General features: G+C 54.1%; 52 protein-coding genes (2 of these 52 running past the window's edge). 32 read left to right on the forward strand and 20 right to left on the reverse strand.

The genetic code is table 11. The annotated features are described in order from the left end of the window. The 3 genes from ABD920_RS06555 to ABD920_RS06565 all read left to right on the forward strand — a co-directional run. Nucleotides 1-982 carry the 3' portion of an NADH-quinone oxidoreductase subunit N gene (locus tag ABD920_RS06555; RefSeq protein WP_345157697.1) on the forward strand. The gene continues 524 nt to the left of window position 1, outside the view, so the window shows 982 of its 1,506 coding nt (coding positions 525-1,506); its start codon lies off the left edge, out of view; the stop codon is at nt 980-982. A 13-nt stretch (nt 983-995) separates the two neighbouring features. Further along, nucleotides 996-2,891 carry an amidophosphoribosyltransferase gene (locus ABD920_RS06560; RefSeq protein ID WP_345157698.1) on the forward strand — a complete coding sequence of 632 codons (1,896 nt, stop codon included), beginning with the start codon at nt 996-998 and terminating at the stop codon, nt 2,889-2,891. A 219-nt stretch (nt 2,892-3,110) separates the two neighbouring features. Beyond that, entirely contained in the window at nt 3,111-4,415 is a 1,305-nt protein-coding gene (locus tag ABD920_RS06565; RefSeq protein ID WP_345157699.1) for a T9SS type A sorting domain-containing protein, read from the forward strand. A gap of 77 nt (nt 4,416-4,492) precedes the next feature. Here ABD920_RS06565 and ABD920_RS06570 read toward each other — a convergent pair whose 3' ends face one another. From ABD920_RS06570 to ABD920_RS06585, 4 genes are all read right to left on the reverse strand, one after another. Next, nucleotides 4,493-4,819, reverse strand: coding sequence for a HesB/IscA family protein (locus ABD920_RS06570; RefSeq protein WP_345157701.1), 327 nt, complete (start codon nt 4,817-4,819; stop codon nt 4,493-4,495). Between the two features lie 13 nt (nt 4,820-4,832). Continuing rightward, entirely contained in the window at nt 4,833-5,243 is a 411-nt protein-coding gene (locus ABD920_RS06575) for a hypothetical protein (RefSeq protein ID WP_345157702.1), read from the reverse strand. A gap of 12 nt (nt 5,244-5,255) precedes the next feature. Then, nucleotides 5,256-5,669, reverse strand: a complete 414-nt coding sequence (gene iscU, locus ABD920_RS06580) for a Fe-S cluster assembly scaffold IscU (RefSeq protein ID WP_345157703.1) — start codon at nt 5,667-5,669, stop codon at nt 5,256-5,258. Nucleotides 5,670-5,790: 121 nt separating this feature from the next. Then, nucleotides 5,791-7,005, reverse strand: a complete 1,215-nt coding sequence (locus ABD920_RS06585) for an IscS subfamily cysteine desulfurase (RefSeq protein WP_345157704.1) — start codon at nt 7,003-7,005, stop codon at nt 5,791-5,793. Between the two features lie 116 nt (nt 7,006-7,121). Here ABD920_RS06585 and mce point away from each other — a divergent pair, with 116 nt between their 5' ends. The 3 genes from mce to ABD920_RS06600 all read left to right on the forward strand — a co-directional run bounded on the left by mce (nt 7,122) and on the right by ABD920_RS06600 (nt 9,986). Further along, the gene (gene mce, locus ABD920_RS06590; protein ID WP_345157705.1) at nt 7,122-7,523 is read left to right on the forward strand and encodes a methylmalonyl-CoA epimerase; all 402 of its coding nucleotides are present in this window, start codon (nt 7,122-7,124) and stop codon (nt 7,521-7,523) included. Between the two features lie 110 nt (nt 7,524-7,633). Continuing rightward, on the forward strand, nt 7,634-8,206 hold the full coding sequence (locus tag ABD920_RS06595; RefSeq protein ID WP_345157707.1) for an L-threonylcarbamoyladenylate synthase: 573 nt from the start codon (nt 7,634-7,636) through the stop codon (nt 8,204-8,206). Nucleotides 8,207-8,561: 355 nt separating this feature from the next. Beyond that, complete coding sequence (locus tag ABD920_RS06600; RefSeq protein WP_345157709.1) at nt 8,562-9,986, forward strand: CCA tRNA nucleotidyltransferase; 1,425 nt, start codon at nt 8,562-8,564, stop codon at nt 9,984-9,986. Nucleotides 9,987-10,140: 154 nt separating this feature from the next. On the opposite strand, the gene ABD920_RS06605 is transcribed toward ABD920_RS06600, so the two are convergent. Both ABD920_RS06605 and ABD920_RS06610 read right to left on the reverse strand, forming a co-directional pair. Next, nucleotides 10,141-12,642, reverse strand: a complete 2,502-nt coding sequence (locus ABD920_RS06605; protein WP_345157710.1) for a GIN domain-containing protein — start codon at nt 12,640-12,642, stop codon at nt 10,141-10,143. Further along, on the reverse strand, nt 12,639-12,983 hold the full coding sequence (locus ABD920_RS06610; protein ID WP_345157711.1) for a PadR family transcriptional regulator: 345 nt from the start codon (nt 12,981-12,983) through the stop codon (nt 12,639-12,641). Before ABD920_RS06610 ends, ABD920_RS06605 begins: the two co-directional genes overlap by 4 nt. Nucleotides 12,984-13,261: 278 nt before the next feature. Here ABD920_RS06610 and ABD920_RS06615 point away from each other — a divergent pair, with 278 nt between their 5' ends. Further along, complete coding sequence (locus ABD920_RS06615; RefSeq protein WP_345157713.1) at nt 13,262-14,362, forward strand: putative type IX sorting system protein PorV2; 1,101 nt, start codon at nt 13,262-13,264, stop codon at nt 14,360-14,362. A 39-nt stretch (nt 14,363-14,401) separates the two neighbouring features. Continuing rightward, the gene (porU2, locus tag ABD920_RS06620; protein WP_345157715.1) at nt 14,402-19,441 is read left to right on the forward strand and encodes a putative type IX secretion system sortase PorU2; all 5,040 of its coding nucleotides are present in this window, start codon (nt 14,402-14,404) and stop codon (nt 19,439-19,441) included. Nucleotides 19,442-19,616: 175 nt separating this feature from the next. Here porU2 and ABD920_RS06625 read toward each other — a convergent pair whose 3' ends face one another. From ABD920_RS06625 to ABD920_RS06635, 3 genes are all read right to left on the reverse strand, one after another. Continuing rightward, the gene (locus ABD920_RS06625; protein WP_345157717.1) at nt 19,617-20,102 is read right to left on the reverse strand and encodes a dihydrofolate reductase; all 486 of its coding nucleotides are present in this window, start codon (nt 20,100-20,102) and stop codon (nt 19,617-19,619) included. Nucleotides 20,103-20,233: 131 nt separating this feature from the next. Then, nucleotides 20,234-21,163 (reverse strand): methionyl-tRNA formyltransferase, encoded by a 930-nt coding sequence (gene fmt / locus ABD920_RS06630; RefSeq protein ID WP_345157718.1) that lies wholly within the window; start codon nt 21,161-21,163, stop codon nt 20,234-20,236. A 1-nt stretch (nt 21,164) separates the two neighbouring features. Then, nucleotides 21,165-22,394 carry an exo-beta-N-acetylmuramidase NamZ family protein gene (locus ABD920_RS06635; RefSeq protein ID WP_345157719.1) on the reverse strand — a complete coding sequence of 410 codons (1,230 nt, stop codon included), beginning with the start codon at nt 22,392-22,394 and terminating at the stop codon, nt 21,165-21,167. Nucleotides 22,395-22,466: 72 nt separating this feature from the next. Here ABD920_RS06635 and ABD920_RS06640 point away from each other — a divergent pair, with 72 nt between their 5' ends. Beyond that, nucleotides 22,467-23,675: an ABC transporter permease gene (locus ABD920_RS06640; protein WP_345157720.1), complete on the forward strand. Its 1,209-nt coding sequence runs from the start codon at nt 22,467-22,469 to the stop codon at nt 23,673-23,675. A 92-nt stretch (nt 23,676-23,767) separates the two neighbouring features. On the opposite strand, the gene ABD920_RS06645 is transcribed toward ABD920_RS06640, so the two are convergent. The 3 genes from ABD920_RS06645 to ABD920_RS06655 form a co-directional block, all read right to left on the reverse strand. Then, nucleotides 23,768-24,604, reverse strand: coding sequence for a mechanosensitive ion channel family protein (locus tag ABD920_RS06645; RefSeq protein ID WP_345157722.1), 837 nt, complete (start codon nt 24,602-24,604; stop codon nt 23,768-23,770). A 94-nt stretch (nt 24,605-24,698) separates the two neighbouring features. Continuing rightward, nucleotides 24,699-25,400, reverse strand: a complete 702-nt coding sequence (locus ABD920_RS06650) for a peptidoglycan DD-metalloendopeptidase family protein (RefSeq protein WP_345157724.1) — start codon at nt 25,398-25,400, stop codon at nt 24,699-24,701. Nucleotides 25,401-25,449: 49 nt separating this feature from the next. Next, a complete protein-coding gene (locus ABD920_RS06655) occupies nt 25,450-26,010 on the reverse strand; it encodes an HNH endonuclease (RefSeq protein ID WP_345157725.1) in 561 nt (186 codons plus the stop codon). Between the two features lie 266 nt (nt 26,011-26,276). Here ABD920_RS06655 and ABD920_RS06660 point away from each other — a divergent pair, with 266 nt between their 5' ends. Both ABD920_RS06660 and ABD920_RS06665 read left to right on the forward strand, forming a co-directional pair. Beyond that, the gene (locus ABD920_RS06660; RefSeq protein WP_345157726.1) at nt 26,277-27,371 is read left to right on the forward strand and encodes a 2Fe-2S iron-sulfur cluster-binding protein; all 1,095 of its coding nucleotides are present in this window, start codon (nt 26,277-26,279) and stop codon (nt 27,369-27,371) included. A gap of 117 nt (nt 27,372-27,488) precedes the next feature. Further along, entirely contained in the window at nt 27,489-29,219 is a 1,731-nt protein-coding gene (locus ABD920_RS06665; RefSeq protein ID WP_345157727.1) for a M3 family oligoendopeptidase, read from the forward strand. A gap of 73 nt (nt 29,220-29,292) precedes the next feature. Here the strand turns inward: ABD920_RS06665 and paaD are convergent, their stop codons facing one another. The 5 genes from paaD to ABD920_RS06690 form a co-directional block, all read right to left on the reverse strand. Beyond that, nucleotides 29,293-29,778 carry a 1,2-phenylacetyl-CoA epoxidase subunit PaaD gene (gene paaD, locus ABD920_RS06670; protein ID WP_345157729.1) on the reverse strand — a complete coding sequence of 162 codons (486 nt, stop codon included), beginning with the start codon at nt 29,776-29,778 and terminating at the stop codon, nt 29,293-29,295. 113 nt (nt 29,779-29,891) lie between these two features. Continuing rightward, nucleotides 29,892-30,647: a 1,2-phenylacetyl-CoA epoxidase subunit PaaC gene (gene paaC, locus ABD920_RS06675; protein ID WP_345157731.1), complete on the reverse strand. Its 756-nt coding sequence runs from the start codon at nt 30,645-30,647 to the stop codon at nt 29,892-29,894. Then, entirely contained in the window at nt 30,647-31,282 is a 636-nt protein-coding gene (locus ABD920_RS06680) for a phenylacetic acid degradation b (RefSeq protein ID WP_345157732.1), read from the reverse strand. The genes paaC and ABD920_RS06680 overlap by 1 nt, the downstream gene beginning before the upstream one ends. Before the next feature lie 85 nt (nt 31,283-31,367). Beyond that, the gene (paaA, locus tag ABD920_RS06685; RefSeq protein ID WP_345157733.1) at nt 31,368-32,354 is read right to left on the reverse strand and encodes a 1,2-phenylacetyl-CoA epoxidase subunit PaaA; all 987 of its coding nucleotides are present in this window, start codon (nt 32,352-32,354) and stop codon (nt 31,368-31,370) included. A 62-nt stretch (nt 32,355-32,416) separates the two neighbouring features. After that, the gene (locus ABD920_RS06690) at nt 32,417-33,025 is read right to left on the reverse strand and encodes a TetR/AcrR family transcriptional regulator (RefSeq protein WP_345157735.1); all 609 of its coding nucleotides are present in this window, start codon (nt 33,023-33,025) and stop codon (nt 32,417-32,419) included. Nucleotides 33,026-33,331: 306 nt separating this feature from the next. Here ABD920_RS06690 and ABD920_RS06695 point away from each other — a divergent pair, with 306 nt between their 5' ends. From ABD920_RS06695 to ABD920_RS06745, 11 genes are all read left to right on the forward strand, one after another. Continuing rightward, nucleotides 33,332-34,105, forward strand: a complete 774-nt coding sequence (locus tag ABD920_RS06695; RefSeq protein WP_425568579.1) for an enoyl-CoA hydratase/isomerase family protein — start codon at nt 33,332-33,334, stop codon at nt 34,103-34,105. Between the two features lie 71 nt (nt 34,106-34,176). Next, nucleotides 34,177-34,650: a sterol desaturase family protein gene (locus ABD920_RS06700; protein ID WP_345157738.1), complete on the forward strand. Its 474-nt coding sequence runs from the start codon at nt 34,177-34,179 to the stop codon at nt 34,648-34,650. Continuing rightward, on the forward strand, nt 34,622-35,500 hold the full coding sequence (locus ABD920_RS06705) for a MerR family transcriptional regulator (RefSeq protein WP_345157739.1): 879 nt from the start codon (nt 34,622-34,624) through the stop codon (nt 35,498-35,500). Before ABD920_RS06700 ends, ABD920_RS06705 begins: the two co-directional genes overlap by 29 nt. A gap of 232 nt (nt 35,501-35,732) precedes the next feature. Continuing rightward, nucleotides 35,733-36,248, forward strand: a complete 516-nt coding sequence (locus tag ABD920_RS06710; RefSeq protein WP_345157741.1) for an RNA polymerase sigma factor — start codon at nt 35,733-35,735, stop codon at nt 36,246-36,248. Nucleotides 36,249-36,272: 24 nt separating this feature from the next. Continuing rightward, nucleotides 36,273-37,769 carry a phytoene desaturase family protein gene (locus ABD920_RS06715; protein ID WP_345157742.1) on the forward strand — a complete coding sequence of 499 codons (1,497 nt, stop codon included), beginning with the start codon at nt 36,273-36,275 and terminating at the stop codon, nt 37,767-37,769. Nucleotides 37,770-37,798: 29 nt separating this feature from the next. Then, the gene (locus tag ABD920_RS06720; protein ID WP_345157743.1) at nt 37,799-38,632 is read left to right on the forward strand and encodes a phytoene/squalene synthase family protein; all 834 of its coding nucleotides are present in this window, start codon (nt 37,799-37,801) and stop codon (nt 38,630-38,632) included. A 3-nt stretch (nt 38,633-38,635) separates the two neighbouring features. Continuing rightward, nucleotides 38,636-39,169, forward strand: coding sequence for a hypothetical protein (locus tag ABD920_RS06725; RefSeq protein ID WP_345157744.1), 534 nt, complete (start codon nt 38,636-38,638; stop codon nt 39,167-39,169). Further along, nucleotides 39,170-39,868 (forward strand): lycopene cyclase domain-containing protein, encoded by a 699-nt coding sequence (locus tag ABD920_RS06730; RefSeq protein ID WP_345157745.1) that lies wholly within the window; start codon nt 39,170-39,172, stop codon nt 39,866-39,868. Nucleotides 39,869-39,876: 8 nt separating this feature from the next. Continuing rightward, nucleotides 39,877-40,728: a 4-hydroxy-3-methylbut-2-enyl diphosphate reductase gene (locus ABD920_RS06735; RefSeq protein ID WP_345157747.1), complete on the forward strand. Its 852-nt coding sequence runs from the start codon at nt 39,877-39,879 to the stop codon at nt 40,726-40,728. Nucleotides 40,729-40,805: 77 nt separating this feature from the next. Beyond that, nucleotides 40,806-41,495, forward strand: a complete 690-nt coding sequence (locus tag ABD920_RS06740) for a fatty acid desaturase (RefSeq protein WP_345157749.1) — start codon at nt 40,806-40,808, stop codon at nt 41,493-41,495. A gap of 134 nt (nt 41,496-41,629) precedes the next feature. Beyond that, complete coding sequence (locus ABD920_RS06745) at nt 41,630-42,217, forward strand: hypothetical protein (RefSeq protein ID WP_345157750.1); 588 nt, start codon at nt 41,630-41,632, stop codon at nt 42,215-42,217. A 71-nt stretch (nt 42,218-42,288) separates the two neighbouring features. Here the strand turns inward: ABD920_RS06745 and ABD920_RS06750 are convergent, their stop codons facing one another. The 3 genes from ABD920_RS06750 to ABD920_RS06760 all read right to left on the reverse strand — a co-directional run bounded on the left by ABD920_RS06750 (nt 42,289) and on the right by ABD920_RS06760 (nt 45,379). Beyond that, nucleotides 42,289-42,639 carry a heavy-metal-associated domain-containing protein gene (locus tag ABD920_RS06750; RefSeq protein WP_345157751.1) on the reverse strand — a complete coding sequence of 117 codons (351 nt, stop codon included), beginning with the start codon at nt 42,637-42,639 and terminating at the stop codon, nt 42,289-42,291. A gap of 39 nt (nt 42,640-42,678) precedes the next feature. Further along, nucleotides 42,679-44,895 carry a TonB-dependent receptor gene (locus tag ABD920_RS06755; protein ID WP_345157753.1) on the reverse strand — a complete coding sequence of 739 codons (2,217 nt, stop codon included), beginning with the start codon at nt 44,893-44,895 and terminating at the stop codon, nt 42,679-42,681. A gap of 85 nt (nt 44,896-44,980) precedes the next feature. Further along, a complete protein-coding gene (locus ABD920_RS06760; protein ID WP_345157754.1) occupies nt 44,981-45,379 on the reverse strand; it encodes a hypothetical protein in 399 nt (132 codons plus the stop codon). Between the two features lie 350 nt (nt 45,380-45,729). On the opposite strand from ABD920_RS06760, the gene mraZ reads away from it, so the two are divergent. The 10 genes in view from mraZ to murC are tightly spaced (at most 52 nt apart) and all read left to right on the forward strand, a layout consistent with a single transcriptional unit that may run on beyond the window. Next, nucleotides 45,730-46,197 carry a division/cell wall cluster transcriptional repressor MraZ gene (gene mraZ, locus ABD920_RS06765; RefSeq protein ID WP_345157756.1) on the forward strand — a complete coding sequence of 156 codons (468 nt, stop codon included), beginning with the start codon at nt 45,730-45,732 and terminating at the stop codon, nt 46,195-46,197. Between the two features lie 3 nt (nt 46,198-46,200). Then, entirely contained in the window at nt 46,201-47,121 is a 921-nt protein-coding gene (gene rsmH / locus ABD920_RS06770) for a 16S rRNA (cytosine(1402)-N(4))-methyltransferase RsmH (protein ID WP_345157758.1), read from the forward strand. A gap of 30 nt (nt 47,122-47,151) precedes the next feature. After that, entirely contained in the window at nt 47,152-47,586 is a 435-nt protein-coding gene (locus ABD920_RS06775; protein WP_345157760.1) for an FtsL-like putative cell division protein, read from the forward strand. Next, complete coding sequence (locus ABD920_RS06780; RefSeq protein ID WP_345157762.1) at nt 47,576-49,678, forward strand: penicillin-binding protein; 2,103 nt, start codon at nt 47,576-47,578, stop codon at nt 49,676-49,678. Before ABD920_RS06775 ends, ABD920_RS06780 begins: the two co-directional genes overlap by 11 nt. Further along, nucleotides 49,678-51,141 (forward strand): UDP-N-acetylmuramoyl-L-alanyl-D-glutamate--2,6-diaminopimelate ligase, encoded by a 1,464-nt coding sequence (locus ABD920_RS06785; protein ID WP_345157764.1) that lies wholly within the window; start codon nt 49,678-49,680, stop codon nt 51,139-51,141. The genes ABD920_RS06780 and ABD920_RS06785 overlap by 1 nt, the downstream gene beginning before the upstream one ends. Before the next feature lie 52 nt (nt 51,142-51,193). Beyond that, entirely contained in the window at nt 51,194-52,414 is a 1,221-nt protein-coding gene (gene mraY / locus ABD920_RS06790) for a phospho-N-acetylmuramoyl-pentapeptide-transferase (RefSeq protein WP_345157766.1), read from the forward strand. Between the two features lie 18 nt (nt 52,415-52,432). Further along, complete coding sequence (murD, locus tag ABD920_RS06795) at nt 52,433-53,776, forward strand: UDP-N-acetylmuramoyl-L-alanine--D-glutamate ligase (RefSeq protein ID WP_345157768.1); 1,344 nt, start codon at nt 52,433-52,435, stop codon at nt 53,774-53,776. A gap of 29 nt (nt 53,777-53,805) precedes the next feature. Beyond that, the gene (locus ABD920_RS06800) at nt 53,806-54,972 is read left to right on the forward strand and encodes an FtsW/RodA/SpoVE family cell cycle protein (RefSeq protein ID WP_345157771.1); all 1,167 of its coding nucleotides are present in this window, start codon (nt 53,806-53,808) and stop codon (nt 54,970-54,972) included. Then, the gene (gene murG / locus ABD920_RS06805) at nt 54,965-56,077 is read left to right on the forward strand and encodes an undecaprenyldiphospho-muramoylpentapeptide beta-N-acetylglucosaminyltransferase (protein ID WP_345157772.1); all 1,113 of its coding nucleotides are present in this window, start codon (nt 54,965-54,967) and stop codon (nt 56,075-56,077) included. Before ABD920_RS06800 ends, murG begins: the two co-directional genes overlap by 8 nt. After that, a protein-coding gene (gene murC, locus ABD920_RS06810; protein ID WP_345157774.1) for a UDP-N-acetylmuramate--L-alanine ligase crosses the window boundary here: on the forward strand, nt 56,074-57,405 show its 5' portion. Its footprint extends 78 nt past the window's final position; only the first 1,332 of its 1,410 coding nucleotides appear in the window; its start codon is at nt 56,074-56,076; its stop codon lies beyond the right edge, outside the window. The genes murG and murC overlap by 4 nt, the downstream gene beginning before the upstream one ends.

A 57,405-nucleotide genomic window follows, 5' to 3' on the forward strand; every position in this document is an offset into this window, starting at 1 on the left:
CATTCTCTACGGGGCGTTTTCGGCGGGTGTGATGGTATATGGCATGTCGTTTTTCTACGGCCTCACCGGCACGCTCCATTATACCTCCGACACCTTCGGGCTGTCGCTGTTGCAGGCCAACACGCAGTTGGTGACGGTGGCGGCGGTGCTGGTTTTTGCCGGGTTCTTCTTTAAAATATCGGCGGTCCCGTTCCATTTCTGGGCGCCCGACGTGTACCAGGGCGCGCCCATGCCCATCGTGGCATTGTTCTCTACCGGTCCGAAGATGGCGGGCATCGTGGTTGTGCTTCGGTTTGTGACGGCTTTCACGGATCCGCTGGCCTATCATGATGTGCAGCTGTTCCTGGGGGTAGCGGCCATCGCGACGCTGGTAATCGGTAATTTTACGGCGCTCTGGCAGCGTACCCCCCGGAGGCTGCTGGCTTATTCCTCGGTGTCGCACGCCGGTTTCCTGCTCACGGGCCTGCTCGCCTTCGGCACCGACTACCAGGCAAGCGTGCTGTTCTACCTCACGGTGCTGCTGTTCATGAATTTCGGAATATTCCTGTTCCTGCAACTGGCAGAAGATGCGTTTGGCGTGCAGCGGCTGGAGGATTTCACCGGCTTGGGCCGCGCGTATCCGTATATAGGCGTGATGGCGCTGCTGTACCTGCTTTCGCTCACCGGGCTGCCGCCGCTGGCCGGTTTTATGGGCAAGCTGCTCATCTTCAGTAATGTGTGGGAGGCATATGCACTCACCCAGAACAACCTGCTGCTCATGCTGTTGATCGCCGGTATTCTGCTGACGGGCGTGGCGTTATTTTACTATATCAAGATACCATACTACCTTTTCTTTAAAGGGAATTTTAGAGAGGAAAATTTAGTTATTTCACTGTCGGATAAACTGCTGCTTGCGCTGTTTGCCCTGCCACTGCTGTTCCTGTTTTTTAAACCCGACCTGCTGCTGACATGGATGGAACAAGTGCTGGCACAGACACCATAATTTTATAGCACTCATGAGCGACGCTATCAAGCACGAATGCGGTATTGCCCTAATCAGGCTCAGAAAACCAATCAGCTATTACGTAGAGAAGTACGGCACTCCTATGTATGGCATCAACAAGCTTTACCTGCTGATGCAGAAGCAGCACAACCGGGGGCAGGACGGAGCCGGGGTGGCCAGCATCAAAATCAACGCTCTGCCCGGCATCGAGTACATCAGCCGCTTCCGCTCTGTGAAAACCCGCGCCATCGACAGCATCTTCGGCAAGATCGGCAAAGAATACAAGCACCTGAAAGAGGAGCACCCGGACAGGGCCAACGACACGGAATGGATATGGGAGAACACGCCTTTCCTGGGGGATGTGTACCTGGGCCACCTGCGCTACGGCACGCACGGCGTCAACAGCGTGGACAACTGCCACCCGATGGTGCGCGAGAACAACTGGCGCAGCCGCAGCCTGGCCGTGGCCGGTAACTTCAACATGACCAACGTGGATGAGCAGTTCCAGAAACTGCTGGAGTTGGGGCAGCATCCGAAGCAGAAATCCGACACGATCACGGTGCTGGAGAAAATCGGTCACTTCCTGGACGAGGAGAACCAGGCGAAGTTCAACCATTACAAAAAAGGCGACCACACCAACCAGGAGATCACGCAGTTGATTGAGGAGAACCTGGACCTGCAGAAAGTGCTGCGCCGTGCCTGCCGCGACTTCGACGGCGGGTACGCCATGGCAGGCCTCACAGGCTACGGCGCCTCCTTTGTGGTGCGCGATCCGAACGGCATCCGTCCGGCCTACTACTATATAGACGACGAAGTGGTGGTGGTCGCATCCGAAAAACCGGCGATCAAAACAGCTTTTGACATTGAGTACAGCGAAATCAGGGAAATAAGCCCGGGCCACGCGCTGATCGTGGACAAGGCGGGCACCGTGAAGCACGAAGAAGTGGTGCCACCGCGCGAGAAACTTTCCTGCAGTTTCGAACGCATCTACTTCTCGAGGGGCAACGACCCGGAGATCTATACTGAGCGCAAGAACATGGGCAAACTGCTATGCCCGCAGATTCTGGAAGCCATCAACTACGACCTTAAAAACACGGTGTTCTCCTATATCCCTAACACGGCTGAGTCGTCGTGGCTGGGCATGATGAAGGGCATAGAGAACCACCTGCGCGAATACCGCAAAAAGGCGATCCTGAATCAGGACCTGACGGAAGAGCAGCTGGATGAAATCCTGCAGTTTAAGCCGCGCGCGGAGAAGCTGGTGATAAAGGACGTGAAACTGCGCACTTTTATCACCGACAACGACAGCCGCGACGACCTGGTGACGCACGTATATGATACGACATATGAGGTGGTGAAGAAAGGCATCGACACGTTGGTGGTGCTGGATGACTCCATCGTACGCGGTACCACGCTGGAGAAAAGCATCATCAAGATGCTGGACAAACTGGAGCCGAAGAAAATCATCATCGTGTCCTGCGCCCCTCAGATCCGTTACCCTGACTGCTACGGCATCGATATGTCGCGCATGAAGGAGTTTGTGGCATTCAGAGCGCTGCTGGCCCTGCTCAAGGAGAGGGGTCTTTACTTTAAGGCGGAGGAAGTTTATGATAAATGTGCGGCCCTGGAGGGCACTTCGGCCTTCAAAGAATCAAACTACGTGCAGGAACTGTACGACCTGTTTACGACCGATGAAATATCTGTAAAAGTGTCTGAGATAGTGAAAGCGCCGGATGTGAACGCCGAGGTGCAGGTGATTTACCAGCGCATCGAAGACCTGCACATCGCCTGCCCGAACCACAAAGGCGACTGGTACTTCACCGGAAACTACCCGACCCCAGGCGGCACGGGCGTGGTGAACAGAGCCTTCATGAACTTCATGGAAAATAAAATGGCAAGAGCGTACTAAGCGCCTTTTTCTCTTAAGTTAAAACAGCAAGCGCCTGCCCTGACTTAGTCGGGGCAGGCGCTTGTTTTATATATAATAGTGCTATATAACATGAGATGAAAATTTAATTATTTATTTGAACTTTAAGAATCTACATCAGGTTTGGCTTCTATCTATTCTTACTCCTGTATAAGTATTTATAAGTTAAAATCAATTTAAATCCTAAACCTGTTTGCACTCATGAGTAAACTATTTACCCGTTTTAGCCATATCGGTATGGCTATTTTTATGATCTATGCAGTGCTATTTTCAGAGCCCGCTGCTGCACAGGTCAGCATGCAGCGTGACATCACCACCTACACCCAGGACTTTAATTCGCTGCCGGCCGCCAAAGACGGGATTTGGGAGAGCGGTACCAGTTATATGGAGGGTTGGTATGTGCAGCGGACGAAGGCAGGCAACGCGATCGTGGTAAGCCCCGGTAACCTTATTTCCGGAAACCTGTACAGCTTTGGCGCTGTCGGGTCTACAGAGCGCGCCTTAGGCGCACAGAGTTCGCTGCTTATGGGTGAGTTTGCCTGGGGACTGCTCCTGCAGAATAATACAGGTGCACCGATCAACTTTATTGATATCAGTTTTTACGGGGAGCAGTGGCGCATTTCCAACAAGACCGCCGGAGAGCATAAGACGACTTTCCATTATGCTGTCAGCAGCGATAAAACTACCTTCAAATTATCGCCCAAGTCAGAGGAAGGCTGGATACCTTTTCCTGATCTGGATTTCAGAGGGCCGCATTTCTATACAGAAGGGAAGGCCTTGAACGGGAACGCCGCCGCCAACAGGCGGCATTTGTCGGCTCTGATAGCGGTAACCATACCGGTCGGGCATTACCTGATGCTGCGTTGGAAAGACGCGGATGAGCTGGAGGCGGACCATGGCCTAGCTATTGACGATTTCAGCCTGACATGGACACTTGAAGAAGTGGATGGACCTGTCGTGGTTCTGCCGGTAGAGCTGGCCCGCTTCTCAGCCTTCAGCAAAGGAACTGCCGTGTCGTTGAAGTGGCTTACTGCCTCCGAAGACCAGAACGACTATTTCCTGATAGAGCGTAGCGCCGACGGCCTGGCCTTCGAGGAAATCGGCAAGGCTGACGGCAAAGGCACGACTGTGCTGGAGACAGAGTACGCTTATACGGATGAGCAGCCATTGGCAGGAACTTCCTATTACCGGCTGAAGCAGGTGGACGAAGATGGAAGCTTCACCTTTTCGAAGGTAGTGGCTGTAAGCCGGGGAGGTAATGCCGTCGTCTCAAAGGTATATCCCACCGTCACCACAGATTTCCTGCAGCTCGACCTCGCGCAGGACAACACCGTAAAGGCGGCGCTAGTAATGGATATGCTGGGAAGGGAGTTGGTCCAGGAATCGCTTACAACCAACACGAGGCAACACAGCGTGGATGTTCGTGGACTGAGCACAGGAACTTATCTACTCGTGTTGCTCGATGCACAGGGGCAGCGGCAGGCGACGCGTTTCATCAAAAAGTGAAATCAAAATAGCGTCATAAACAGGAAGGCCCGGCTATATATAGCCGGGCCTTCCTGTTTGATAAAAGTAAATGTTCTTTACACTGAGAAGCTGTCGCCGCAGCCGCAGGTGCGGGTGGCGTTTGGGTTGTTGAAGTAGAACCCCTTGCCGTTCAGGCCGTCGGAGAAGTCAAGTTCTGTGCCCGCCAGGTACAGGAAACTCTTCATGTCCACGACCACTTTCACGCCTTTGTCCTCAAACTCCTGGTCCATCGGCTTCACCTCATCGTCGAAGTCGAGGTTGTAAGAAAGGCCGGAACAGCCACCACCTGCCACAGAAGCGCGCAAGCGGAACGAATCGTCCAACTGGGCATCCTGCTTCAGTTTTACAACCTTCTCTTTTGCTTTGTCAGAAACTGTGATCATAACATATATAAGTTTAGGAGACAGGATTCAGCACCACGCTGAAAACGGTGATGGTGTTCATGTCTCGGCCATAGTATAATTTATCAAGCGCCTCGTACATATGGCGCGCCCTGAAATAAGAAGTGTTCAGCTCCTTGTTGTCGCGCGAAATCCACTGCACGGTATATGAACTCTCCTGGTCGCGGTGGTTTTGCACGTAAGCCAGCATCTTGCGCAGGGCATCCACCCGGTCATACCCTATTTCAGAGTGAAACAGGAACGACTGGTGGTGGCGCGGGTTCACCGTAATCAGGTCGAGCCGCTCTTTGTTGTCGATGTGCCTGAATTCAAAAAGCAGACTGTCGCCGCTTATGCCTAAGTGGTTTTCAATCTGCTTTTGAATGCGTGCAGTCTCTACATGCACATCCGTGTTTTTTGACTCCATTGAGTCCGTTTCTTAGTGGTGTGACTTGGCCAGCTCAAAAGCCGGTAAGCCGTTCTTTACACGATAGTCGTTGATAGCAGATTTGATGGCGTCCTCAGCCAGCACAGAGCAGTGGATCTTTACCGGCGGCAAAGCCAGCTCTTCCACAATAGCCATGTTGTCAATAGTCAAGGCCTCGTCTACTGATTTGCCTTTCAGCCACTCTGTCGCCAGCGAGGAAGAAGCGATAGCAGAACCACAGCCGAACGTCTTGAACTTCGCGTCTGTGATGATCTGGTTCTCATCCACCTCAATTTGAAGGCGCATCACGTCGCCGCACTCCGGGGCACCTACCAGGCCGGTGCCCACACTTGCCTTCGATTTATCAAGCGTACCTACGTTACGTGGGTTGCTGTAATGGTCAATAACTTTATCTGAATAAGCCATAGCTTCTATTAATTAGAAATTAAAAATTATAAATTAGAAATTAAAGATAGAAGTGAAGAATCAGAAAGGCTATATTTTAAAACCATTTCTAATTTTTAACTTCTAATTTTTAATTTAAGTCTTAGTGTTCTGCCCACTCAATAGAGTCAAGGTCGATACCCTCTTTGAACATCTCCCAAAGCGGGGATAGTTCACGAAGCTTGGAAACCGCCTCCTTCACATGGTCGATGGCATAGTCAATTTCCTCGTCCTTCGTAAAGCGGCTCAGGCCGAAGCGAAGGGAAGAATGCGCCAGGTCATCACTCAGACCTAATGCTTTTAGTACGTAAGACGGCTCCAGGGAGGCTGAAGTACAGGCCGATCCGGAAGATACGGCCAGGTCTTTCACTCCCATCATCAGGCCTTCCCCCTCCACATATTTGAAGGAGATGTTGGACACATGCGGCAAACGGTGCTCACGCGACCCGTTTACATAGGATTCCTCGATGGTGGTCAGTTCCCGCTCGAGGCGGTCGCGCATGGCAGAGATACGGGCGTTGTCTGATTCCATATCCTGCTTTGCTATTTCAGCAGCTTTGCCGAGGCCAACAATGCCCGGCACGTTCAAAGTGCCGGAGCGCATGCCGCGCTCGTGGCCGCCACCGTCCATCTGGGCCGTTACTTTCACACGCGGGTTCTTGCGGCGCACATATAAAGCACCAACGCCTTTCGGGCCGTACATCTTGTGAGCCGAGAAAGCCATTAGGTCAATGCCGTCTGCCTCCACGTCCACCGGAATCTTGCCTACCGCCTGCGTCGCATCGGTAAAGAACAGGATACCGTGCTTCTTCGCAATGGCAGAGATCTCGCGGATCGGCTGAATCACGCCGACTTCGTTGTTGGCGTACATGATAGAGATCAGGATCGTCTTGTCCGTAATTGCGTTCTCCAGTTCGTTCAGGTCGATCAGGCCTTCGGAGTCTACTTTGAGATAGGTTACCTTGCCGCCGATTTTCTCGATGTGCTTGCAGGTGTCCAGCACTGCCTTGTGCTCTGTGGTGGCGGTGATGATATGATTTCCCTTGGAGGCGTACATCTCATAAACGCCTTTGATGGCAAGGTTATCAGATTCGGTAGCACCCGAAGTAAAGATGATTTCTTTTGGAGAACAGTTGATCAGCGCGGCGATCTGGTCGCGGGCATAATCAACAGCCTCTTCCGCCTGCCAGCCAAAAGCGTGGTTACGGGAGGCGGCGTTACCGAACATGCTGGTCATGTAAGGCAACATGGCATCCAGTACACGCGGGTCTAACGGCGTAGTGGCATTGTTATCCAGGTATATAGGAAGTGTTAGCATAGCACTGTTTTTTTCTATTTATTGTCTGTTTTGTAAACAGTTGAAAGAAATTATTAGTTTTGATTTCCACGCAAAATTACTAAAAAAAGCTTACTTAGACTAATTACAAATTCAAAATGCGCAACGTAGAACATATAGGGATAGCTGTCAAAGATTTTAGCGAGGCAAATGCTTTGTACTTTAAACTATTAGGGGTAGAACCCTACAAGACAGAGTTTGTCCCGGCGGAGAATGTGAATACCTCCTTCTTCAAAGTGGGCGGCACCAAGATCGAGCTACTGGAAGGGACGACCGAAGACAGTGCCATCACCAAGTTTGTCCAGAAACGGGGGGAAGGCATCCACCACATCGCGTTTGAGGTAGAGGATATAGGGAAGGAAATGGAGCGGCTGAGGCAGGAAGGCTTCACGCTGCTGAGCGAAACGCCCAGGAAAGGCGCTGACAATAAGCTTGTGTGCTTCGTTCACCCCAAAAGCGCTGGCGGGGTGTTGATAGAACTGACGCAGGAAATTTCTTGATTGTTTGTTGTTGGTTTGTTGATTGCTATATGGTTGTGACAGCCAAGGCTTCTCTTCCTTAACAATCAACAACCAACAATTAGCAACAACCAACAAGCAACCATAAAAACATGAAACAGCTGATAAATGCCGTACAGGCAGCCGAAGAGGAGCTGCTGCTGGGCAACGTCATACTTTACCCCACCGACACCGTCTGGGGAATAGGCTGCGATGCCAGGAACGTGGCGGCCGTGCAGAAGATTGTGAAGCTCAAGGAGCGCGAACCGTCTAAAGCCATGATTTTGCTGGTGGCCGACCAGCAGATGCTACAGCATTATATAAAATCGCTGCCGGATGATTTTGAGCAAACCGTGGAGGAACAGGAGCGGCCGACGACCTATGTGTTCTCCGAACCCAGGAATTTACCCGAAGAGGTGCTGGCCGAGGACGGGTCTGTGGCGGTGAGAATCGTGAAGGATGAGTTTTGCCGACGCCTGATACGCCAGATTAGCGGGCCGATTGTTTCCACTTCGGCCAATATCAGCGGAGAGCCGGCCCCCAAATCGTTTGCGGAAGTATCCGAGGAGATAAAAGAGCGCGTAGACCATGTGGTGCAGTGGCGGCAGGAAGAGACGCTGCAGGTGAAGCCTTCGCGCATCGTGAGAATAAAACCCAATGGAAGGCAGGAAGTGCTGCGCGATTAGCTATATATACTTTATATACTTTATATACTTTGGGGCTGCTTCCTAAGGCGGTTTATATATGGCTTTACCAATAAAAGAGGTTATATACACAGGCCTGCGCTTTTGGCCTTGCGGAAGGCCCGGCAGCGAAGCCAGCGCAAGCCGTCAGGCTTTGTAGAGGCACACCGCATGAAACTATATATAGAGACGGTGAGGCGGGTGAGGCAGTTTTTTAGCAGCCGGGCAGGCAAGGCGTGTGGGTATATATAAACCGATAGGATTTGTAATTCGGAACTCGTAACCCGTAATTGATGCGGATTCCTTAATTTTGCACCTCAGGCAACGGTGGCGCGGCCTGAGGTTTTTGATTTTTGTGATGGATAAAGTAGAACTACCCGAACACCCCATATTTCATGTTGTAACCGAGGCGGCCGCTGCGCTGGGAACCGATGCCTACGTCATCGGCGGTTTTGTCCGCGACCTCGTATTGAAACGGCCCTCCAAGGATATAGACATCGTGTGTGTGGGGGACGGTATCGCGCTTGCAGCCATGGTGGCCCAGAACCTGCCGCACAAACCGAAGGTCTCTGTCTTCAAAAACTTCGGGACAGCCATGTTGCGCGCAGATGAATGGGAGGTGGAGTTTGTGGGAGCCCGCAAGGAGTCGTACCGGGAGCATTCGCGGAAGCCGGAGGTGGAGCTGGGTTCGCTGGACGATGACCTGAAGCGCCGCGATTTTACCATCAACGCCCTCGGCATCAGCCTGAATAAGCAAAACTACGGCGAGCTGATCGACGAGTTCGGGGGGGTGAAGGACATGAAGCGCAAACTGATCCGGACGCCGCTGGAGCCGGGAATCACCTTCTCCGACGATCCGCTGCGCATGATGCGCGCCATCCGGTTCGCCTCGCAGCTGAAGTTCGACATCGACCCGGACACTTTCGACGCCATCACTGAGAATAAGGAGCGCATCAGAATCGTGTCGCAGGAGCGCATCACCGATGAACTGAACAAGATTATTCTCTCGCCCACGCCCAGTTATGGTTTCAAGCTGCTGTTCGTGTCGGGCCTGCTGCAGCTCATCTTCCCCAAGATGACGGAGCTGCACGGCGTGGAGACGATCAATGGCAACTCGCACAAAGACAACTTTTACCATACCCTGCAGGTGCTCGACAATGTGGCGGAGGTTTCGGATGATCTGTGGCTGCGGTGGTCTGCCATCATGCACGACATCGCCAAGCCCGACACCAAGCGCTATTCACCAAAAGTAGGGTGGACCTTCCACGGGCATGAGGACCGCGGTGCCCGCATGGTGCCAAAGCTTTTCAAAGACCTGAAGCTGCCCCTGAATGAGCACATGAAGTTTGTGCAGAAACTTGTAAGGCTGCACCTGCGGCCCATCGCCCTGGTGAAAGACACCGTGACAGACTCCGCCTTGCGCCGCCTGCTGTTTGAGGCCGGCGATGATGTGGAAGCCCTGATGGCCCTGTGCCGCGCCGATATCACTTCTAAAAATGATACCAAGGTAAAGCGCTACCTGCAAAATTTCGACAAGGTGGAGAAACGTCTGGTAGAGGTGGAGGAGAGCGATAAGCTGCGCAATTTCCAGCCTGTGATCACCGGCGAGGTGATCATGGATACTTTCGGGTTGAAGCCTTCTAAAACAGTGGGAGAACTGAAGGAGATACTGACCGAGGCAATTCTGGAGGGGAAAGTCAGGAATGAGTTTGACGAAGCCTTCGCCTTCCTGTTAGAAAAAGGAAAGGAGATGGGGCTTCGTCAAGGGCACTCAAACAACTAAACAAACATCATTATAAAGCTAACGCGGGCATTGGGTAATTATTATCTTAGTTTTATTCTGTACTAGTGGCAGGTAGAGGGTAGCAGGCGGAGTCATATATAAGCCTATATATACTATAGCCCGCTGTCCCTTTAGTGAAATTAGGTTAGCATGCTTAGCGGCGTTTCACACTGCTCGGGCCGCTGCTGTCGATGGTAGTGTCGGAGGGATTTCCCCGGTAGGTGATGCGGCTTGCCCCGGATGCCTGGGCACGCAGCGTGGTGGTGGCATATACCTCGGCCGCGCTGGCCCCGGTCACGTCCGCGTCCACGGAGGTTGCCTTCAGGTCCTCGGCATCCACGACGCCCGCCCCCGTCACATCCAGCTCAAAGTTGTCGGCACGGCCGGTAAACTTGCTGATGCAGGCCCCGGCTATATCCACTTTCAGGTTGCGTACGTCAAGGTCAGCCACGGATTTGATGGCTCCGGCCAGGTTCAGCTGCAGGTCATCAGCATTCACTCGCCCGATATCCGCTTTGATGGCGCCGCTCAAGTCAATCTCGCGATAGTCAGGCGCCACGATCTGGATCAGCACGGGGTCGTCATCCTCAAAAAGTTCGATGTTTTTCTCCGTGAAGCCGATGCGCAGCTCCTGCCCGAGTTTTTCCACCTTCATGCGGCGCATGTCCCTTTCTTCGCCCCGAACACGCACGCTGAAGTTATCGCCCTGCGTAAGTTGCACATGGTAGGGGCCGCTAACGGTTACCTCATCAAAGTCCCTGAGATCAAACGTTTGGACATTGTCGCTGTACTCGCCCTCGTTCAGCAGCACGCTGCCCCTGATCTTCTCGGCCTCGTTACCCGCGTTAAACCCTACTGTCTCAGTTTCCTCTGTGTCGAGGGTGTCGGCGGCGCAGGTTAGGCACTCCAGTTGGTCGCCGCTTGCCTGCCAGGTGTTGCGCACGATTTTGTCCACGCTGTAATCCTGGGTGAAGGTAGCGCTTGGCAGCAGGTACGTAAACTCGCGGGTCAGGCGCAGCGGCTTGTTCTGTGGCAGCATCAGCGTGATGTTGAGCTCCTGGTCGCGGAACCTTGCGTTTTCCTTGAACTCGTAGCTGTTGTCGAACCGGATGGTAGAATCCTGCTGCACCACGCGGTACGTGATCATGCGGGCGTTTCGCTTCGCCTCTTCCTCCGTTCTTCCTTTTGCCTCGGCGCGCTGTATAATTTCGACGTCTTTGCTGTTATGGGCGCGTACATCGATGTAAATGTTATCATAGTCCAGGTTGGTGTTGTAGGCGTCGAGCGTAAGGGTGGGGTAGTTGGAAACAGGGATCGTCTTAGAAGTTACGACCTCGCCGGTGCGGCGGAAGTTGGTGCTGTGTATGCCGATGAAGGCTGCCATGGTGAACAAGCTCACCAGCCATACCCCGAACATCGACCACCCCATAAGCGGGCGCAGGAACATGCGTTTCACCAGCAGGCTCACGGCCAGGATAATCAGGAACAGAAGGGGAATAAGGCCTACAAAAAAACCTGCCACCAGTCCGAGCCTGGGAAAGCCCCCGAGAAGCACGGAGGCCGGAAAATCACCTAAAACAATGTATTGGGACTCATCAACTAAACCAAGGGCGACAAAAAGCGTGGAGAAGAGGGCGATGGTGAGGCCGATAGACACCACCAGCAAAATAACACCGGCCCCAACGCGTATCAGCGTGATCAGGAAGGCGAGCACAGGCCCGAGGGCCCTGCCCAGCCAGTGAAAGATCTGGGAGATCAGGCGGACAGGCAGCAGGATGACTTTGGCCAGCGTGCTTTCCTGGCCGTTGCTGTCTTTCATGTTCAGGTTGTCCTTCAGCGTTTTCTCTATGCCGGCCAGCGTTACCGGGTCTCCCTGCATCTGCATGCGCTCGGTGAGGGTAACGGCTTCGGGCATCGACACCCAAAGCACGATATACACGATCACGCCGAAGCCGCCAACCAGGATCGAGAGCAGGAACAGGATGCGGACAGCCGTTATGTCGATGCCGAAGTATTTGGCGATGCCGCTTGCCACGCCGGCCAGTTTCTTATCGTCCGGGTCGCGGAACAATTTCCTGGCTGTTGTTTCCGGCAACTGGGCATTTTCAGGCATTGCAATCCACAGCACCACATACAGCACAATACCCATTGCAGCTGAAATCCCTGCCGAAACAATGCCAAGCAGCACGAACAGCACGAAGAAAAGCCTGATCCACAGCGTGTCGATGTTCAGGTAATTGGCGATACCTGCTGACACACCCGAGATTACTTTGCGGTTTATGTCGCGGAACAGCCTCCTGGGGCCGGTGTGGGTGTAGGCTTCATAGGCACCGTCTGCCTCGTGGGCATCCGGTCTTGGCTGTGGGTTAGGCCGTTCCTCTTCTACAGGGTCCAGCACCTCAAAGTCCGTCACATTGCCCATGCGCGCCATCAAGTACTCCACATCCTCCAGCGAGATGACCTGCTTGCCCGGAGAAAGCCGCGCAGAAAAAATCTCGGCAATGCGCGCCTCGATGTCGGCAACAATCTCCTCGTGCCCCTCATAGTTGGAGAAATAGGTTCGGATGGAGGCAAGGTATCTGCTAAGCTGCTCATACCCATCTTCTTCGATATGGAAGATGATGCTTTGCAAGTTGATGCTTATGTTCTTTTTCATAATTGCTGAGCTTTCTTGTTAAGGATAATGTATTCGGTGGAGGCAACTAAGTCAGACCAGGTTGTGCGGAGCTGCTCTAAGAAGTCGCGTCCTGTTTCGGTAAGGGTGTAGTACTTGCGGGGCGGCCCTGAAGTGGACTCTACCCAGTTGTAGTCGAGAAGCGACGCGTTCTTGAGGCGGGTGAGCAGCGGGTATAGTGTACCCTCTACAACGATCATTCTGGCCGCTGTCAGCTCCTCCAGCATATCGGACGCATATACTTCACCACGAGAGATAATCTCCAGGATGCAGAATTCCAGAATTCCCTTCCTCATCTGCACTTGTGTGTTTTCTACTTTCATGATGATTCCGTTATAATGTTGAAGTAAAGATAATGAAAGGTACTATGTAACGCAAGGTACTGTATAAAAATAATTACGGAAGATTTTTTTATTAGTTATATAGCTCTCGGTTTATCTTTATTAATCAGTATTTTTGGTTTAAAATTTAGTGCCCCCGCTGTCAACTAAAAGGCGCTTATCTGTGTTGCAGAGGGAATTAAGACCCCAGGTGCCGTTTCGGACGGTGATAAAAGAGTGCATAATTATTTTTGCTTGTGATATAATCTTTACCGCTACACATGATCCGATTCACCCTTCCCTGTTTCATGGCTTTGCTGCTGTTTCTCTCCTGGTCGGCAGCCATGGCACAGGTGGCCACCCCGAAGTACAGCAACGAGTTCCTGAATATTGGCGTAGGCGGGCGGGCGCTTGGCATGGGCAACGTGCAGGCCGCGGTCGCCAACGACGCCACCGCCGGCTATTGGAACCCGGCGGGCTTGCTGCGCCTCCAAAACAGGTACAACATCAGCCTGATGCACTCCGAGCTTTTCGCGGGCATCGCCAAAAACGACTTCGCCAGCTTTGCCATGCCCCTCGACACCAACAGCGCTCTGGCAGTGTCCGTCATCCGGCTGGGCGTGGATGATATCGCCGACACGCGCCGGCTCCAGAACGAGTACGGCTATATCCAGTATGACAGCATCCGCTTCTTCTCCGTGGCCGATTACGCCATGCTCCTGTCCTATGCCCGCCGCAGCAACCTCGTGCAGGGGCTGATGCTGGGTGCAACCGCGAAAATCATATACCGGAACGTGGGGGAGTTTGCCAACGCCTATGGCTTTGGCGTGGATGTGGGGGCGCAGCTGCAGCGCGGCAACTGGCAGTTTGGCCTGATGGCAAAGGACATCACCACCACCTTCACCGCCTGGACCCATAACGTGGAGGAACTGGAGGAGGCGTACCTGCAAACCGGTAACGACCTTCCCGAAAGCACGGCAGAACTGACCTTGCCGCGGGTGGTGCTGGGCGCGGGCCGGTCCTTCCGGTTCAATGACAAGCTCTCCGCCCTTGTTGCCGCCGACCTTGACTTTACCTTCGACGGCAAGCGGAACGTGTGGCTCAAGTCCGATCTGGTGTCGGTGGACCCGCACGTGGGGCTTGAGGTGGCTTACGCCAGCACCGTGTTTGTGCGGGGCGGGATCAACAATTACCAGGAGACGCGGGATTTTGACGGCGGCTCCACCAAGCGGCTGCAGCCGAACTTCGGGGTGGGCGTGAGAACCTCGGGTTTGAGCCTGGACCTTGCCCTTTCGCGCGTCAACAACAATGAGAACAATTCGGTAGGGGGCGCCAACACTTCTTCAGTGATCGTTTCCCTCGCCTACGCATTCGACAAATAACCCATAGCTTCGCGAAACACCCTTTGACTTTATTTATATATGATGAAGCGACTTTTACTGGCATTTCTACTGCTCGTTTCCGGATTTATGGCAGGCACTGCACAGGCGCAGGAAATCTACGGGAATGAGTGGATAGACTACTCCAAGACCTACTACAAGATTAGTGTAGTGAACACAGGGCTTCACCGCCTCAGCTACGGGTTCCTGGACAGCCTTGGCCTGAAAGATGTGAACCCGCAGCACCTTCAGCTCTTCCGCAGGGGCAGGGAGATGGCTATCTACGTGGCCGGTGAGGCCGACGGCCGGCTGGATGCGCAGGATTACGTGGAGTTCTACGGCCAGCGCAACGACGGTGCCCTGGACCGGGAACTCTACAAGAACCCTGCCCACCAGGTACACCAGTTCTACAGTTTATATACGGATACCGCCGCTTACTTCCTGACGGTGAACGCCGGCGGCGGCAAGCGCATGCGCGAGTCAAACCCCTCCATTGAGGGCCGTACGCCCGAGCCGTACCATTTGCAGAAGGCGGTGCATGTTAGCACCGATCGTTTTAACTATGGCAAGCTGTACGGCGCCAACAGAATGCCTTGGATAGATGAAGGGGAAGGTTATTTTTCGAATTATTCAAAGAACCCACAAACCCAGGCGATTAGTAATATCACCAACATTGAGACTAATGGGCCAAAGCCTTTATTAGAATATGCAACTGTAGGCGCCGATCAGGAATATCATAAACTTAACGTCAATGTAGTGGCTCCTACGGGGACACGCACGCTTAACTATTTTGAATATGGCTTTTTCGCTTACGCAAGGGATCAAAAGCGAGTGGAGTTCAGTGATATCAATGCGCAGGCTAAACTTGTTCTCCAGATAGTGCCTTTGCCCTCGGCGGGAGGTAACAACCGTGTCAGTTTTGCTTATGGAGTGCTTACCTATCCTCAGAAGCCAATCTTCCCAGGTATCTCCATGTTCCTGTATTCGGATTCCACCAGAAGTGGAAACCCTTATTATGAACTCCTCAATGCACCGGCCACTACGGTCGCTTATGATGTGACTGATCCGTTGAACATTGTGCGGGTGCAAGGCCATCCCATAGGGACTTCGAAAGGATTTGTCTTGGATGGGGTCAGTAACACTACTCATAAAATTCTTGTTGCAGACGCAGTTAGACCTTTCAAGCCACTCAAAGCAAAGAACTATAAGGTAAACTTCAGAAAACTAAATCCAAGCGAATATAATTATATCATACTTACTAACAAGCGCCTCATGAAGCAAGTAAACGGGAGCAGGTATCCGGCCCCGTTAGAATATGCTGCTTACAGGGCTTCAGCAGCTGGTGGCGCATATGATACTTTGCTACTTGAAGTGGGCCAGGTATTCGATCAGTTTCATTATGGGGACTACTCTTCCAATGCCATACGTCGCATGACAAGGTATATGGGCACCTCCCCCAAGCTTACGCAACTGTTTATTATAGGCAAGGGTGTGGTTTATGCGGATCAGCAGTATTTCTATACCTATTACCCGGGTAAATTTAGCTATTACCAGGTAGGAGCGCGCCATCCAAAAGCTAATGAGCTTGATCTTGTGCCTACGGGCATTGTTCCGTCATCTGATATATTTTTTTCTGCTGACTTCCAAAATGGTTCTTACATCCCCACAGTGCCTACTGGCAGGCTATCTGTCACTACGCCCGAGGGAATTATGGCATACCTGAGCAAGGTGAAAGAATATGATGCGGTGAAGGAAGGGGAGCCTTGGCGAAAGAATATATTACAGCTTGGAGGAGGTAAAACTGCAAGTGAAATAAACCAGATATCGAACTATTTAAAACAGTACGCCGATATTGTAGAAGGGCCTCTGCTAGGCGCAAACGTTACAGAAAGGTACAGGCAGAATGTAAGCGAAGTCGTAGAGTCAGTCAATATATCAGATCAGCTGAATAAAGGGATCTCCCTTCTAACATTTTTCGGGCATAGCTCTCCGGGTACCACCGATTTAGACATAGGATATGCTTCGAGTGCGATCAACAATTATAACAACAAGGGTAAATATCCCCTTATCTTAATGAATGGCTGTAATGCCGGAAATTCTTTTATTCCTCAAAATATATCATTTGGTGAAGACTGGCTCCTTACGCCAGATAAAGGGGCAGTCTCACTTATAGCCCATTTGGATGCAGGGTATCCCCAATACCTGAATTTATATACTACTTACTTTTACAAAGCCGCTTTTCAGGACCCGAAGTTTTACGGCACATCCCTGGGGGTGGTACAGCAGGAAACGATTCGCCGTGTGACGCAGTCCTCAGCCAGCGATCTTGCTACGGCTATGGTCCTGGAGATGGCGCTTCAGGGAGATCCGGCGTTAAAGCCCTACAATCCAAGTAAGCCAGATTATGTCATTAGAGAGAATAATTTTGAGGTAACAGGAACGGATGGCAGTTTGGTGACGGCCTTGGCAGATTCTTTCATGGTCGCTGTTGAGGTGGATAATCTGGGAAAAGCCATAACGGAACCTATATATGTTTCCGTGAAAAGGACGCTCGCAGATAACAGTGTGCTGGAGCAGGACAGTATCCTAATCGAGCCGATCATCAAAGGGCGAACGGTGACGCTGAAACTGCCGAACACGGGCGTGGTGGCACTAGGCATGAACACCTTTACGATCACACTCGATGGCCCGAATGCTATAGAAGAGTTAAATGAAGAAAACAATACGGCAACGTTTCAGTACTTTTTCCCGATCAGTGGTATCACTACGGTTTATCCTGCTAACTACAGTATCATTGGTAACGATAAGATAAAACTGGCGGTGCAGGCGTCTGTTCTTAGCGAAAACCAAGGATTTTATTTTGAACTGGATACAACCACAACCTTCAACAGCCCGATTCATCAGTCTCAGACTGTCGCGAATGCAGAGGTGCCGGTGTGGGAAGCCCCCTTACCTGTCGAGGCTAATGATAGTGCCGTTTACTACTGGAGGGCACGTTTCACAAACTATGAGGCAGGGGAGGATACAGTCTGGGCCACGAGTTCATTCAGACACATTGCCGGAGCAAAGGGCGGCTGGTCACAAAGCCACTACGGGCAACTGCAGGATGTGCATGCGGTAGGGTTTGATTCTCTTACGAAAGACAACAGGACATGGCAGTTTAAGCCTGTCCGCAAGTTCATAAACATAAAAACAGCGGGAGGAGACATTCGCTATGTGTATTCACCCTACGGGTTATACATCGAAGGGGTGTCAGAGCTGAACGGCGCCTGTGGGAACCCTGCGGGTTCTGCGGTATCCAGGTTTTACTTCATCCTGTTGAACAACGTGAATTTAGAGCCGGTAACCTCCTTGCCCGGCCAGACATTTTGCTCTACAAGAATAGAGACGCCTTATTTGTTTGACACCGGCGATTTGTCGAAGGCGGCAAACGTAGCGAAGATGCAGGCATTTTTAGCGGCTGTACCGGCAGGCTACTACGTAGCGGGAATCAGCATTAACAAGGTGCCCTTCAGTAGTTTTTCAGCGGAAGCGAAGGCTGCCTTCAAGAGCATTGGCTCCGGCCTGATTGACAATCTGACTACAGGTGCCCCGTTTGCCATTGTTGGGCAAAAGGGAGCAGCGGTTGGCACAGCGCAGGAGATGACTGCATCCGCGGACGATCCTATACCAGTCACTTCCCAGGAGATATCCCTGGATGCCACGCTTCAATCTACGAGAGCGGCCGGAACCATCACTTCGGTCGCCATCGGGCCTGCGATGGAATGGGGCACGCTATACCACAACATAGAGAAGTATAGAGGCGGAGACGATAAATACAAGCTGAGCGTTATCGGGGTGGATACCACAGGGAAAGAAACGGTGCTGGTGGAGGAGGTAGAACGCAAGGCACTGGACCTGGCGACGATCGATGCCACGCTATACCCCAACCTGAAACTGTCTGCTTTCCTGTCTGATTCCACGGCGCGCACCGCTCCGCAGCTGAAGGAGTGGTTTGTGTACTACGAGGGTGTGCCGGAAGGGGTAGTAAGGCCGGATCTGGTAAAAGTGAGCAGCGAGCTGTTGACGGAACAGGCGGGCGGGGGCAGCATCAATGTGCCGATGGCTTTCCAGAACATTTCGCAGACTTCCTTCCGCGACTCGCTACTTGTAGAGGTGACGGTGTCGGGCGACGGGTTACAGCCTTCTACCTCGCGCTTTAAGATTAAGCCTGTGGAGGCGAATGAGACAGTGACCTTCAACTATCCTATGTCGACTCAGGCGCTGGACGGAAACTATAAGCTGAGCATGTTCGTGAATCCGCGCCTGCAACTGGAGCAGCATTATTTCAATAACATATATGAGGTGAGTTTTGGCGTGCGGTCGAAGTTGCACCCGATCATGGATGTGGCCTTTGACGGGGTGCATATCCTGGACGGGGACCTGGTGTCGCCATCTCCGGTGATCAGCGTGACGGTGAAGGACGAGAATCGCCATATATACCTGCAGGATCCTTCGGCCATGTCGCTCATCCTGATCACGCCGGAGGGGCAGGAGCAGGAGGTGTCGCTGCTGAACAATCCGCAGGAGATCACCTACACTGCCGCCACCGAGCAAAACGACTTTAAACTGGAGTACAAGCCGACAAAGCTGATGGACGGCCGGTATACGATGGAAGTGCGCGCTAAGGACGCCGCGGGTGTAGCCTCTGGCATTTCGCCTTACCGCATCGGTTTTGAAGTGGTGAGCGAGGCAAGCGTTACCAACTTTTACCCCTTCCCGAACCCATTCTCCACCAAAACGAATTTCATCTTCACCCTCACGGGCAGCACCATCCCCGAACACATGAAGATCCAGATCCTGACGGTGACCGGCAAGGTGGTGAGGGAAATCATGAAAGAAGAGCTGGGCCCGCTGCGCATCGGCAACAACAAAACGGAGTACGCCTGGGATGGCACCGATACCTACGGCGATAAACTGGCGAATGGCGTTTACCTTTACCGCGTGGTGATGAGCAGGATAGAGGAAGACATGAAGCACCGCAATACTTTCGGCGACTCTGCCTTCAAAAACGGGTATGGCAAACTCTATATACTGCGGTAAAAAGTCCGGCTATATATAAAAAGGGAGGGGCAGCTGCTTTAGCTGCCCCTCCCTTTTTATATATAGCCGGGTAAATTAACAGTGCTTGCGAATTGTTGTATATGCTGCTGTCGGATTTGCCTTCCTGGCACAGCACAATCAGGATATATACAGCACAATCAGTATATACAGGGGGTTACTTGCGCTGCAGTGTCAGGAAACTGTAAGGGTATTTGTTCTTTTCGTCCGGCTCGTGGTGTTCCTGCTCCACCGTTTCCCAATCCTTTTCATCCAGCTCAGGGAAATACACGTCCCCGTCAAAAGCAGCATGCACCCGCGTCAGGTATACCCGGTCCGTTAGCGGCAAGGTTTGCTCATATATATTGGCCCCTCCGATGATATATAAATCCTTGTCCAATTGCCTTGCCTGTTCTACTGCCTCCTCCACGGAGTGGACTACAAGGCATCCTTGGGCTTCATAGTCCTGTTGGGTGGTGATGATGACGGAGGTTCGGCCGGGCAATGGCTTGCCGATCGACTCGAACGTCTTTCTCCCCATCAGGATGGGATGCCCCATGGTGATCTGCTTGAAATGGCGCAGGTCGGCGGGGAGGTGCCAGATCAGGCCATTGTCTTTACCGATCACGTTGTTCTCGGCGGCGGCTACTACGATTGCTATCATCTTTATTGTTGGATGGCTAAATGGCTAAATTGTTGTTAAAAAGTACAGCAGTGACGGAGACTTAAAGCTGCTTTGCTAGATAGAAGCGGTAGCAGGCATAGTCCCGGATTTGATAGAGGCTTTTTTCGTATTCAACCATTAAAGTTATGGCCCCTCAGCAGGTCCTGTACGGGCATGCGCTTTTTGCCTTCCATCTGCAGGTCGAGGATAGAAATAGCGCCTTTTGCAGTTTGCACGTGCAGAAAGGTTTTATTGTCAGTCTTGATGTGGCCGGGGGGCAGGTCATATGCCGTGTTCTCCAGCGCCTCAGCTCTGTATATCTTAAAGGTTTTGCCGTTGAGGCGCGTCCAGGCGGCAGGATATGGGCTGAGGCCGCGGATAAAGTTGCGCACCTGCCGGGCAGGCTGGTCCCAGTTTATCTCGCAGGTCTCCTTGTATATCTTCGGCGCATGTTTTATTTCGGCAGACGCGACCTGGGGCTGCGGCTGCACCGCATTACGCTCAATGGCCTGCACGGTCCGCAACGCGAGTTTCGCGCCCTCGTGCTTCAGCTTCTCATATACCGCCCCAAAATCATCTTCCTCCATAATCGCCACATGCTCCTGGAAAATCAGGTCGCCGGTATCGATCTCGTGCTTCAGGAAAAAGGAGGTAACGCCGGTTTCTTTTTCGCCGTTGATGATGGCCCAGTTGATGGGCGCGGCCCCGCGGTACTGCGGCAGCAGCGAGCCGTGGATGTTGAAGGTCCCATGCTCCGGCATCGCCCACACCACCTCGGGCAGCATCCTAAAGGCTACGATGATCTGCAGGTTGGCCTTATAGCTGCGAAGTTCCTCGAGAAAAGCCTCAGACTTCAAATTCGTGGGCTGCAGCACCGGGATGTTTTGGGAAAGGGCATACTCTTTCACCGGCGACTGGTGTATTTTCTGTCCGCGCCCTGCGGGTTTATCCGGGGCCGTGATCACAGCCACGACCTTATAATGATGCTCAACAAGTGTTTGCAGGGTAGGCACGGCAAAGTCGGGCGTTCCCATAAACACAATGCGTAGGTCTCTGGTCATGTTATATATTTTCGGGGTACAGCAGGTACTGCTTGCGGAGGGTTTTGTAAGCTGTCAGGGCGGGCTCCCAACTCGCGCGTATCTCGGCCTCTGACTTACCGGCTTTAATCTGCTCGCGCAGCCTGGAGGTACCAGCCAGTTTCTCAAAAAAGTTGTTGAAGAACTTGTCTTTCTCTGATGAGTTCTGATACATCTCCAGCAGGTACGCCAGCGTGAACGGCTGCGCTTTGGAAGGGGCCGTGAGGTTCATGCCGTAGCAGGTTTGCCCTTTATAGGGCGGCTCCGTGGCGCCGGCCGTGCTGACGGGCGTAAATGAGAAGTCTTTTTTCAGATAGTAAGGGCTGCCGATTACCTGAAACGGCGTGGGAGTGCCGCGGCCTACGCTCACATTGGTTCCCTCGAAGAGGCAGAGCGACGGGTATAGCACAATAGCCTGCTGGTTGGGCAGGTTTGGAGATGGTTTCACTGGCAGTATATAAGCTGTGTTGTGCGTGTAATTGGCCACCGGCACCACCGTCAGGTCCGCCTGCCGCTGTCCCTTCAGCCATTTTTCGCCGTTTATCATCTCGGCCAATTCCCCGACTGTCAGACCGTGCACGATCGGGATGGGGTGCATGCCCACAAAGGACTGATGCTTCATGTCCAGCACCGGACCGTCCACGTAATGTCCGTTCGGGTTGGGGCGGTCCAGCACCAGCACCGGCTTGTTGTTCTCGGCGGCGGCCTCCATCACATAGTGCATGGTGCTGATATAGGTATAAAAGCGCGTGCCCACGTCCTGGATGTCGAAAACCAGTATATCCAGTCCTTTCACCTGCTCCGCCGAAGGCTTTTTGTTCTGGCCGTAAAGCGATATGATCGGCAGGCCGGTGCGGATGTCTTTGGCGTCTTTGACATGGGCCCCAGCGTCGGCCTCGCCCCGGAAACCGTGCTCTGGTGCGAAAATAGTAACAACGTCCACGCCTCGGCTTACCAAGGTGTCCACCAAGTGCGTCTGACCAATCATAGAGGTCTGGTTTACCACCAGCCCCACGCGCTTGCCCTTCAACTGGGGCAGGTACAGTTCTAGTTGCGCCGCGCCCGTCTGCAAGGGCTTGGCCTGCGGCACCGGCTCAGGCCCGGCTGTAGCGGCTTGTTCGGTAGCCTGCGGTGGTGCCGGTGCGGTGGCAGGGGCTTGCTTCGGGGCGCAGTTGCCCAGTGCCAGCAGAAAAGATGTATAAAGTATAAGCATGGGCGGTGTCATGGTCATAAGGCAGAAGTCAAAATTCGTACCTATCTTTAAGGCCGATAAGAAATAAGGCGAGTGAACATCTCCAGATATATATCCGATAAAATTTCAGAAGTACAGGCCGGCTCGTTTACCTCGTCGGTTACAAAAATAGCAATAATCAGCATAGCAGCAGGCATTGCCATCATGATCGTTTCATTTGCTATTCTGGAAGGCTTCCGTAACGAGATCAGGCAGAAGATATTTTCCTTCGGCGCGCACCTGCAGGTGAGCAAGTACGACACCAACAACTCTTACGAGGGTGCGCCTATCAGCATGAACATCGGCGTGACGGACTCTATAGCGGGCATCAAGCAGATCCAAGCCTTCGCCCGCAAAACGGCTATCATCAAAACAGAGGATGAGGTGCTGGGCGTGGTGCTGAAAGCGGTCGGGCCGGAGTACGACATGAGCGCGATGAAGCAAAACCTGGAGGCAGGCGGCATGATTAGCTACACCGACACCGCCTCCTCCAAAGACGTGCTCATTAGCAAGACTGTGGCGGACAAGCTTAGCCTGGAGGTGGGCGAAGAGGCGATCTTCTACTTTGTCCAGAACCCGCCACGGGCCCGCAAGCTACAGGTGAAGGGTATTTTTAACACAGGGCTGGAGGAGTTTGACGAGGTGTTCGTGATCGGGGATATAAAGTTGGTGCGGGAGCTGAACAACTGGCCGGACACGCTGGTGGGCGGCATCGAGATTGTGCTGAAGGACTTCGACCAGATTGACCAGGCGGCAGACCAGGTGTTTGAGCAGATGAATTACGACCTGCAGTTGGAGAAGATCACAGACCGCCACGCACAGCTGTTCGACTGGCTGAAGCTGCTGCGCAAGAACGTCGTCATCTTCCTGGTGCTCATTATTTTTGTGGCTTCCTTCAACATGGTGTCCACGGTGTTTATCATGATCATTGAGCGCATCAATATGATCGGTGTGCTGAAGGCCGTGGGCGCAACCGATGCGCAGATACGGCAGGTGTTTTATTACCGCGGCCTGAAACTCACCATCAAGGGCCTGCTCTGGGGAAACGTGATCGGGCTCGGTTTCTGCGCCATCCAGTACTACTTTAAGATCATCCCGCTCGACCCGGAGAACTACTATATGGACCGGGTGCCCATCAGCTGGAACGCCGGGATTATCATCGGGCTTAACGTGATTACGCTGCTGCTAACCATGCTGGCTATTCTCATTCCCACTGCCATGGTGGCCCGCATCAACCCTGTAAAGGCCATCAAATTCGACTAAGCCATGGAGAATAATTTGGCTAACATTCATATATAAGCTCAGGCCTCCTGTAAAAGCGACGCTTGTGCTTGTGGAAAGGTCTATAATATTCTTTAGGGTTTAGCGCCTGGCTGTACGGCAACCACTTCCCTTTTCTGGATTGGGGCCGGCGCTTTCACACCGTTCTTTTCGAATGCCATTTTCACACGTTCGTTCATTTCCCAGTTCAGCGGCCAGAACTCCTCTTTTTTGGCCCAAAGGCGCATGCTGATCGTCAGGGAGTATTCCGTAAAAGCCGTCACCGCGATCACCGGGGCAGGATCATCTAGGATGCGCGGGTCAGCGTCAACGAGTTGCTGGAGCAGTTCCTTTACGGCCTCTAGATCATTCTCAGGGCTGATGACCAGGTTGAGCTCCATGCGGCGGGTTGGCTCCACCGAATAGTTGATCACCACGCTCGAAGCCAGCGGGCCATTGGGCATATAGATCACCTGGTTATTTCCTGTTTTGATAACCGTATTGAAAATATTGATGATGTGCACGGTGCCCGCCTGTCCCTGCGCCTCGATAAAGTCGCCCACCCGAAAAGGCTTGATGGTCAGGATCAGCACGCCGCCGGCAAAGTTGGAAAGGCTGCCCTGCAGTGCCAGGCCGATCGCCAGCCCTGCCGAGCCTAACACGGCGATAAAAGACGTCATCTCGATCCCCAGCTGCGCCACCACCAGCACGATCAGCAGCACCCAGAGCGCCACATTGATGATGCTTCCCAAAAAGGGCCGCAGCGATTCGTCCACGCCCTTGTGCAGCATCATGTTCTGTAGCAGTCTGTTCAGGCGTTTTACTGCCCACGCGCCGATTACCAGTATAACAATGGCCACCAGCAGCCGGAGGCCATATACCATCGCAAAGTTTACGACCAGTTCGCGGATATTATCAATGTCCAGCACCATAGCGAAGATGAGTATTAAGATTGAATAAAGTGGGGTCGCCAGCCGGAGCAGCGCCAAAAAGCCGCATTTTAAATAAAAAAACAGGGTTTAGCAATTACAACGGCAAATGGCGGCACTGCAGAATCAGGTTGGGGTTAGGGCAAAGGGACTGGTACTTAGCTTTTTCGGCGGTAGTGGCCACCCCCGGGAAATCTCCTTTTTTGCCTTCCATGGCGGCCATCACCTGGAAGTGCAGGTGCGGCGGCCAGTTGCCGTTCTCCGGGTACGGGCCTACTTCCGCGATCTTGGCTCCTTTGGCAAATGCTTGCCCTTCCTGCAGCCCCTGCAACGAGGCGCTTGTCAGGTGGCCGTACAGGGTATAAAAGGGCACGCCCTCCAACTGGTGCTGCAGGATGATCGTGGGGCCGTAGTCGCCGAAGTTATTGTTGTCGGCGAAGGAATGCACCGTGCCCTCTAAGGGGGAGAAGACGGCTGTGCCAGCCTCTATCCACACATCAACACCCAGGTGCAGGTTGCGGCTTTGGGAGACCGCGTTGAAATGCTGGCTGCGCCTGTAAATAAACCGGTCCTCTAAATAGCCGCCGACGCCGACTGTGGCTTTCCGGGCCTGCAGCATCTGCTGCACTGCGGCATCGAAAGCAGTGGTGTTCTGCAGGTCGGTTTGTTGGAGCAGCTTGTTGGCTGCTGTAAAATCCAACAGGCAAACGTTGCCGGCATTCAGGTCGGTGTCCAGCACGGGGGCAAAGGCACGGCTGTGCCTGCTTAGGATAGCGCTAAGGTGGTGTGGTTGATGCATACACTTGTAGGAGGCATGGGAAAAAGCCTCCTACAAGTATAAGCAGAAATTAGTTGACGGCCTCTTCCTCTACCAGTTTTGGGTGGGTTTTGAGGCTTTTGGTCTTGCCAAAAAGCTCCTCCGACTTCTTACTGTAGGCCGAGGCGGCTTCGTGCAGCGTCTCGAACGTGCCCAGGTTAATGCGCTGCTTGTTGTAATGAATAATGGCGCGGTACTTCTGTGCCTCCTTGTGCACGCCGCGCACGCCGAGTTTGTTCTCGGTTTTTGCGGTGTTCCGTACAATCTTGCAAAGCGGCGCCCACTCAAGGTTTTCGAGGCGGCAATCAAGCTTGTTACCGTTTTTGAAGTGGACGTACAGCCGCAGGTCGCTCTCCGGCTTTTTCAGCAGCTGCTCGCCAATCATTTTATGCAGGTAAATCGTCTCGTTGCGGTACTTGCCGTTTTTGAGGGGCCAGTTTTTCTGGAAGAAAGCGTAGCCGTTGGAGTGGATGCGCAGGTGCTTCAGAAATTCGATCTGTTGCAGATACACGTTGTTGTGGATGTACTCGTAAGTTTTATCGTCTACGACTACCGTTTTTTCACAGTTTTTGAGCGTAAGTTTATACAGCATGTTGTTTTCATTACTTTTAAGTTTAAGTAAGCATAAAGGCAGCCAGCACAAGTCGACTCATCTGCATACGCAGCATGCTGTAAAGGTGCAGATTTTTTTATATTGAATACAACTAATATTCATTAAAATTATTATTTTTTTTATATATAATTTCCTGTATTAACAGTTTCTATACGCAAGTTTCTCAGAACAGGCGGGATTGTCGTAACTTTCAGCCCTGAAAATAGTTTTCAGGTAAAGACATTTCGAGCAAACACAACGCCTATATGAGTAACCCTTACCTCAACCTGAAGGTTGTAGCTATCACAAAAGAAACCCCCGATGCCATTTCCATCCACCTGGAGCATCCCGAGAAGAAAACGATCAACTACAAGCCCGGCCAGTTCCTGACGCTCATCCTGCCCATCGGTGGCCAAGAGGTGCGCCGGTCCTATTCCCTGAGCAGTTGTCCGCAGGAGGCGCCGCGCCTCGCTGTAACGGTAAAGCGCATTGAGGGGGGGCTGGTTTCCAATTACCTGCTCGAAAACCTGCAGGTGGGGCAGGAGGTGAAGGTGATGGAACCCCTGGGCAATTTCTGCCTGACCTGTACCCCGTCTGGCCAGCGCCAGGTGATTTTGTTTGGGGCAGGCAGTGGCATCACTCCGCTCATGTCGATCCTGAAAGCGGTGCTGGCAGAGGAGCCCGGCAGCACCGTGACCTTGCTCTATGGAAATCGTGATGAAGACGCGGTGATCTTTAAAGAGCAGTTACAGCAATTACAGGCAGCGCACCCCGACCGTTTGCAGGTGGTCTTTCTATACAGCCAGCCAAAGCATGACTGCGAGCACCGCGGCCGTATGAACCAGAGCCTGATCCTGAAAATACTGGAGCGCCTGCAACTTACGAAGCCACAGAATGCCGTTTACTATATGTGCGGCCCGGAGGGGATGATGGCAGAGGTGCGGCATGCGCTGGATGTCCTGCACGTGCCAGCTGACCGGATTTTCAGGGAGAGCTTTGTGAGTAACAAGCTGATAGCGGAGCAAGAGGACGCCGGACAGCCGCAACACGGCGTCGTGGCCTCTTCGGAGGACGACGGGGAGATTGTGACGCAGACCGTGACCATCATATATGAAGGCGCTGAATATTCGGTGAAAGTGGAGCCGGACCAAACCATACTGGAGGCGGCGCTTGACCAGGACGTGGACATGCCTTATTCCTGCCAGGCTGGCTTGTGCACAGCTTGCCGGGGCAAGTGCCTGAGCGGCAAAGTGCACCTCGATGAGCGCGAGGGGCTCTCGGATGCCGAAATGGAGGAAGGCTATGTGCTGAACTGCGTCGGGCACCCGCTGACGAATAATGTGGTGATCGAAATCGGGTAAGGGATTTGCCCCGTATATATGAGCGGCGCCAGATAATATTTCCTGGGGGGACGCTGCTTTTATTTGCACTTTCAAAAGAAGTGTATACATTGTGCTTTCAAAATACTTCTTGCCAGAATGACAATACAAACAACCAACCTGATCATCCCGGAACGAAAGCCGAGGCTATACCTGGCCGACGATTTCAAGGTAGAAAACTGGGAAACCCTGCAGCCGTATTTCGACGAGCTCAAATTACGGGACATACACACAGAAGACGACCTGGAGAAGTGGATGCAGGATCGCAGTGAACTGGAAAGCATTCTTTCTGAGGATCTCGGGTGGCGCTATATACGCATGACCTGCGATACGCAGAATGACCAAACTACGCAGGCTTTCCAGTATTTTGTGTCGGAAATAGAGCCGAAGATCGCGCCCTATGACCACGAGCTGAACCTGAAGCTGATGCACTCGCCGTACTTGGCCGGGCTCGACAAGGAAAAATATAAAATCTATTTGCGCGGGGTGGAGCGCGCATTGGAAATTTTCCGGGAAGAGAACATTCCCCTGCAAACGGAGATCAGCACGAAGCAGCAGCAGTATGCCGCGATTACCGGTGGCATGGCCGTGGTGCTGGACGGGGAGGAGATGACTTTGCAGCGTGCCTCAGACCGGCTTAAAAGGACGGATCGCGCCGTGCGCGAAATTGCCTGGCGCACCATTCAGGAGCGCCGCTACCAGGACCGCGAAAAGCTAGATATCTTGTTTGACGAGCTGCTGCAGCTGCGCAACAAAGTAGCACGCAACGCTGATTTCCCGAATTTCCGTGATTACATGTTCGCTGCCCTGGGACGTTTTGACTATACACCACAGGATTGCTTCGACTTTCACCAGTCCATCCAGGAGACCATTGTGCCGCTGCTCACGAAAATTGACGAGGAGCGAAAACAACAGCTGAAGCTCGATGTGCTGCGCCCGTGGGATCTGGACGTGGACCCAAGCGGGAAGAAGCCGTTGGAGCCCTTTAAAACAGGGGAGGAACTGCTGGAGAAAACGGTGCAGGTGTTCTACGCTTTGGATCCTTTCCTGGGTGACTGCCTGGCTACGATGCGCGAGATGGGCCACCTGGACCTCGAATCAAGAAAGGGAAAAGCGCCTGGCGGTTATAATTATCCCCTGGATGAGATTGGGGTGCCGTTTATCTTTATGAACGCCACCTCCAGCCTGCGCGACGTCATCACGATGCTGCACGAGGGCGGCCACGCGGTACATTCGTTCCTGACAAGGGAAATGAGCCTCAACGCCTTCAAGCATCCTCCGTCCGAAGTGGCGGAATTGGCGTCTATGTCGATGGAGCTGATCTCGATGGACCATTGGGATACGTTTTTCGAGAATGAAGACGAGTTGCGACGTGCCAAGCGCACGCACCTAGAGAGTGTGTTGGAGACTTTTCCGTGGGTGGCGACGGTGGACAAGTTTCAGCATTGGATCTATGAGCACCCGGAGCAGACAAAGGAGCAGCGTCACGGCGAATGGGTGAACATTTTCAACACCTTTAACCACAAGCTGGTGAGTTGGGAGGGCCTGGAGCAGTACAAACCCTATACGTGGCAAAAGCAGCTGCATATATACGAGGTGCCGTTCTACTACATAGAATATGCCATGGCGCAGCTCGGTGCGATTGCCATATGGAAAAACTACAAAGAGAATCCTGCCGCGGGGCTTGCCGCCTACAAGCGCGCCCTGAGCCTGGGCTATACCGTTTCCATCGGGGAGGTGTACCAGGCAGCCGGCATCAAGTTCGACTTCAGCACTGACTACATCAGGAGCCTGGTTGACTTCGTGCGGGCGGAGATGGAGAAGCTGTAGTTTTGCTCCATATATAAAGCGGGCGCCCGGTGAAAAAATCACCGGGCGCCCGCTTTATATATGGCTTTGGTTTTTAGAGTGGCTTGAACTGCTCGAACATCTGCCGGCAGTCGTTGCAATAGTGCATCGAGCGGCAGAGCGTGGGGCCGAAAGGCGTGCGCATCGTGGTATTTTCGCTGTTGCAGTAGGGGCAGGTGGCATATTCCAGAATGTCGAGGTCCAGCACCATATCGTAGGCAGGTGGCGGGGCAAGGCCAAATTCCTTCAGGGCCTTGCGTCCTTTCTCGGAAATCCTGTTACTGTCCCAGGGGCTGTCAAACGACATGCTGACGGTGTGGTGCGTGATGCCGTGCTTCTCCAGGGTGCGCTCCACATCCTTTTTCATATAGTCCATGGCGGGGCATCCGGCGAAAGTAGGCGTCATCTTAACCGTAACGTGGTTCCCATCGCTTATCTCAACGCCCGTAATCACACCTAAGTCCACCAACGACAGTACCGGTATCTCCGGGTCTTTCACCTCCTCCAGCAGCGTCAGTATGTGTTCCTTAGTTAGTTTCATATCCTGAATTAAGCCATTTGAAAGGATTATGCTGTGTTGTAACATCAGCTATATGCATATAGGGCGATAGTTTTGCAGAAGGGAGAAAAAGGCCGGCTATCTTACTTCTTCACCTACCACTCTGCCGTCGGATCGATGTTAAAAACCTCGGACATTTCGTCCAGCAGCGGCTGCAGGTGCGCGGTGTGCTCACCGTAGCGCCCGCCGAGTTTCGGGGTGATGCCGTTCAGTTCCGGTAGCTTCAGTTTAGTTTTCCCTAGCACCGCCTGCACGCGCTGCAGCCATTCGGCTTTCACAGCTTCTTCGCCGCCGTATATACCCGTGTCTATCAGCTCCTGCTCAAACGTTGAAACTTCAAACATGCCCAGTGCATATGGCAGGGCCTCGTTCAGTGACGACTGCAGGCGCAGGATTGCCTCTTCTGTGGAACTTCCTAAATTCCTGATCCAGGTGTTGGCGTGCAGCACATGGTACTTTACCTCTCCCTTTAGCTTGGTGGCCACCTTCGCGATGGGCTCGTAATTGGACTGGCTGAGCATCTCGAAGCGGATGATCTCCGCGTTGTCGTAAAGGAAGTGGCGGATCAGGCTGAAATCGTATTCGCCGTTCGGCAGTTCTACCAACTGGCTATTATGGAACTGGCGGGCGTTACGGGTAAAGGCCACCGTGTCCGGGTCAGACTCACCCAACTCCTGCAGCAGCGTGTAGAAAGCCAGGCTGTGGCCGATCTTGTCCTGCGCCATCGAGGAAAAAGCGATGTCCTCCTCCAGGATGGGGCCGAAGCCGGTCCACTCGGAGTTGCGGTGGCCGAGGATCAGCTCGTCGTCGGCCAGTTTATATAGCAGGTCTTTAATAGCTTGCTCGTTCATCAGGCAGGGGTGTTTCTCTGTTCTTCTTTAAACTTCGTGATCTTGTCCATTACCTTATAGGCGGTAGCTTCGCGGTATTTTTTATCCGGCACGGTCAGCCACATGTCCCTGTCCTCTTCCCCGGACTGCAGCACGTGCCCCGATTTCACGATCCAGACGTTCACCACGGGGCCTTTTTCGCCGAAAGCCTGCTTTGCCTCCTGCAGCGCCTCCTGGAAGGAGGTGGCGGTGACGCGGCCTGCGTGCACATGGGCTTTGCCGCGTTTTTTCAGCTGGAAGATCTCGTAAGGCTCCGCTTGCTCTGAGCGTGTTCCCGGCTCCTCTGCCCGTATCATCTCATATATATTTTCCCCGTCTCCGGCATAGGGCGTTACCTGTATATGGTCTGTCCGGATGATCCAAAGGCCCACACAGGGGAAGCGGCGGCTGTACTGTTCCTTCGCAAAAAGAAAGCCTACCTCCTCGTTCGGGGCGTGCACCGGCCCCACATACGTATAGGCGGCACCCTCCTTTTTCAGATGAAAAACCTCATAGGTCTCAAACTGATCCAGCGCGGGCTTTTGCTCCATCGGGGGTATCTCACCGTCCGGCAGGTGCAATCGGGTTACTCTCGGGTCTAAGGACGTCAAAGACATAGTTATGAGTTATGAGTTAAAAGTTATGAGTTATGAATTGAGAAGCGCTTTTAACACTTAACTCATAACTCTAAACTACCATTGGCTACGCCAGCGGTTTCACGTATTTCGCTTTCGGGCTGAGGAGGGCTTTGCGGACCCAGGCGCCGCGCTCTTCGGCGGTGCGCCGAACGGCCAGCCGCTCCGCATTGCAGGGGCCGTCGCCGTTGATCACGCGCTTAAATTCCTCCCAGTCCGGCTCCGTGTATTCCCATTCGCCTGTCTCTGCGTTTTTCTGCAGGTTCGGGTCCGGCACGGTCAGGCCCAGTTCCCATATCTTGGGCACGTACATGTCGAGGAACTGCTGGCGGCAATCGTCGTTGGAGGCCATTTTCACTTTCCAGCGCATGAGGGTTTCGGTGTGGGTGCTCATCTTGTCAGACGGGCCGAAGAAAGTCATGATCGGGGGCCACCAGCGGTTGAGGGCCGCCTGTATCATCTCGCGCTGCTTTGGCGAGCCTGTGGCCATATGCACCACGGCGTCGTGCCCGTACTTCAGGTGGAACGCCTCCTCGGCGCAGATACGCTCCAGCGCGCGGGAGTAGGGGCCGTAGCTGCCGCGGGCGTTCGCCATCTGGTTTACGATGGCGCCAGCGTCAATCAGCCAGGATATAATGTTCGAGTCGGCCCAGGTGTAGGCCGGGTAATTGAACACGTTGGAGTACTTGGACTTGCCGTTAATGAGATCCGTCAGCATCTGCTCCCTGGATTTCCCCAAAGTTTCGGCGGCGCTATACAGGAGTTGCGCGTGGCCTACCTCGTCCTGCACCTTAGCCATCTGGGCCATTTTCCTGCGGAAGCCGGGGGCGCGCGTAATCCAGGCGCCCTCGGGCAGGGCGCCGATGATCTCCGAGTGAGCGTGCTGCTCAATCATCCGGATCAGTTGCTTGCGGTAAAGCTGCGGCATCCAGTCGTTGGGCTCTATCTTTTCGCCGCGGGCGATGCGCGCCTCAAACTCGGCCAGCTTCACAGGGTCCTCTGCCTGCAGATCGTCGAATTTAGTGGCCTCGAAAACGTTTCCTCCTCCGTACATATAGCTCTGGTTTTAAGGTTTGGTAAAAGCGGCGGGCTATGCAGACCGTCACGTTAAGTTATTCAGGTAGCGTGCACACGGGTTAACGGTGTGACGGCGCGCGGTTCTGTTGCGCGCAAGCCGTTCAGGAGCATCGCCGATAGGTTCTCGGCTATTTCAGCCGGAGGCATCTTGCCCTCTGGCTTATACCAGGTATGGATCCAGTTAAGCGCCGAGAGGATGGTGAGTGCCGCGAATTTCTCGTCCGGCACTTCGAACTCCCCCTTTTCCACACCGTTTTTTATGATCTTCCGGAAGTGGCCCTCGTACTTATCGCGCAGCGCCAGGAACTCGCTATGGAACGGCTCGCTCAGGTGGCGCCACTCGTGCAGGAACACGGCAGAAGCCGCGGTGTTCTTCGTCAGTACCTGCACATGGGCGGCGATGGCGCGTCTCAGTTGCCCGGTTGCCGTGGTTTCGGTTGCCTCCGCGGTCTCCAGGGCCTCAAAAAACTCCGTTGCCATCCGGAAGCACACCCGCTGCAGGATCTCCTCCTTCGACTTGATGTGCGAGTATATGCTGGCCGCCTCTATACCCAGGGCATTGGCCAGGTCCCGCATAGATGTCGCCGAGAAGCCCTTCGTCTTGAAAAGTGCTGTGGCGGTATGTTCAATCTGCTTTTTTCTGCTCACAAAACCTCTGCATGGTTCTAACAAATATAGGCAACCTAACGTTCGCTAGCAAGCCTGTTCCAGATTTAACGTTCTCCTTTTGTAAAAGTTGACAGGCAGCGGTTTGTGGTGCGCAGCCACTGGGAGGAGGCGCTAAAGTTGGTGTGTTTTTTGCAACTGTTTCTTCAGAAGCATAGGCGCTGCTTGTAGCGCGCCTCTGGTGAGCCCACGGATTTCCGTAACCTTGCCTGCCTTTTTTAAGATATACCCTTATATATAAAGAACGATACTATGAATGACACAGCCAACGCAACGGAGATGCAGACGATGGAGTTTGTGCATTATGAGGTAAATGAGCGCGTGGGTTACATCACCCTTGCCCGTGCTGAGAAGCGCAACGCGCTGAATCATGAGGTGGTGTCGGAACTGAAGCGCGCCTTCGCCACCGCTGAGGACGATGAAACCTGCAAGGTGATTGTGCTGCGGGCGGAGGGGAGCGTGTTTTGCGCCGGGGCGGACCTGGAGTATCTCCAGCGCCTCCAGCAATACGATTACCACGAGAACCTGCTGGATTCCACGCACCTGATGGAGTTGTTCCGGCTTATATATACGCTGAAGAAAGTCGTGATCGCCCAGATTCACGGCCATGCCATCGCCGGCGGCTGTGGCCTGGCCGCCATCTGCGATTTCGGTTTCACGGTGCCGGAGGCCAGGTTTGGCTATACCGAGGTAAAGATCGGCTTTATCCCCGCCATCGTGAAAGTGTTCCTGCTGCGCAAGATTGGGGAGGGCAGGGCCAAGCAGCTGCTGCTGACCGGCGACCTGATCAAGGCGGAAGAGGCGGAGCGCTTCGGCCTGGTGAACTATGTGGTGCCGGCTGCTGAGCTGGAAGCACGGGTTTTTGCGTTTGCCCGTAAACTTTGCGCCGAAAACTCGCGCCAGGCGATGGAGGTGACGAAGGAGATGATCGCGCGCGTGCAGGGCATGGGGCTGGAGGAAGGCCTGCAGTATGCCGCCGAGATGAACGCGGTGGCCCGGGGTAGCGAAGACTGCCATCGCGGTATTGCCGCCTTTTTAAATAAAGAGCCCATGAAGTGGTAGCCCGCTGTTTAATTTTTAAAACTATTTCTTAAACTTGCTGTTGATTGGGTATGCTGACAGGCATCGGAATTATGTTGCTTACTTTTGTGGTGATGGAAGGTGTGGCGTGGGTCATGCACAAGTACGTGCTACACGGGTTTCTGTGGTTCCTGCACAAGTCGCACCATACGCGCCATAACCATGTTTTTGAGCTGAACGACCTGTTTTTTGCCTATTACGGAACCTTATCGATGCTGTTCTTTATCTTCGGCAGCGACCCGATAGACTACCGGTTCTGGATTGGCGCAGGCATCACGCTATATGGGGTGGCTTACTTCCTGATCCACGATGTGTTTATTCACCGGCGCATCAAATTATTCGGAAGTACGTCTAACGTTTATCTCAAGGCGTTAAACATGGCGCACAAAGTGCATCATAAAACCCAGGGCAAGCATGACTCCGAATCATTCGGGATGCTGTGGGTGGCCCCCCGGTACTTTAAGTTAGCATACGGAATAGTTAAAAAACAGCAAGAGCGTGGCGCAATATACAATCAAAGAACTTGAGCACCTTTCCGGGATAAAGGCCCATACCATTCGTATCTGGGAGCAGCGCTACCACATTCTGAACCCCAGGCGCACGGAGACAAACATTCGCTATTACGACGATGCAGACCTGAAGTCGCTGCTCAACATCTCCTTGTTGAACGAGCGCGGCTACAAGATCTCCAAGATCGCGCAGATGGACCCGGAACTGATCCAGCGCACCGTGACGCAGCTTTGCGACGCGCCCTGCGAGTGCTCACACCATGTGAGCGCCCTGGTGGCGGCGATGGTGGACATGGACGAGGAGAAGTTCGACAAGCAACTCTCCACCGCCACACTGCAACTGGGGTTGCACGAGGCGATGGAGGAAATCATCTACCCTTTCCTGAACAAAATCGGCATTCTCTGGCAAACGAATAACATCACGCCCGCCCACGAGCATTTCGTGAGCAACCTGATCCGTCAGAAGCTGATCGTGGCGATAGACGGCCAGACGCTGCGCCGAAAGGACAATGCCCCGACCTATATCCTGTACCTGCCCGAAGGAGAGCTGCATGAGCTGGCGCTGCTATACATGAATTATATCCTCAGGGCAAATGGCCAGCATGTGGTGTACCTGGGGCAGAACCTCCCGTTTCCGGACCTGGAGCTGACCTATGAGCAGTTTCATGCGGAGTATATCTGCACCGTGCTCACGGCGCTACCCGAGCGCGACCAGGTACAGGGTTACCTGAACCAGCTCTCGCAGCGTTTCCCCCAAACCACCATCTATGTATATGGCTACCAGGTGCAGCACGATTTCCTGGTGCTGCCCGCTAACATGAAGCGGATCAGCTGCATGCGGGAGCTTCAGGCGGAGCTCAAACGATAAAGTTTTTCACGGCTGCAATCCAGGCTCCTGCTCTCCTCCGTTTATCCGGTGAGGGCAGGAGCCTTTTGTTTAACGGAACGCCGTTCGCAGTGAAAATAGGTACGTACACGGGTTAAGGTAAGTCGTTTGTCGTATTTGTTTAACTTTAATTAAAAATAAGCTAAACATAATCAGTTTATTTTCTAATTAAATCGTATATTTGTTTATGGTTCAACCATAAAAGTATAAACAAATGACTTCAATTGAATTTAACCATCTCGTACAGAATATCGTGCATTCGCTCCGGCCGGTGGCCATGAACCTGACCCGCGACGCGGACGACGCCAAGGACCTGGTGCAGGAGACGATGCTAAAGGCGCTCACCAACCGCGACAAGTTCAAGTCCGGCACCAACCTGAAGGCGTGGCTATATACCATTATGCGCAACACCTTCATCAACAACTACAACAAGGTGACCAAGCGCAGCAGCAACATCGACAGTGCCGAGTACCTGCAGTACCTGAACACCGACGAAAGCTACATCACACAGAACAAAGGCACGGCTACTTTCGTCATGAATGATATAAACGCGGCTATTGCCAACCTCAGCGAGGAGCACCGCACGCCGTTTATGATGTACTACATCGGTTATAAGTACCTCGAGATCGCTGAGAAGCTCCAGATTCCGATCGGGACGGTGAAAAACCGCATCCATATTGCCCGGAAGGAGCTGAAGCAGGCCCTGAAGGTGTATAACAGAGATTTATAGTTTCCTTAAACCCGCGTTCCCCGCATGGCACCCACCCAAGTAATTGTGATCGGTTCCGGATTCTCCGGCTTATCGGCGGCAACCTGCCTCGCTGACCAGGGCTATGCGGTAACGGTGCTCGAGAAGAACAGCAGCCCGGGCGGGCGCGCCAGGAGCTTTTCTGAGGCGGGTTTTACCTACGATATGGGGCCCAGCTGGTACTGGATGCCCGATGTGTTTGAGCATTACTTCCAACGATTCGGTAAAAGCACCTCCGACTATTACGACCTGAAGCGGCTGGACCCGTCTTACACGGTTGTCTTCGGAGAGGGTGATTTTATGGATATACCCGCCTCGATGGACGGAATGCGCAAGCTCTTCGAAAGCCTGGAGGAGGGCAGCGCCCGCCAGTTGGACAGGTTCCTGGTGCAGGCGGCCTATAAGTACGAGGTCGGCATTAACCAGCTGGTCTATAAGCCGGGGCGCTCCGTCACCGAGTTCATGAACCCGCGCCTGCTGCTGGATGTGCTGCGCATGGACGTTTTCCAGTCGATACACAAGCACATCCGCCGCTTTTTCCGCCACGAGAAGATCATCAAGCTCATGGAGTTCCCGATTCTTTTCCTGGGTGCCCTCCCTGAAAATACCCCGGCCTTATATAGCCTCATGAACTACGCCGACATCAGCCTGGGCACCTGGTACCCGATGGGCGGCATGTTCAAGATTATAGAGGGCATGGTGCAACTTGCGGAGGAGAAGGGCGTGACGTTTATATATGACCAGGATGTGCAGCGCATCGAGGTGCAGAACGGCATCGCCACGCAGGTGCTCACCACAACAGACATTTACAACGCCGATGTGGTGGTGGCCAGCGCCGATTACCACCACGTGGAGAAAGAGCTATTGCCGAAAGCTTCCCGAAGCTATTCCGACAAGTACTGGGAGGAACGGGTGATGGCCCCTTCTTCGCTGCTTTTTTACCTGGGCGTAAACAAGCGGCTGAAGAACCTGCGCCACCACAATCTTTTTTTCGACGAGGATTTCGGGCCGCACGCCCACGAGATATACACTGACCCGAAGTGGCCGGGCAAGCCCCTTTTTTACGTGTCGGCCCCGTCTGTCACCGACCCTTCGGTGGCGCCTGCTGGCTGTGAGAACCTGTTTGTGCTGATACCGGTGGCGCCGGGCCTGCAGGATACGGCGGAGGTGCGCGAGAAATATTACCACCTGGTGATGGACCGGCTGGAGAAATTAACAAAACAGGACATTCGCGGTTCGGTTATATATAAGCGCAGCTACGCCCACAACGATTTTATCAGCGACTACAACGCCTTTAAAGGTAACGCCTACGGCCTGGCAAACACCCTGATGCAAACGGCCCTCTTAAAACCGAGCCTCAAAAGCAAAAAAGTAAAGAACCTGTTCTACACCGGCCAGTTGACTGTTCCGGGCCCGGGTGTGCCGCCCTCCCTGATCTCAGGGCAGGTGGTAGCCGGGGAAGTAGCGAAGGAGTATGCCGCTCCGGTTTCTGTAAAAGCATAAGTCACCTCATCAACCACCTCATTGCGTGTATGGAGCTATTTAAACAAACTTGTTTGCAGTGCAGCAAAGTCATCACACAAGCGTACAGCACTTCCTTTACGCTTGGCATCAAAACGCTCGATAAGAAATTCCACCTGCCCATCTACGGCATATATGGCTTTGTGCGCTGCGCCGACGAGATTGTTGACACCTTCCACGACTTTGACAAGCGCCGGCTGCTGGCCGATTTTGAGAGGCAGACCTACGAGGCCATTGACACCGGCATCAGCCTGAACCCGGTGCTGCACGCCTTCCAGTGCGTGGTGAACGAGTATAAGATCGACAAGTGCTATATAACTGCTTTCCTGAAGAGCATGGAAATGGATCTGGACGACCATGTATATGACCGTTCGCTCTACAAGGAGTATATATATGGCTCGGCGGAGGTGGTGGGCCTGATGTGCCTGAAAGTGTTTTGTGAGGGAGACGACCAAATGTTTGAGCGGCTGAAAAAGCCTGCCGCCAGCCTGGGTGCGGCTTTCCAGAAAGTGAACTTCCTCCGCGACATGAAGAGCGATTACAACGAGCGGGGCCGGGTCTATTTCCCGAAGGTGGAGTATATGAACTTTAGTAACGATTGTAAGGTTGAGATCGAGGAAGACATCCGAAAGGATTTTGAGGATGCCTACGCCGGCATAATGGCCTTGCCCCGCTCAGCGCGGATGGGGGTATACCTGGCCTACGTGTACTACCTCAAACTTTTCCGGAAGATACAGAATCTCCCGGCAACCCATATACTGAAAGAGCGCGTAAGAGTACCTGACAATACAAAGCTGGCACTACTGCTCGGCTCGTATCTCAAGTACCGATTTAACGCAATCTAATCCATGTCAAAAAGCATTCTATTCCTGTTCCTGCTCCTTTTCCTGTACAGCAGCGCATGGGCCGATAGCACCCGTTACAACGTGTCGCAGCTGCGCCTGCAGTACCTGCAGGCAAGCAAAGAGGAGGCAGTAGCTCACAAGTTCCATGAGAAGATGAGCGCCTACAACGAGAATGACCCGCTGTTGCTGGCCTACAAGGCGGCTTCGGAGGCGGTGATGGCCAAGTACGTGTGGAATCCTTACGGCAAGCTGAAGCAGATAAAAATAGCAAACGCCATTTTTGAGGACGCCGTGGCCCTCGACAGTGACAACGCGGAAATCCGGTTTCTGCGGTTTACCCTCGAGCACTACGTGCCGCGCTACCTCAACCTGAGCGCCCACGTGGAAGAGGACAAGAAAATGATCATCAGCAGCCTGCAGGCCTTCCCGGATTCGGAGCTGTCGGAGCCTTTGGCGCGCACCATGCGCGATTTTATGCTCACCAAAGACCACTGCACCGAGGCGGAGAAGAGAATACTGCGCAACCTCAGCATCTAAATGTACCTCTACCTCTATCTCAACATCTTCACCATTTTATTCCCGCTGCTGCTGTCTTTCGACAAAAAAGTGGCTTTTTACAAAAACTGGCCGGCGTTGTTCCCGGCCATCCTAGTGAATGCGGTGGTGTTTATGGTGTGGGACAGCTGGTTTACCAGCATCGGGGTGTGGGGTTTTAACGAGGAGTACCTGACAGGGGTCTATCTGTTTAATCTGCCCCTGGAGGAGGTGCTGTTCTTCATAACGGTGCCTTACGCCTGCGTGTTTATATATGATGTGCTGAATGCCTATATCGCCAAAGACCTGCTGCGGCCCTACGCGAAGGGGTTTGCGCTGGCGCTGCTGCTGGTGTTGCCGGTGCTGGCGGTTTTCAATATAGAAAGGCTATATACCTCCATCACATTCTTTGCGCTGGCATTGCTGCACCTCCTCCACCTGCGCCTTTTCGGGACGCGCTTCCTGGGCCGCTTTTACCTGATGTACGTGGTGCACCTGGTTCCTTTTCTGCTGGTAAACGGCGTGCTGACCTACCTTCCCATTGTCTGGTACAACAACAATTACAACCTCGGGCTGCGGCTTGTGTCCATCCCCGTGGAGGACACCATGTACTCGATGCTGATGCTGCTCTTAACTATCTCTGTATATGAAGGGTTGCGATATAAAAAAACAGCTAAACAATATAAGACTTTAGCTGTATAGTAAAGTATATGCAAAGCCTCAGTGTCACCATCGATTCTAATTCCGGATTCTGCTTCGGCGTAGTCTACGCCATCCAGATGGCGGAGGATATCCTGGAGGAGCAGGGATACCTGTATTGCCTGGGTGATATCGTGCACAATGACGAGGAGGTGGCGCGGCTGCAGAAACGCGGCCTGCGCATCATCGACCACGCCAGGATGGCCGAGCTGCACGATGAGGCGGTGCTGATACGCGCGCACGGCGAACCCCCCGAAACTTACCAGCTTGCCCTGAAAAACAACCTCACGCTCATCGACGCCTCCTGCCCGGTGGTGCTGAAGCTCCAGAACCGCATCAAAACCAGCTTCGACAAAAAAGACAAGATCTTCATATATGGCAAGCACGGTCATGCTGAGGTCATGGGCCTGCTCGGGCAGACGAGCAACGAGGCCGTTGTGTTTGAGAGCATGACGGAGCTGCTGCAGCACGAGCTGCCCCACAACATCACCCTCTACAGCCAGACCACCAAAAGCACCGACAGCTTCTACCGCATCAAAGGGGAACTGGAGGAGCGGGGCTACGAGGTAAACGCCAACGATACCATTTGCCGGCAGGTCTCCAACCGCGACAAGGATCTGCGCAAGTTTGCCGCCAAGTTCGACAAGATCATCTTCGTGTCCGGCACCAAGTCCTCGAATGGCAAGGTGCTGTACCAGGTCTGCAAGGACACGAACCCGGCCACTTACTTTATATCCCGAGTGGATGAATTACGGCCGGAGTGGTTCAAGGCAGGGGACAGCGTGGGCATCTGCGGGGCCACCTCCACGCCCATGTGGCTGATGGAAACCGTTCGGGACGCGCTGGAGCAGCTTGAGTGGTGAAGCTGGAAGCAGGAGAAGTCTTGAGTTGATTAGTTAACAGAGCAGGCATATACAAAGAGCAGGTATATAGAAATTAAATGGCGGGAAAGAGGCGAAAAGATTACCGGGGTGTGGTGATAGCGGCAGTGATTGTGGCGCTGTGGGCCGGGCTGCTGGCGTACCTGCTGCAATGGCCAGCCTCCTTTGCCTCCCCGATGACGTACCTGTTTGTGTTGCTGCAAACGCACCTCTACACCGGCCTTTTCATCACCGCCCACGATGCCATGCACGGTGTCGTTGCGCCCGGCCGTCCCAAGTTGAACAAAGCCATCGGCACGACTACCGCCTTCCTGTTTGCCTACAACTGGTACCCGCGCCTGCTGCCACGGCACCACCAGCACCACCGCCACGTCGCTACCGACGCCGACCCCGACTACCATTCCGGCGCTTTCTGGCCCTGGTATTTCAGTTTCCTGAAGCAGTATATCACCTGGTGGCAGTTGCTCCTGATGGCCATCACATTCAATGCGCTGAAACTGTTCTTCCCGCTGGAGAATGTTGTTCTGTTCTGGATGCTGCCGGCCATACTGGCCACATTCCAGCTTTTCTATTTCGGAACGTATTTGCCGCACCGCGGCGAGCACCCCGAGGACAACCCCCACAAATCCGGGACGCAGGCTAAAAACCACGTCTGGGCCTTTGTGAGCTGCTATTTCTTCGGCTATCACTACGAGCACCACGACAAGCCCTACCTGCCCTGGTGGCAGTTGCACAAAACAAAAAGCTAAGGGCTGCCACTGTATCTGATATAAGGGTGTATGTAAATAAAGAATGACGCAACAGCCGCCATGAAAGTGACGTAACCTAAGGGATTTATCTGCAGCATGCGGCTATTTCTTCCATCTAAAAAAACCCTTAGCTTATGAAAGTCTCATCTTCCGGTGCTGTGTTGTTCCTGGCCTTGCTGTTTTTTCAGTTATCATCCCATCCGGCCTCAGCGCAGGGTTCTTTTGGCAGCGACGAGCCAACCTCGTTGAGGGCCAGCGTTAATTTTGTCTGGCTCTCTGACTTCGACAGCCAGGGACTTTCGTTCAGCAACCGCCTGCACCACTACCTCGGTGAGCGCTTCGGGGCGGGCTTAACCCTGGGCTTGCTCTCCAGTTCGCGTTTCGACAAGGTAAAGGATATCTATACCATCAAAAGCACCTATTACATGTGGGGGGTGGAGGGGACCTTCGATGTGCTCAAAAATGAAACGGTTGCTTTCCGGCTGGGCGCCGGTCCTGCGGCCCGCCATCGCTCCGAGATTTCGACGGAAGATGAGGTCGGCGGCACCAAGGATGGCTCTGTTTCCCATATCCGGACCGCAGATGTGGGCGTAACCGCCTTCATCGAAAATGACTTTGGCATTTTCCGGAACGGCATGGCAGGCGGGCGGGTAGAGTATATGTACTATACCAAGGGAACACCCGTGCTTTCAGTTGGCCTGCATGTTGGCTATAGCTTCTGATAACATAGAATTGTACCTAAACAGAAGAGGGACCGGTTAGCGGTCCCTCTTCTGTTTAGGCGGCAGCCTGTTTAATGGGCTCCTTTTTTGCAGCAGTCGTCCAGGCGGTTGTAAGCACGTTCGTCGGCTGGCTTGCCATCCGCATCGTAGCCTGTCTCCGTCACGGCCTTACGCACATTGTCAACGCTTGTCTTGCGGCTGTCGAACACCACTGTCAGCACCTTTGAGTCCACGTCCAGCGACGACGACTTCACGCCTTTCTCATAAGCCATTGCCTTCTCGAGCGTTTTCTTACACATGTCGCACACGGCCGAAGTCTTGAATTGCACCGTTTCCTGTTTCTTGCCCTGTGTCTGAGCACTGGCACTCATACTCACCAAAGCGACAAGCATCGATACAAGCAGCATTTTTACTTTTGTCATAAAGCTAGTTTGTTGGGTTGATATACAAATTTATAAAGTTTAATCGATCTTAAAACGCAGTCCGGTATATAGCACACGGCCAGTGATTGGACCCCACACCATGCTGGCATCAAAACCCGGGCCAAAAGGATCGGCGGCACCTACAATGGGGTTAGGCTGCCGGTAATTGAACAGGTTCTCGCCGCCTATATATACTTCCCAGCGTTTGAAGGCTCTGGTAATCTGCGCATTCGTCGTCAGGAACTTGTCGGAAGTGTGCATGCCGCCACCCTGCGCCCCTTCCATGGGAGCCAGCGGCATCAGCCCGAAATACTGCGTGGTGAGGTCGGCGCGCCACTTGTCGAACGGCGTGGCGAAGCCCAGGTTCACAAAGAAGCGGTGCTCCGGTATCATGGGCTTTTGCACCAGCTGACCACTGTAGGTCGCTTTCACATCGAAGTATTTATAGGCGGCCTTCACGTCCAGTCCCTTCGCCACTTCGTACTGCAGTTCTGCCTGGAAACTCTTGGAGAACGAGCGCCCGCGCAGGTTATAGAATTGCACCTTTTGCGGGGCAGAGTACATATCGGCCACCACCTGGTTCTGGAAGGTGGTATAGTAATAATCCGTGACGAATGTGCCGGGCCTGCCGCCAAATTCAAAATAATGCGTGAGGGACCCGCCCAGGTTCCACGCTTTTTCCGGCTGCAGGTCCTCGTTGAACTGGATGGCCCGGGAACTGACCAGGACTGCTGTGTTCTCGGCGATAGGGTTGGCCACTCTGAATCCCTTGCCAGCCGCCAGCCGGAAGATCGTGTTCTTGGTGGCGTCGAACTTCACATTGAGCCTTGGCGTGAAAACGGTGCCATACAGGTTATGGAAGTCCAGGCGGGAGCCGGCCACCACCGTCAGGTTGCCGGAGTTGTTGTATATATATTCCACGAAGGCCCCCGGCACGCGCTCTGTCCGGCCAAAGGTGCTGTCGGTTAAGGTTTCGGAGTAGCTGTCGTAGTTGTAGCTGAGGCCGGCTTTGTACGTATGGCCGGTGTGCCCGATGATGGACTGGAAGATCAGGCGCGCGGAGGCGCTGTTCTGCTCCCCGTCATAATTACGCAAACCATACGCGGAATCGAAGAGATGGTGTTCCACCGAGGTGATGGCCCCGATGCTTTGGTAAGGCTTCCCCGGGAAAGTGTAAGAGGTCTTGTTGTACGCCGACACCCTGTCCGTCTCCGATCGGGTCCCGTAGGAGAGTTGCTGCTCCTGGGGCACGTCTTCGTCAAACCCGAGTTGCCCGCCAACCTTCGTCTCGCGCAGCGCACCCACCCCAAACTCCGACACAACCGCCTCGTTCTGGTACTTCCACTTGTTGAATACATTGTACTGCGTGCCCAGCGAGAGGTCCATGAAGCCGTCCTTGTTGCGGTCCACGCGGTTGCCCAGGTGGTCGGTGTGCAGCATCAGGATGGTGCTCCACTTTTTGCCCAGGTTGGTGGCCACATTCACATTGGCATCCAGGCGGGCCAGGCTGTTGCCATATAGGTTTACGTACAGGCGCTCCGCCTTGGCCGGGTCCTTCAGCAGCACATTCACCTGGCCTGAAACAGATTCATAGCCGTTCAGTACAGAGCCAGTGCCTTTGATGATGTCAATGGATTCGATGTAGGTGCCTGAGAGGTAGTTGAGGCGGTACGGCGTGGCAAGCCCGCGCAGCGTGGGCACGTTGTCGGTTGTCAGCAGCGTGTAAGAGCCGTCCAGCCCCAGCATCTGGATCTGCTTCGCCCCCGATACCGCATCCGTGGTAGACACCTCTACCGAGGCGTTTGTCTCAAAACTCTCCGCCAGGTTACAGCAGGCCGATTTCTCCAGGTCACGGGAGGTGATAATTTGGGAATTGGTGGGAGTGAGGGAGGAGTAGCGTGCCTGCTGGCCCTCTACCACCACTTCCTTTAGTGCGCCGGTGGCGGTCAGCGGAATGGTGACGGTCTCTTTTCCGGCCACCTGTATGGTGTCGGGCTCGTAGCCGATATAGGTGACGATTACCGCCTGCGTCAGCGCATCCTGCTTTTGCAGCACAAAGCCTCCGGAGGCATCTGTAGCCGTGCCGATGCCGGTGCCTTGCCACACCACGTTGGCGCCGATCAGCGGCATGGCGGAATTGGCACTGTCTACCACTTTGCCCTTCAGTTGCTGTGCGCTGGCAGACAGGGTAGCGGTTAATATGGCGAACAGAGCCGCGCTAAAGCGCAGCCAGTTGCCAGAACTTTTAAGTAACATGTTTCTTTTTTTGATTTTCAGACAAATAGAAAGGAGACTGCCCTTGTCATATAGCCGGGCAACCTGTTTGGTAAAGGTCTGAAAACTAAACAATCAGCACCTGCAGGCGGTGCAGGAGGCTGCGGCCATACAGCGGCGGGGAGGAGTTAGAATAGGCGGGAAGCCGCTGGTCCGCACCAGGGCGGTAAAGCCAGGGCGTGCCGTGCAGTGTGCCAGCGGCAGGCAACAAAACCGGCAGCGCTGGGAGCGCCGCCTTTTGCGCAGCCACTGTCGCTACCTTGGTGTAAGAGACCTCGACGGAGCAGCAATCCTCCCCGGCCGAAGCGCAGTTTTTCCCACAGCTTTCGCCCGCATGCGCGAGCACTTCCACGGTGCGGAGGCCCGTCATCAGGCACAGTTGCTCGGTCAGCGCAATGCCCACAGACCCGAGCAGGACGCACAGGGCGAGCAGGAGCGGAACGGTATGGTGCAACAGCCTTTTCACGTTACAAATATACACAATCCTCTCCACTTTCTCCCACCCGCACCACTTTCCCCCACTTTTGCTGTTGTTCAGAGGGATCTATTATTAGTTGTTTTATATATAAACCATATATATCTGATAAATAGTAGGTTAAATAATGTAGGGTCGTAGTATAAGCAAACCCTGGAGCAGGTGCAAATAAACTTATGCCCAAAATATAGACGGCAGAATGTGGATAATGTGGATAAGTGGGGTGGATAACCATAATTTATCCACAAAGTGGTAAAAAGTGGGAGATTGTGGTTGCTGTGTTTTCCTGAATCGCTACATTTGTACAGTCCGAAATCTATACGGTCTAAACCTCGAAGCCTATGAATTTTCTCTCTGGCGAGTATGAGTGCAAGATTGACCCGAAAGGAAGATTGGTTTTACCTGCAAAGATAAAAACCAACCTGCCGGAGGAGTCTGGCAATCATGTGGTGCTGATGAGAGGATTTGAGCCGTGCCTGGTGCTGTACCCGAAAGCGGAGTGGAAGGTGATATATGACAAGGTGGCCGGGCTGAATGAGTTCAACGAGGAGTACCGCCACTTTCAGCGGAACTTCTTCCGGGGGAACACCGAGATTGAACTGGATGGCACAGGCCGTTTCATCGTGCCGAGAACCATGGCGCGCTTTGCGGAACTGGACAAAGAGGCGATTGTGGTAGGCCTTGGGAACCGCGTGGAAATCTGGAACCCGGACCGCTACGAGGATTTCCTGATCAAGGACCAGCAGAATTTCTCACAGCTCGCCCAGAAGTTTTTGGGTGATAAACCGGCTGAAGAGCCATTGATATAGTTCATGGAGTACCATCGCCCGGTCATGTTAGAGGAGTCTGTAGAGGCGTTGGCTATTAAGCCGGACGGTGTCTATGTAGATGTGACTTTTGGCGGCGGCGGGCACTCGGCGCTCATCGCAAGCAAGCTTACAACCGGTAAGCTATATGGTTTCGACCAGGACCGTGACGCGGAGCAAGAGGCAAAGAAACTGGGCAACAGCACCTTTCAGTTTGTGCTCGCCAACTTCCGGGACCTGAAAAAGTACCTGCGCCTCTACCGCGTGACAGCGGTAGACGGCATTCTGGCCGACCTGGGGGTTTCTTCGCACCAGTTTGACGTGCCGGAGCGCGGCTTCTCTACCCGCTTCGACGGGCCGCTGGACATGCGCATGAACCCGGAGACGGGTATTACGGCTCAGCAAGTGCTCGAAACCTATTCGGAGGAGCAACTGCACCGCATCTTCGGCATATATGGCGAAGTGAAAAACGCGAAGACGCTGGCCCGCACCGTGGTGGAGAACCGGAACAGGCTGCCGCTACACACGATCAGCGAGTTTAAGCAGGCGATAAGCTCCTGCACACCCAGGGGCAAAGAGAATAAGTACCTGGCGCAGGTTTTCCAGGCGCTCCGCATCGAGGTGAACGACGAGATGAAGGCGCTGGAGGAACTGCTGGAGCAGGCGACCGAACTGCTGAAGCCGGGAGGCCGGCTGGTGGTTATTTCTTACCACTCGCTGGAAGACAGGCTGGTGAAGAACTATATAGGCAAAGGAAAGTTTTTTGGAGAGGTGGAGAAAGACCTTTTCGGCAACGAGATAAAGCCGCTGGAGGCGGTGCACCGCAAACCGATTACGCCAACCGAGCAGGAGCTGCTGCAGAACAGCCGCTCCCGAAGCGCCAAGCTTAGGGTGGCAGAAAAAAAGGAGGAGAGCGTGCGAAAGTAAAGCATACGATTAGCTAAAGGGGGGATTTTTATGGCTTCAAACGTACTAACAAGGAGAGCAGCCGCACCCAAGGGAAACCTGGCGCGTGTGAAGCCAGAGCCTGCTGAGGCGCCAAAGGTCAAAAAAGGCCGGGGCTTCAGCATTTTCGCGCTGCTTGACAAGTATGCCAACGTGGATGCCTTGTTCGAGCACGGCGTGCCGCTCAAGTTTATGCCGCACGTCCTGTTCCTGACAGGCATTACCCTTTTCTATATCGGCAACACCCACTTCGCCGAGAAGACCATCCGCAAGATCGACAAAACCAAAGTAGAGACAGAAGACCTACGCGCAGACTTCACGACGCTCAAGTCAGAGTACATGGAGGCCAGCAAGCAATCGGAGGTGGCCCGCAACGTGGCGCCCCTCGGCCTGATCGAAAGTTCATCCCCACCTTACCAAGTGATCGTGCCTGCCGATGAATATTAAGAAATCCATACTGGTTCGGGTAAGGGTGGCATTCCTGTTGGTATGCCTTTTTGCGTGTGCGATCGTTTACAAAATCGTGCAGATCCAGTTCATGGACGGGCAGAAGTGGAAGAGCATCTCCAAAGAGCGCCGCATCTACTACAAGCCGGTCGCGGCCACGCGCGGCAACATTTTCTCCGACAACGGCAGCATCCTGGCCACCTCATTGCCTTTCTACCGTGTGGCCATCGACCCCACGGTGGCGAAAGCCGAAGTGTTCAACAGCGGCGTCGACTCGCTCGGCCTGCTGCTCTCCAGGTTCTACGGGGATAAGTCTGCGGACCACTACCGGCGCAAGATCAAGAACGCCCGCCACTCCGACCGCCAGTACATCCGCCTGAACAGCCGCCAGATCAATTACCAGGAGAAGAAGATGATGGCGAAGTGGCCGATCTTCCGCGAGGGAAAAGGCAGGGGCGGCGTTATTTTCGAAAAAGTAGAAAAGCGCTTCAAGCCATTCGGGATCCTGGCCGACCGTACCATCGGCTTTATCAACGAGGACAAGAATGGCGCAGGGCTGGAGTTCAGCTTCAACAACAATTTGGCGGGAACCGACGGTGAGGCGCTTTTCGAGCGCATCGCCGGGGGCAGCAAACCGATCTATGACGGCACCGATGTAAAGCCGCAGCATGGCTACGACATCAAAACCACCATCGACATCAACCTGCAGGACGTGGCCGAGAATGCCCTGTATAAAGCGCTGGAGAGAACCAACGCGGAGTACGGCTGTGTGATTATGATGGAGGTGAAGACGGGCGAGATAAAGGCCATCGCCAACCTCGGGAAAACCAAGGGCGGCTATATAGAGGATTATAATTACGCGGTGGGCAACCAGGGCCGGACGGAGCCGGGTTCTACCTTTAAGCTGGCCTCCATGATGGCGCTCTTCGAGCACGCGCCGCACGTGAAGCTGACTGACACGATCGATACCGGCAATGGCCGCTACCGCATCAAGAACACCTATATGTCGGATGCCAAAATCAACGGCTACGGCAAGATAACGGTGCAGCAGGTGTTCGAGAAATCCTCCAACATTGGCGTGGCCAAACTGATGGAGGAAAACTTCAGCCAGTCCCAGCAGGCCTATGTCGATTACCTGCACAAGTTCGGACTGGGCAGTACGCTGGGCTTCCAGATGGACGGCGAGGCACGGCCCTATATGAAGAGCCCGCAGGATAAGAACTGGTACGGTACCACGCTCACGTCCATGGCCATTGGATATGAGACAAAGATCTCCCCGCTGCAGACACTGGCGCTCTATAACGCTGTAGCCAACAACGGGGTAAAGGTGCAGCCCATCATAGTAAAGGAAATCCGGAAGGCAGATAACGTTATCCAGTCGTTCAGCACCCGCGTGCTGATTGACAAGATATGCTCTGACGAAACGCTGAAGAAGCTGAAAATGATGCTGGAAGGCGTGGTGACGCATGGCACGGCGAAGAACATCCTTAGTAGCGATTACAAGATAGCGGGCAAGACCGGTACGGCACGTAAAGTGAAGGACGGCAAATATGTCCGGGAGTACTCCACCTCCTTCGCAGGCTACTTCCCGGCAGACAATCCCAAATACTCCTGCATCGTGATCATCGACAGCCCGAAAGGCGTGAACGTGTACGGCGGGGACGTGGCGGCGCCGGTGTTTAAGGAACTGGCCGATAAAGCCTATGCCCGCGACCTGGCCATGCACCAGCCGCTGCAGGCGCGCGTGGTGCCGGACAAAGAGAGCCTTCCGCTGGTGAAAGCCGGTAATTTCGATGACTTGTCTGTGATCCTGAATAAGATCGGGATCAGCAACCACGCCACAGCAGGGCAGGACGAAGAGTGGGTGAAAGTAGAGCAGCAGCGCCGCTCGCTCAACTTTACGGCCAACCCGGTGCTGGAGGGCAAAGTGCCGGACGTAACGGGCATGACGCTGCGCGACGCCCTCTTTATACTGGGCAATCAGCACCTGGAGGTGAACGTGGAGGGCTCGGGCAAACGGGTGCAGAAGCAGTCGGTGGAACCGGGCACGGATATCATCAAAGACAAGAACATAACGATTACGCTGAGCTGATGCAGTTGCTACAAACCATACTCCAAGATGTAAATGTGCTGGACGCCCGCGGCCCGCTGGAGGTGCCGGTGGCTGCTATCACGTTCGATTCGCGCCAGGTGCGGGAGGGTGTGGTGTTTGTGGCCGTGCGCGGGGCGCAGACTGACGGACACGATTATATAGCCAAAGCCGAAGAGGCAAACGCGGCTGCCATTGTGTGTGAGCAGTTGCCGGCGCAACTGCAGCAGGATATAACGTATGTGCTGGTCGAGAACTCGGCACAGGCGCTGGGGCAAATGGCGGCTGCCTTTTACGGGCATCCCTCCAGGAAACTGAAGTTGGTGGGCGTGACGGGCACCAACGGTAAAACAACGTCCGTCACGCTGCTGCACCGCTTGTTCCGGGAATTGGGCTACCATGTGGGGCTGCTGTCCACGGTGCAGAACCAGATTGACGAAGAAGTGATCCCGGCCACGCACACCACCCCGGATGCCGTGAAACTCAACGAGCTGCTGGCGCAGATGGTGAAAGCCGGCTGCACGCATTGTTTCATGGAGGTGAGTTCGCACGCCATGGTGCAGCAGCGCGTGGCGGGGCTGACGTTTGCTGGCGGAGTTTTCACGAACATCACCCACGACCACCTGGATTACCACGGCACGTTCGACGAGTATATAAAGGCGAAGAAGTCTTTCTTCGATATGCTGCCGAAAGGTGCTTTTGCGCTCATCAACGCAGACGACAAGCGCGGGCCGGTGATGGTGCAGAACACCAAAGCCGAGGTGCGTTATTTCGCGCTTCGCAAGGCCGTGGACTTTAAGGCCCGCATCATCGACAACACGCTGCAGGGGCTGCACCTGGAGGTGGACGGCCACGAGATATGGTGCAAGCTGATCGGGGCCTTCAATGCCTACAACCTGCTGGGCGCCTATGGCGTGGCGGTGCTGCTGGGCGAGGACCCGATGGAGGCGCTAACCGTGCTGTCAAGCTTGAATTCTGCGGTGGGCCGCTTCGATTACATCATTTCGGAAGGCCAGATCACGGGCATCGTGGACTATGCCCACACGCCGGATGCGCTGGAGAACGTGCTGAATACGATACAGCAGATCCGGAACCCGACCCAGAAGGTGATCACACTGGTAGGCTGCGGCGGCAACCGCGATGCGGCCAAGCGGCCCCTGATGGCGGATATTGCCTGCCGCCTCAGCGATAAGGTAATCCTGACGTCGGACAACCCGCGCTTTGAGGAGCCGCAGGCCATTTTAGAAGATATGCAGAAAGGCGTGAAGCCGCTCGATTATAAAAAGACCCTCTCTGTGCTGGACAGAAGGGAAGCCATTAAAACGGCCTGCATGCTGGCCGAGCCAAACGATATCATCCTGGTGGCTGGCAAAGGCCACGAGACATACCAGGAGGTGAAAGGCGTGAGATATGAGTTTGATGACAAGCAGGTCTTGCGCCAGATGTTCCAGCAACTAGGGAAATAGCCAGAATCACAGCGTACAGAATAAATAGCCAAAGGTAACCGAATACGTTTTAATGCTTTACTACCTCTTTACATACCTTGACCGGGAGTTCGACCTGTTCGGCGCCGGTGTATTCCAATACATCTCCTTTAGGGCGGGTATGGCTACACTGGTGTCGTTGCTGATCGCCATGATCTTCGGCGGCAGACTGATAAAGGTACTCCAGCGCAAGCAGGTGGGAGAGAGCATCCGCGACCTTGGCCTGGAGGGGCAGATGGAGAAGAAGGGGACACCAACCATGGGCGGCCTCATCATCCTGCTCGCCATCCTGGTGCCCACGCTGCTTTTTGCGCGCCTGGATAACATTTACGTGCAGCTGATGCTGGTGTCTACCATATGGCTGGGGCTCATCGGCTTTCTGGACGACTACATCAAGATTTTCAAAAAGAACAAGGAAGGGCTGGCCGGGCGCTTTAAAATCCTAGGCCAGGTGGGCCTGGGGCTGATCGTCGGCTTCACTCTGTACTTCAGCGATGACGTGACGGTGCGGCAGTATGTGTTCTCCGACGGCACTGTCTCGGCGGTGGATGCCACGAGCCGTTTCACGGATGTGAAGTCCATGATCACCACTATCCCGTTCCGCAAGAACAACGAGCTGGACTATTGCAACCTCTTCGCGTTTGCCGGCCCGCTTTTCCAGGACTGGTCGTGCTATTTATATATCCCTTTCGTGATCCTGATCATCACGGCCGTTTCCAACGGCGCCAACATCACGGACGGGATCGACGGGCTGGCCGCGGGTACCTCCGCCATCATCGGTATGACGCTGGCGATTTTCACCTACGTGTCCGGTAACACCATTTTCGCGGATTACCTCGACATCATGTTTATCCCGAACTCCGGCGAGCTGGCCATTTTCTGTCTTGCCTTCGTGGGGGCCTGCGTGGGTTTCCTTTGGTACAACACGTACCCGGCGCAGGTGTTCATGGGCGACACGGGCAGCCTGGCCATTGGCGGCATCATCGCGGTGCTGGCCCTGATCGTGCGGAAAGAACTGTTGATCCCGATACTGTGCGGCATTTTCCTGGTCGAGAACCTATCGGTGATGCTGCAGGTGAGCTACTTTAAATACACGCGCAAGAAATACGGCGAGGGCCGCCGCATCTTCAAGATGTCGCCGCTGCACCACCACTACCAGAAGTCGGGCTACCACGAGTCGAAAATTGTAGGGCGCTTCTGGATTGTGGGCATTATGCTGGCTATTCTGACGCTAGCGACTTTGAAACTGAGATAGAGACACGAACAACGAACTATGAAGATAGCGATATTGGGAGCGGGAGAGAGTGGCGTGGGGGCTGCTTTGCTGGCAAAGGCAAAGGGCCTCGAGGTGTTTGTGTCGGATATGGGTCAGATAAAGGAGCAGTATAAGGCCAAACTGGCGACGGCTGCCATTCCTTTTGAAGAGGGAAAACATACGGAGGAGCGCATCCTGGAGGCGACAGAGCTGATCAAGAGCCCGGGCATACCGGACAAGGCGCCCATCATCCAAAAGGTCATCCAGCAGGGGATACCGGTCATATCGGAGATTGAGTTTGCCGGGAGGTATACCGATGCGAAATTCATCTGCATCACGGGCACTAACGGCAAAACGACCTCTACGCTGCTGACTTACCACCTCCTGAAGAACGCCGGACTGAACGTAGGGCTGGCAGGGAACATCGGGGAGAGCCTGGCGGAGAAGGTGATCGAAGACAAGTACGAGTATTATGTGGTGGAACTGAGCAGTTTCCAGCTCGACAACATGTACGAGTTCAGGGCGCACATCGCGGTGCTCACCAACATCACCCCCGACCACCTGGACCGCTATGAGTACAGCATGGAAAAATACGCGGCCTCTAAGCTGCGTATCGCCCGGAACATGAGTAATTCTGACTATTTTATATATAACGCCGATGATCATACTATCAATCATGCGCTCGATGCTGCAACTATTAGTGGAACAAAGGTCCCCTTCACACTTCAGGGTAAAGCGGAAGCGGCAGTTACAATCGAGGAGCAGCATATAAAAATAAGCATCCCTTCTTATGAGGGAAGTGTGGATACTTCGAAATCCAGCCTGATCGGGAAGCACAACCAGTACAACACCATGGCTGCCGTGGCCGTGGCCAAGCTGCTGAAGGTGTCGGACAAAGACATTGCGCAGGCGCTGGAGACGTTCCGGAATGCGGAGCACCGGTTGCAGGAGGTAGGCGTCGCGCGGGAAGTGACCTATATCAACGACTCCAAGGCCACCAATGTGGAGGCCGTGTGGTATGCGCTGGAGGGCATCAAACAGCCGATTATATGGATCGCGGGCGGCGTGGACAAGGGCAACGACTACAGTAGTCTGGTGGATCTGGCACGTGAGAAAGTGAAAGTGCTGGTTTGCCTGGGCAAGGACAACGAAAAACTGAAGCAGGCATTCGGGAGAGTGGTGCCGATCATCGCTGAGACCACCTCCATAGAGTATGCCGTTCGCCTCAGCCGTTCCCTGGCAACGCCGGGCGATGTGGTGCTGCTGTCGCCGGCGTGCGCGAGCTTCGACCTGTTTAAAAATTACGAACACCGCGGGCAGCGTTTTAAAGAGGCTGTAGAGAAGATAGTACTGAAGAAATAGAAAACAAGCATAACCGGGGCCAAAGGTTTATGACAAAGCAGTGGGTACAGAAAAACCTGAATGGGGATGCCGTGATTTGGGGCATCGTGATCATCTTTTCGTTGATCAGTGTGGCGGTGGTGTATTCTGCGACCGGTACGCTGGCGTACAAAAAAATGGAGGGCAACACGGAATACTTCCTCTTCAAGCACTCTTTCCTGATCATCGTGGGTCTGGGCTTTATGTGGGCCGCGCACAAGATCAACTACCGTTATTACTCGAAGCTGTCGTTGCTGGCGCTGCTTTTCTCGGCCCCGCTCCTCATCATCACGTTCTTTTACGGCTCCAACATCAACGAGGCCTCCCGCTGGATCACGATCCCGGTAATCAACCAGACGTTCCAGCCCTCGGACCTGGCCAAGCTGGCGCTTATATCCTACCTGGCCAGCATGCTGTCGAAGCGGCAGCAGATTTTGCATGATGTTAAAGGGACGCTGTTGCCGATTTTCGGTTGGACGGTAGCGATCTGTGGCCTGATCGCCCTGACCAACACCTCCACGGCTGTGCTCCTCTTCGCCACGTCCATGCTGCTGATGTTCATCGGGCGCGTTCCGATGAAGTACCTGATGGGGGTGCTGGTGGTGGGCATCGTGGTGGGGGGGATAGGCCTGGCCCTGGGGCAGCGTATGGAAACGGCCATAAGCCGCGTGCAGGACTTCATGGACCCGAATGAGGTGCCTTTCCAGCTGGAGCAGTCCTATATAGCCATCGCCACGGGCGGCGTGGTGGGAAAAGGCCCCGGGAACAGCGACCAGCGCGACATTCTGCCTCACCCTTACTCAGATTTTATATACTCGATCATCCTGGAGGAATACGGCCTGATAGGCGGCGTGTCGGTGCTGTTCCTGTACCTGGCGCTGCTCTACCGCGGCCTCGTAACAGTGAGCAAGAGCAACGGCGCGTTCGGCGGGCTTTTGTCTGCCGGCGTCAGCTTCAGCCTGGTGCTGCAGGGGATGGTGAACATGGCGGTTTCCGTGGGGCTTGGCCCGATCACGGGGCTGCCGCTGCCGCTGCTGAGCATGGGCGGAACGTCCCTGATCTTCACCGGTATCTCTATCGGGATCATATTAAGTGTGAGCCGCAGCGAGGGAGACCTGGAGCGCTCTGCCATGGCCAGTACTTTGAAGACACCTGTAAACACACCCGTGAATGCCTAAGCCGCACCGACCATATCGCGTGATTATCAGCGGTGGCGGCACCGGCGGGCATATATACCCCGCCGTGGCCATTGCCAACCAACTGAAGGCCATCAGCCCCGAATCAGAGATTCTGTTTGTGGGCGCGAAGGGCCGGATGGAGATGACGCGCGTGCCGGAGGCGGGCTATAAAATAGTGGGCCTGTGGATCAGCGGGCTGCAGCGCCGCCTGACACTGGATAACCTGTCGTTCCCGTTCAAGGTGCTTTCGAGCGTGCGGGCAGCGCACAAGATTATACATGACTTTAAGCCGGATGCCGTGGTGGGCGTGGGCGGATACGCCAGCGGGCCCTTGTTATATGCGGCCACGGCCCGAAAGATACCTGCGCTGATACAGGAGCAGAACTCCTACGCCGGCATTACAAACAAGTTGCTGGCAAAGCGCGTGGGGAAAGTGTGCGTGGCCTATCCGAATATGCAGAGGTTCTTCCCGGCTGAGAAACTGGTGCTGACCGGCAACCCGGTGCGGAGCGACATCATGGGCGTGCAGCAGAAGCGGCAGGAGGCCCTGCAGCATTTCGGCCTCATCGGCACGAAGAAAACAATTCTGGTGATTGGCGGAAGCCTCGGTGCCCGCACCATTAACCACAGCATCGCCGCCGGGCTGGAGCAAATCCTGCAGGCCGGTTATCAGCTAATATGGCAAACGGGGAAGGCCTATATACCCGAGGCGAAGGCGCTGGAGGAGAAACATAACGCGCAGGATGTGCGGGCTTTCGACTTTATCAAGCGGATGGACCTGGCCTATGCGGCGGCAGACGTGGTGATTTCGAGGGCCGGGGCCTTGTCTATTTCCGAGCTTTGCCTGGCCGGGAAGCCGGCCGTGCTGGTGCCCTCGCCGAATGTGGCCGAAGACCACCAGACAAAAAATGCCATGGCCCTGGTGGCGCAGCACGCGGCGCTGCTGGTGCGGGATGTGGAGGCCGTGGAGAAACTGGTGCCAACGGCCCTGCAGTTGGCGCAGGACGAGCAGGAGCAGAAACGGTTACAGGCCAACATCCTGAAGATGGGTCGCCCGAATGCAGCGGAGGATATCGTGAACGAGCTAATAAAATTGATCAAGTGAGACTGGAGGACTATACCTATATCTACTTCTTAGGCATCGGCGGCATCGGCATGAGCGCCATCGCCCGCTGGTTCAATGCCAAAGGCTATCCGGTGTGGGGCTATGACAAGACCCGCACCCCCCTGACCGAGGCACTCGAGCAGGAGGGGGTGGTGGTGCACTACGAAGACGATGTAAACCTGCTCCCGCAGGAGGTAATGCTGCATAAAGAGAAAACGCTGGTGGTACTGACGCCTGCCATACCGGCCGAGCACACGGAGTGGGCCTACCTCAAAGAGCAGGGGTATACCATCAAAAAGCGCTCGGAGGTGCTGGGCATTATCACGGCGTCGGCCTATACGGTGGCGGTGGCGGGCACGCACGGCAAAACCACCACCTCTTCCATCGTGACGCACCTGCTGCACCATGCCGGCGTCGACTGCTCTGCCTTTCTGGGAGGGATCGCGACTAACCTCAACTCTAACCTGCTGATCGGGAAGGGCACGGCGGCGAAAGAGGTGGTGGTGGTGGAGGCGGATGAGTACGACCGGTCGTTCCTGACGCTCTTCCCGGATGTGGCAATCTTAACTTCCGCAGACCCAGACCATTTGGATATATATGGCGACAGCGAGGAACTGATCCGCACTTTCCAGCGGTTCATAAGCCAGATTAAGCCCGGAGGCTACCTGTTTCTCCATGACAGCACAGACCCGCGGCTGACAGCGCATGTGCAGGAGGGGGTGCAGGTTATAAAATACAGTTTGAACAGCGGGGATGCCTACGTGCAGGAGTTGCAGATCAACGGCCGTTGGTTCGAGTATGACACCGTGAGCCCCTTCGGGAATATAACCGGGCTGAGCCTTGGTGTTCCGGGTTTCCATAATGTGGAAAACACCCTGGCTGCCATGCTTGTGGCGCAGGTGCTGGAGGTGCCGGGGCCGCAAATTAGAAGTGGCGTGAAGTCCTTCACCGGCGTAAAGCGCCGGTTCGAATTTGTGTACGAAAACAAGGGCAAGGTATATATAGATGACTACGCGCACCACCCGAAAGAGATCGATGCGTTCATGACTTCGCTGCGTGCGCTGTATCCAAACAGCAAAATTTTAGTGATATTTCAGCCGCACCTTTTTACCCGCACGCGCGACTTCGCAGACGAGTTTGCAGAGAGCCTGAGCAAGGCCGATGAACTGATACTGCTGGATATATACCCGGCCCGTGAGAAACCGATCGAAGGTGTAACTTCGGACATCATTTTAGAGCAGGTAAAGTGTCCAATTAAGAGCCTGGTTCCAAAAGAAAAAATACTTGAAAAACTGTCCAAAAACAGCGATTTTGACGTTTTGGCCACG

This window comes from Pontibacter saemangeumensis (genome assembly GCF_039541895.1).
GTDB classification, from domain to species: Bacteria; Bacteroidota; Bacteroidia; order Cytophagales; family Hymenobacteraceae; genus Pontibacter; species Pontibacter saemangeumensis.

Excerpts from the sequence above, each read along its gene's own strand:
- ABD920_RS06800 (WP_345157771.1), top strand. The coding sequence starts at position 53,806 with ATGACAAAGCAGTGGGTACAGAAAAACCTGAATGGGGATGCCGTGATT.
- mraZ (WP_345157756.1), top strand. The coding sequence starts at position 45,730 with ATGAATTTTCTCTCTGGCGAGTATGAGTGCAAGATTGACCCGAAAGGA.
- ABD920_RS06605 (WP_345157710.1), bottom strand. The coding sequence starts at position 12,642 with ATGAAAAAGAACATAAGCATCAACTTGCAAAGCATCATCTTCCATATC.
- ABD920_RS06575 (WP_345157702.1), bottom strand. The coding sequence starts at position 5,243 with ATGGAGTCAAAAAACACGGATGTGCATGTAGAGACTGCACGCATTCAA.
- mce (WP_345157705.1), top strand. The coding sequence starts at position 7,122 with ATGCGCAACGTAGAACATATAGGGATAGCTGTCAAAGATTTTAGCGAG.
- ABD920_RS06660 (WP_345157726.1), top strand. The coding sequence starts at position 26,277 with ATGAGTAACCCTTACCTCAACCTGAAGGTTGTAGCTATCACAAAAGAA.
- rsmH (WP_345157758.1), top strand. The coding sequence starts at position 46,201 with ATGGAGTACCATCGCCCGGTCATGTTAGAGGAGTCTGTAGAGGCGTTG.
- ABD920_RS06725 (WP_345157744.1), top strand. The coding sequence starts at position 38,636 with ATGTCAAAAAGCATTCTATTCCTGTTCCTGCTCCTTTTCCTGTACAGC.
- porU2 (WP_345157715.1), top strand. The coding sequence starts at position 14,402 with ATGATGAAGCGACTTTTACTGGCATTTCTACTGCTCGTTTCCGGATTT.
- ABD920_RS06735 (WP_345157747.1), top strand. The coding sequence starts at position 39,877 with ATGCAAAGCCTCAGTGTCACCATCGATTCTAATTCCGGATTCTGCTTC.
- ABD920_RS06570 (WP_345157701.1), bottom strand. The coding sequence starts at position 4,819 with ATGATCACAGTTTCTGACAAAGCAAAAGAGAAGGTTGTAAAACTGAAG.
- ABD920_RS06780 (WP_345157762.1), top strand. The coding sequence starts at position 47,576 with ATGAATATTAAGAAATCCATACTGGTTCGGGTAAGGGTGGCATTCCTG.
- paaC (WP_345157731.1), bottom strand. The coding sequence starts at position 30,647 with ATGAACGAGCAAGCTATTAAAGACCTGCTATATAAACTGGCCGACGAC.
- ABD920_RS06745 (WP_345157750.1), top strand. The coding sequence starts at position 41,630 with ATGAAAGTCTCATCTTCCGGTGCTGTGTTGTTCCTGGCCTTGCTGTTT.
- ABD920_RS06645 (WP_345157722.1), bottom strand. The coding sequence starts at position 24,604 with ATGGTGCTGGACATTGATAATATCCGCGAACTGGTCGTAAACTTTGCG.
- ABD920_RS06695 (WP_425568579.1), top strand. The coding sequence starts at position 33,332 with ATGGAGTTTGTGCATTATGAGGTAAATGAGCGCGTGGGTTACATCACC.
- murG (WP_345157772.1), top strand. The coding sequence starts at position 54,965 with ATGCCTAAGCCGCACCGACCATATCGCGTGATTATCAGCGGTGGCGGC.
- ABD920_RS06665 (WP_345157727.1), top strand. The coding sequence starts at position 27,489 with ATGACAATACAAACAACCAACCTGATCATCCCGGAACGAAAGCCGAGG.
- ABD920_RS06710 (WP_345157741.1), top strand. The coding sequence starts at position 35,733 with ATGACTTCAATTGAATTTAACCATCTCGTACAGAATATCGTGCATTCG.
- ABD920_RS06785 (WP_345157764.1), top strand. The coding sequence starts at position 49,678 with ATGCAGTTGCTACAAACCATACTCCAAGATGTAAATGTGCTGGACGCC.
- ABD920_RS06755 (WP_345157753.1), bottom strand. The coding sequence starts at position 44,895 with ATGTTACTTAAAAGTTCTGGCAACTGGCTGCGCTTTAGCGCGGCTCTG.
- mraY (WP_345157766.1), top strand. The coding sequence starts at position 51,194 with ATGCTTTACTACCTCTTTACATACCTTGACCGGGAGTTCGACCTGTTC.
- ABD920_RS06610 (WP_345157711.1), bottom strand. The coding sequence starts at position 12,983 with ATGAAAGTAGAAAACACACAAGTGCAGATGAGGAAGGGAATTCTGGAA.
- ABD920_RS06750 (WP_345157751.1), bottom strand. The coding sequence starts at position 42,639 with ATGACAAAAGTAAAAATGCTGCTTGTATCGATGCTTGTCGCTTTGGTG.
- ABD920_RS06715 (WP_345157742.1), top strand. The coding sequence starts at position 36,273 with ATGGCACCCACCCAAGTAATTGTGATCGGTTCCGGATTCTCCGGCTTA.
- ABD920_RS06730 (WP_345157745.1), top strand. The coding sequence starts at position 39,170 with ATGTACCTCTACCTCTATCTCAACATCTTCACCATTTTATTCCCGCTG.
- ABD920_RS06560 (WP_345157698.1), top strand. The coding sequence starts at position 996 with ATGAGCGACGCTATCAAGCACGAATGCGGTATTGCCCTAATCAGGCTC.
- ABD920_RS06595 (WP_345157707.1), top strand. The coding sequence starts at position 7,634 with ATGAAACAGCTGATAAATGCCGTACAGGCAGCCGAAGAGGAGCTGCTG.
- ABD920_RS06650 (WP_345157724.1), bottom strand. The coding sequence starts at position 25,400 with ATGCATCAACCACACCACCTTAGCGCTATCCTAAGCAGGCACAGCCGT.
- ABD920_RS06585 (WP_345157704.1), bottom strand. The coding sequence starts at position 7,005 with ATGCTAACACTTCCTATATACCTGGATAACAATGCCACTACGCCGTTA.
- murD (WP_345157768.1), top strand. The coding sequence starts at position 52,433 with ATGAAGATAGCGATATTGGGAGCGGGAGAGAGTGGCGTGGGGGCTGCT.
- ABD920_RS06740 (WP_345157749.1), top strand. The coding sequence starts at position 40,806 with ATGGCGGGAAAGAGGCGAAAAGATTACCGGGGTGTGGTGATAGCGGCA.
- ABD920_RS06600 (WP_345157709.1), top strand. The coding sequence starts at position 8,562 with ATGGATAAAGTAGAACTACCCGAACACCCCATATTTCATGTTGTAACC.
- ABD920_RS06700 (WP_345157738.1), top strand. The coding sequence starts at position 34,177 with ATGTTGCTTACTTTTGTGGTGATGGAAGGTGTGGCGTGGGTCATGCAC.
- ABD920_RS06680 (WP_345157732.1), bottom strand. The coding sequence starts at position 31,282 with ATGTCTTTGACGTCCTTAGACCCGAGAGTAACCCGATTGCACCTGCCG.
- ABD920_RS06635 (WP_345157719.1), bottom strand. The coding sequence starts at position 22,394 with ATGCTTATACTTTATACATCTTTTCTGCTGGCACTGGGCAACTGCGCC.
- iscU (WP_345157703.1), bottom strand. The coding sequence starts at position 5,669 with ATGGCTTATTCAGATAAAGTTATTGACCATTACAGCAACCCACGTAAC.
- paaD (WP_345157729.1), bottom strand. The coding sequence starts at position 29,778 with ATGAAACTAACTAAGGAACACATACTGACGCTGCTGGAGGAGGTGAAA.
- ABD920_RS06720 (WP_345157743.1), top strand. The coding sequence starts at position 37,799 with ATGGAGCTATTTAAACAAACTTGTTTGCAGTGCAGCAAAGTCATCACA.
- ABD920_RS06615 (WP_345157713.1), top strand. The coding sequence starts at position 13,262 with ATGATCCGATTCACCCTTCCCTGTTTCATGGCTTTGCTGCTGTTTCTC.
- ABD920_RS06625 (WP_345157717.1), bottom strand. The coding sequence starts at position 20,102 with ATGATAGCAATCGTAGTAGCCGCCGCCGAGAACAACGTGATCGGTAAA.
- fmt (WP_345157718.1), bottom strand. The coding sequence starts at position 21,163 with ATGACCAGAGACCTACGCATTGTGTTTATGGGAACGCCCGACTTTGCC.
- ABD920_RS06655 (WP_345157725.1), bottom strand. The coding sequence starts at position 26,010 with ATGCTGTATAAACTTACGCTCAAAAACTGTGAAAAAACGGTAGTCGTA.
- paaA (WP_345157733.1), bottom strand. The coding sequence starts at position 32,354 with ATGTACGGAGGAGGAAACGTTTTCGAGGCCACTAAATTCGACGATCTG.
- ABD920_RS06775 (WP_345157760.1), top strand. The coding sequence starts at position 47,152 with ATGGCTTCAAACGTACTAACAAGGAGAGCAGCCGCACCCAAGGGAAAC.
- ABD920_RS06565 (WP_345157699.1), top strand. The coding sequence starts at position 3,111 with ATGAGTAAACTATTTACCCGTTTTAGCCATATCGGTATGGCTATTTTT.